Raw genomic sequence first — 57,671 nt, 5'->3', positions numbered from 1 at the left:
AGAGCCACCACTCGCATAGCGCAGGCCTTTACCTTCCATTTTAAGGTCATTAGTAGGCGCTCTGGAGTTCGCAATGTAAAAGTCTAAGGCATGACCCCATTCATGGGCCAATGACCCTGCACCTCGCATACGGGTCATATTCATGACCATCCGTCCCGGCTCAAAATGAGCATCCGCATGCCCTTTACCTCTAGCACCAAAGGCAAGAGACAGCGTGCCGCCCAGACTGACACCCTCCGGTGATATTCCTAATGCGTCTGCCAAGTCGTGACAGGCACACCATGCCGCATTTACGACTACCTGGCGCTCATCATTAGGCAACCATTCTCCAAATTCTATAGCTCGAAAGTTAAATTCCTTCATTAAGCGTTCAGCAGAGATGTTGTAACCACCTCGATAATTTGGCCCTCTTCGCGTTACCTGATCTACATGAGGCCTTTCAGGAAGATTTATTCTTTTTTTCTTCTTTTCTTCATAGCGAAGCTTTGCCGCAGCAATAGCTGCCTCTTTTGAATCAAAATACCCTACACGCCTTATGCTATTAGCCAGAGAATAATACGCCTCGACCTTATCCGCATAAATCCAGTCCTCACGTTTATCCTTAGGATTTGTCACCATCCTGATATTCTTGATAACAAGACCCTTCATAAAGGGCTCGACCTTTTTCAAAGGGAAGCCTGCAGCCAAATCTTTCTTGATGCTAACCTCCTCTTTCGAGGAGAAGAGAACCATTCCATATTTGTCATTGAAAGGAAGTGGGTCATTGGACTTGTATATTTGGAACCTGTCAGGCGTCATATTCAGAGACCTGCCACTACCGTACCTCCCAGGCAAAGGAGCAGTTTTCCCCTCTCCTGCCGCATAATGCTCTTCTCTGAATTTTTTTACAGCCAGATTCAAATCCTGCTCTGTCTTGCATTTCACAAGTGCATCTGCGAGCGAGGTGACCATTTCAACATACAATTCCGAAGCACGCTCAAATGTAGGTGGAGCGCCTTTATAATTTGTTGTGGGTTGTGGGGCCAAATTACGTCGAATTATTCTGATTTTAGCTGCTACGACAGCCTGCATCCCTTCTTTAACCAGGTCATCCCATTTAGGTTCTGGCCAGACAGCATTTTTCTTTACTAATTTGATCCGCTCTTCCGTGTTCAAATCACTCAAGACATCCAAATTAAGCCTTTCGCGAGCCTGATCTTTTCTCGACCCGCCAATTTTAGCCCCAACATCTTTAATTCGATCAGGCTTTCTGGCCATAACTAGGCACTCCGAATGATTTGATTAAACCTTATCATTTCTATCCATCACATTTATGCATGCCACAAACAGTGATTTGGCCTTGCCAATAAAATTGCGCCTAACTTCTGGCTTAAGTACATTCTATATTGAATGAAAAAGATTACGTTTGATTTGAACTGGCTTAAACCAAGTAGGCTGATCATGATCGAGATAACGACTGACCACAATGATGGTGAATTAAACTTGATATTCTCTACTGATCAGCATGACGACATCACAACATTGATAATCTCTCAGACAACGTCCAGATCCCCTTACAGGCTTGTAATGGCCACAGATAAAGGTGCCCAAACTGAAATTGGATATATAGAAAATGGAGTATTGGCCTTAGAAACCCTTAGGAGGCTCAAATCATGTTCTCTACATCCTGGGTCCACCATTCACATGGGGCGCATAATCTATAAAAGGGGACGGGAGATTCTATCTGCCAAGCCGCTAAAAGTCAGAATGACCTCTCCAGTGAGCAATAACCGATTGTAAACATTTCCCCTCCGAGTTCGGGGGATAACTCTCAACTTGTACTGCCTTGCATCATTAGAGACTACACTACCGTCCAACAGCAAATTCCTCTAAACGCGAACGCGAGGCTTCCATGTTGGATCTATTCTCCTGGGCAGAAGCGAATAAGGTCAGCACTTCTCCCAAATCATCTGCGCCCGCAAAGAAGGAACCTCCAACGGTAACCGCCGTAACACGGGAACTTCAAAAGACTGATGATCTGGAGAAAAGCAGAAGCGATAAGGCGAAAGCGAAAGAGCGAAGCAACGAGCAGCAAACAATAGAAAGATATCCAGAATTCAAGGGCCTCCCCCCTATTCCCTCAGGATGGATAGAAGAAAAATTTGTTTTAACCCATCAACCCGGAACCAATCTTTTGCCGGATGATGTAAAGCCTGAATCTTTAGCCAGACTGACGTCAGATTATATCGGCCCAGAGATCTGTGAATTGGAGCCTGACTCACAAGATGCGGAATACCGGCACGAAATAAGCTTCTCCCCACTCCCCTCTCCTTAATCACTTTCGGAGGGGGCAGTCGCATCTAACGGAGCTACACTACCACTGGGATCATTTCCCTTTTTATCCTGCCTATTTCGCAACGAACTAAGTGTGATACGTCTTGCCAAATACCCATCCATAACACATTCCTTGAAATTCAATTCAGCATCCAGTTTGATGTTTTCGTCTAAATTCTCCGAGGCCACATTAATATCGCTTCCTGCAGATGAGTGACAATGCTGATAGAAGCCTGCACTCCAATCAGCCTGAGTTTTCTTCACTTTTTCTTTTTCTTGTGGGCTGGAGATATTCATCAGCCCTTCATATTCAGTGACCAATGCCTCTCTTTGCTTGCTTATTTCACTATCTATGCACTCCTGCATAGATTGATCACTGTCAGCATCAGACCTTATCCCATTCACACATCTTGTGAACTCCTCCGAAATCTCAGGTACCTTGGCCTGTCCAACTGTCCCAGCAGATGCGCCATAAGCCTTATGCGCTTCTCCTAGACCTCCGAATATAAGACTTAGCAACAATACAACTCTGATCTTATGACTACCTGCTTTGAGTTTCACAAAGGCCATTTTTATTGATTCCTTTCATGTTTTGTGCGTGGCTTTATTTAAAGGCTTATTTTAATAAGATGATGAAATAGTCTTGATATAATGAGATACATGTAGGATAATATTTTTATTGCGAAAGTCGTTAAGACAGAACTGAATATATAAGGTTAATCTGATGTCTGATACAGGATCTTCTACAACAGAATGGATTGGCACCAACGGAGGGGACTGGAATGACCCCGATAACTGGACAAATGGCCTTCCGACCTCCGGCATTACTGCCATCATTAACTCAAAGACCCCCCTATCTATCAATCTTGATGGAAACACCTACAGCTCCGGTGATTTGGCTGTTATGGGGGGTAGCTCTGTTACGCTCATTGACGGCACACTGAATATGTCCAAGGAAACCGTCACTGTCGCTCAAGATACAACACTCGCTCTCGATAACGCGACAGTTGACACGAGTTGGGATGTTCACGACCTCAACGGCACTGGGGCAGTAACAGGCGGCACAATCCTCATTTCTAACAATTCCTCACTTATCTGCAACTACACCACCTCCAACATCTCGTTTAGCGGCCCCGGAAACGAAATTTACCAACACTTCAGTGGTTATATCATTCCCCAGATCACCAACCTTTCCCCTGATGATCGTTTGAGATTTGCATCTGACGATTGGAATGGCTGTTCATGGGGCGAAAATTCTAACGGCACTTTCACCCTGTATGGCGCACATAATAACGTGCTTGTTTCCAGCATCACAATGGCACCAGGAGTAACTCCGGGGGATTTCCGGTGGGATTATATGGATGCTGGCTTAATCTGCTTTCTCCCAGGCTCTATGATCCGCACAATGTCTGGTGATATCGCCGTGGAAGATCTGGCTATTGGCGATCAAGTCACTGTTGTCGGCCAAGACCGCCAAACTTCGACAATCAAGTGGATTGGCAAGTCCCGCGCCACGGCTAAGGTCGGAATGCCGCTAGATATGTCAGACTATCCAGTTCGCATTCTTGCGAACGCTATCGCCGATGGTGTCCCCTACAAGGATATGCTCATCACGCCTGAACATTGCCTGTTTTTTGAAGGTAAGTTCATTCCTGCACGGATGCTGGTGAATGGGTCTACGATCTTCTTTGATACCAGTATCAAAGAATACGATTACTATCATGTCGAAACCGAACGACACTCTGTCATTATTGCTGACGGCATGACGACTGAGTCCTATCTCGATACTGGCAACCGTAAAATGTTCACAAGTATCGGTGATGAAGGTGAACCAACATCTTGGGAGGAAGGGGCATTTGCTCCACTTGGGACATCTCCTGACTTTGTTAGGCCGATCTATCAGGCAATTTTTGCAAGAAAGAATAGCCTGAACATCGTTTCTAATTCATCAGTCACTAACAATCAGGCCAATCTCAATCACTCTGACCTTCGTCTTATCCTTGATAATGGGAAAGTAATTCGTCCGGTTCGCAAGGTAGGGAATAGAGTCCACTTCCTTCTGCCGGAGGATGTGCGAAATGCCAAAATTGCTTCTAACGCTTCCCGCCCATCAGACACTATTGGCCCATTTTATGATGATCGGCGATACATGGGGGTATCCGTAGGATCCATTCATATTGTTTCAGCCAACAAACTTACGCCTGTCACTTCCCACTTACAGCAGGAAAATCTGTCAGGATGGCATTGCCTTGAGGGGACACAGTCTCGCTGCACGAATGGGTATGCTCACCTGCCTCTACCACAAAACGACACTATGACATGTAAAATTCTTTCCTTGGAAATCACTTCATCAGGCCCGCAGTCTATCGCGGCCTGATGAAACTCCCTATCCCCTACTAGAATGGGAGAAGCCCTCTAAGCTTCTCCCATGTCGTTGGTGGTGGCTTGGGACGCCTCTTAACAGTTTTTGCTTTAGCTGGAATCTTCTTTGTATCTGATGAATTTTGTTTCCGTGCAGGCTTCTGCATATCCCTTGGAATAGATACGGTTGTGTTGCGCTCGGCATAACTTGAGGTTGATCGACCGCCATCGCGTGCCATAATCTCAAGCTGATTCTGCTGCTGTTCTATTTCACTACTAAGCAGATGAAACTTATTCTCCCTGATAATGCTGGCCACTGCTTCAGTATTTTCCAGACAGACAATATGCGGTCTGCCGTTGATCAACGTCTGATGTATGGCTCCGACAAGCCCCTGAGAAAGCTGCACCCAGGCCATATTCCCAATCAATTCTGATGCACTCTGCCCCATAAACATAAGACCATCATCAACGCTGGATGCGTGGCCAGTCGATATTGTAAGGTGCCCAGATGTGGATGCCCTAAGAAGCATTTTTACACATGGCGCATTTCGGAATTCAGATGCGTAAACAACATCAGGACGAGAGCGAAGGGCATCCTTCATTGCAGGCTCCCAGCCGTCATCGTCATCTATTTCTCTCTGGCATATCTCTGCCGATTTGTAATTATCAGCATCAAATTCAAATTCCATCGGATCTTCGGCACTATACATATAGCCACCATGATCAGACAAAAAGTCATCAATCATAGACGTACAGGTGGTTGACTTCCCATGCCCTGTAGCCCCGAACACGAATACTCCCCCCTTACGCTTCATCCACCTTCGGAGAAGGATAAGAACTTCAGGACTGATATTTAGTTCATTGAGTTTATGAACATTCCGATCAAGGCTTCGTAGGGCAGTTCTCCAACGCCCTTGCTCATCAAAATAAGTGACTGTTCTAATGCGAAGGTTCGGGGTTGCCTGAAAGGCGAAGTTTTTCTTATTACGCCCACGATAGGCTTGCAAAACCTGCCCTGTCAGGGTTTCCATAGCCGCTATATATTGATCCGGTATAGGAAAAACCCCCGCCACATCAGGCTCGCCAAGCTTTGGTTTTGGCTTGTACCTGATTACCGGTGGCCCGACCTCAAATGGGTTCCCCGGAGGGAATTTCATGTAAATATCTTGAAATCGAAGGTCTTCTAATGGTGACGTAATCGGGGATGACATCACAGATTACCTCACCAGTCAGTTCACAGAAACTTCGCGAAGCCAAGAATGTTCGCCACGTTTGACAAGGCTCTCTTTCATCAGGGCAATATCTGTTAGCCTTACTGGGAGGCCTATTGCGGCAACGGCAGAAAGATTGGCAGCCTCTGCTCTCCAGTCCGAATGCCGTTCAAGAGTGAGATCCATTGAATAAGTATGGCGGTTGGGCGATTTGCTTAATATAGATGCCGGAATTTGGCCCATTCTTGGAACAAGAGTACGACTTATCCCAATCATCGCCCGAGGATGAGTGCCATCATCGACCATCGAAGATAAAATGACAGGATATTTTTGGAAATGTAGATCTGCATAAATAGCCTTAAACGCAGCACTTACCTGCGAAGGTCTCTGCGAAACCGCATCCAACTCATATAAAGAACACCAATTTGGTGTAATTCGGATTTGAGATCTGGGGCAGAATAGGTCTTGTGTTCTCTGAAGAGAAGCCAAGAGACCCTCAAAATCTGGATCTACACCCGGTTTTGGTACAAATGGAAGTGCAAATAATTCTGCACATTCGATGTTGCCATAATGCTTCCATTGCCATGACAATTGTGAAGAAAACCTTACGGCACATGTCGCAAAAGGTATGGCTGTAAAATCACGGCGAGCTATATGCGAAACAGCTTCAGCCGCCAATGCATCTGCATCAATAGCTGATGCGATTTCACTACTCATATCAATTACAAACTGATCTACCCCCTGACGAAAATATGCTTCGACAGCCCTCCCTAGGTTCTCGACCAAATTCTGCGACTTCTTCGGAGGTGCAGATATTGCAAAAGAATACATATTTATCGATCACCTGGCGATTGCGATATGCAAGTTAAATTAACCTTGCATCAGACAAGGATAACAAAGCAAATCGCTTGCTCAAGGACTTTAACGAAAGACCAGATAAGGTTAGAATAAAGGAATATTTTTCTAAGCAAGGTTAAATTGGTCTTTCAATGAATCTCTTTGCCGAGGCAAAAAAACTTTACGCCTTTTGCGGCTTCGTTTCAGCAATTGGATTATGCGCAGGGGTTACTCCTTCGGCCCATGCTGAAGGATTTGATGCATGCAGAGACCATTTCTATGCCGGCCAGTCCCCTGAAATTGATAATCCGGGTATGAACCGGAACACTTTCCCTCTTTGCTATGAAGGTTTTGCCGTCCTTTATTCAGGCATCAGCTTCACAGGACTTTGGTCTGCCGAACATCTAACATCCGACCATATCGAAGATGCGATGGATATGAAGAGGGTGAATGCCTTCCATCCTGACTCGAATATCCCAGATGCATTCAGATCCGAACTCTCAGACTACTCTCACACAGGTTATGATAGAGGCCATCTCACACCATCAGGAGATGAATGGGATAGCCAGTCACAGCAAGAAACATTTACTCTGGCCAATATGATCCCACAAAACCCGGATAATAATAGAAATCTGTGGGAAGGCATAGAAAGCGTTACAAGACAGCTTGCTGAGGATGATGGTGAGATTTATGTCGTAACAGGACCTATCTTCACAAAGAAACTGAAGGTTGGGCGACTTCTAGTCCCTACAATGATATTCAAGGCTATCTACGATCCATCCAAGCATAAAGCAGCGGCCTATATAGTTGCCAATGGTCCAGGAAACAGGTGGACTCAGGTACCAATTCCATACTTGATCGAATTTACAAGAATAAACCCATTCCCTGGGCTTTCTGATTCAGAAATAAAAGAAGAACTCCCCCTACCTTGGCCACGACCACATGACCAGAATAGAGGTATTCCACCCGGCACCGTTTCTCCAGATGACGGAGGTGTGCCAGGTTCGTTAGGATCACATCATAAAGCTCAGGAAGCAGAAGGATCTGCAATTCAAGGCACTTCAGAAAATCAGGGCGAAAGCGGAAAGGAAGAAATGTATGGAGCAATTATCGCCCTGGAAGAATTCATCGGCAGTGAGGTTAAAAAAGAAGCGATCTCCCATTACAACGACCTCAAGAAAAAATTCATGGGTTACCTAAAAAGCAATGCCTCACCCAAACTGACTGATCGAAAAGAACAGGAATTTCAGAGCAATGAATAGAACACGGGCCGATCATTCTTTGTCTGGCTAAAAGATGCTAATATTCAGCGAAATGAAGGGAATTTAAGTAAATGATCGATCAGAAAAGCAACGGTATACCGAACACCATCCTTGATGCGATTAATCAGTTCGCCCCCTATAAGGATGATGGGGTATCCATCTCGTTACCGCCTCTTACCATTGAGAATGCTTCAGACAGGGTAAGCATAACCCTCAATGGAGAAAATCTCGATATTACTTGCGACAGAGAAGGGCTAACCCGAGCAAAAAACCTTGCTTCCAACGATTGCCCTGCCCTCTCAGGCTGTCCAACACAGATAAGGGTGTGCCTGAATCATATTCTGCAATCATGCATTCACAGCCTCGAAAACACACCAGACCTGCCGCAAAAAGTATCTATCCGTCCAACGATAGAATTGCCTGGTGATCCGTTTTCCTAATTCTATCGCCTCATCGACAAAAGAATTTTTCCTCTCAGAAGGAATACAAGTCGATCAGACTTCCCGCGATCCCCGTTCATCTGAACGGGGATGCACCTCAAATAGAAAAGAAAATCGCGTCTAAAAGATAACCGGCCTCGAATTGACTTTTAAGGTGATGGGGTTTCAGGTTCATATGCGTTGGGCGAAGCATCAAAAAATTTTGTGGCGTGTTCTATATCGTCAGTCAATTCGGCAACATTCATACCTCTCATAGAATAAGCCCCCACTAGAAATGCCACCTGATCCTTTGGATCTAACGCTGTGATCTCTTGATGCAGTTTTGAACCACCCACAATTCTGAAATCTCTGATGACATTGTCCACGGCATCTGACAATTCTGATCCAATCACCACCATAGCATTGTTATCATGCTTAGACCGCTCAACCAGCTCCAGCAGCAAGGCCCCTGAGGCCGCCTGGAGGCTCGATATATCATAATGAGAGGGAACCCCTTTTATTTTGTGGTTAAGCATCCAATGGGCGTCATTCTTTATTTTGGCCATCCGCTTAGGAGCCAACTTCTGAGCAAGAGGCTGTAGTGAGACATTCGAAAGTGAGCCATCATATTCGAAGAGATGGGCAGGATCTGTAATCCTTACACGAGCACTATCTCCAGAAGAATGACTTATCACGACATCCCAATAAGGATCTCTTTTTCCACCCACCTCTATTGGCATGCTGTATTTCCGACAGATTGAAAATTCATTGATCTGAAGGCCATTAAACATCCCTTCTGGAGCACCCTTAGCTCTGAAGATAATGTGGGAGACGCTATCTTGTGCCTCAGTTATTTTAAATCCTTCGCTTCTCCTCGCCCCCTCACTGGCAGATTTATAAAATTGCACATAAGTTGGATCCCCAGGAATGCCTCGCGTGAGCTTTATTTCAGCATCATTAGTCATTTCAACGGGATAAACACCTTCCACGGACAGCATTTTCAATCCACTTTCTGAGTAAAATTCAGCAGGAAATGGAGAGACTGGCTTTAAACCCGCATCGCGTATTAAGCGGCGTGTCTGAGGGGTATCCTGAAAAATGATTTTATCTGTGAAAGTGATAAAAAACTCCACACCATGAGACTTAACCATTTGTGCAAAATGTTCGGATTTCGCGTTCAGATTATTCTTCGTAGCCATTAGAGCCTCCTGAGCCTTTAGGTCAGTCTGGCCCATCAAAAAATATCAAAGGCCAGTTCCGAAAAGGGAATCTGGCAGAATAAAAGCGACAAGTAATGCAAGATACAAATACAATTTATTCCATAATTTTGTGCCTTGCATTCTGAATAGATACTACTTGTCAAACGATTTTAGAAATATCACCGCTGACTATGTTAGGACGATATCCGATGTCACTCAGCAAACCACACAGCGAGAAGACAACTACTCTCCTTGCGGAGCCTTCCCTCCCCCGTGATCCAACAATTTTGCAGCGAGTTGCATGGAATGAGATGCAACTCAGACTGTCTAAACTGCCAGTACATCTGCACAGCACCTGGCAGGAAGTAAAAGTCAGGAATGCTCTATCAGGTTACGCCATTCACATTGAAACACAAGAAGATGGGCCAGCGCAAAAAATTGCTGAAAATATAAATAATTATATTTCGGCAGAGATTAGAAACGGAGGTATTCCCTTTGAAAAACAACAACAGCAACTAATTAGTGAAGCTATTGATAACTCCTGGAACGATTTTATTAGAGATGAGTTCATTAAAAGTCTGCATTTTGAGAATACAGAAATCGAAAAAATTCTTCCTGAGGATGAAACAGTAGTGACTATCGCGCAATACTCAGATGAGGTTGATTGCGCCGTTAAAGATCTATTTACCCGTCATGTTGGCACGATGTGCGCACCAGAAGACCCTGATTTTCTTTCATTTCTCTCCCAAAAGGCAGCAGAATGCCCAGATCATGAGGTGGAAATAATATCTGACCTGATGGCTCAAGCTTGTAGAAAGCTAGAGACCCCCACCCTCCCTGAGCAATAAAATCCCATCGAAAGAGAGTAACGGAGGTGCCTAGCGCCTCTCAGAGGCTTCCAGGGAGAGAAGGAATTGGCATAGGGCCTGGGTCATGCTCAGGAGCCACTGGTGAAGGCGATGAGCCAGGTTCAGGGTTCTGTGGGCTATGATCAACTGCATTTTCATAACCTGGTCCGACATCCCTGACTGAGGCCTCTGCAAGGCATGGAATGCCATCTATAGCTAAAAGACGCTCAACGTCTGATGTCTCGGGAATAGGACCCTCGGCTATGTTAAAACCGAACAAAGGATAATGGTGAGCCATCAACAGGTCCTCTCATCATGCGTAAACATCTAACTTTGTCTTAGTTTTGCAACTTATACTGCTAAGATTAGTAACAACAGTCAGACACCTGAACCATATAAAGATCGGTCGATGCCCAATCCTCAGCCAACTTTATCCGACTTACAACTAGATATAACAAGTATCGGCGAGTGGATGTCTTCTAAACCGGCCCTTTTGAGAGCATTCCTCGCTTCAGGTCAACCAATGGATTCCTCACTGTGCCTTGAACTTACAAAAAAAATTTCGGGGCATGCCGAAGGTCAAAACAATATAACCGATCTTATCCATATGCTTTGTGGTGATGAAAGCGGCGTCCGCGGCCTAGGAAGACCCGGAAGATTTAGAATAATGGCATGGTTAGCTGATAACGAACGAAACATTGTAGGTCGTGATTTAATGCTTCCAGTTCTAGTCGGCGACATCGCAAAAGAAGAAATGGTTGTCCCTCCTTCAATTTCAAAGCTTTTTCATGATGACCTTCTAAGATTTGCCTCTGAGGTTATTGCCCCTCAATCAGAACTAACCCTGAATGACCCCACCCTTTCTCAGGCAATTGAAATGGGTCTTGCAACCTTTACGCAGGAAGTTGAGATCGAACCATCTTCTCCTGTTCCTGGCTAGGTCGGATAACTCAAATGAACCTTAGATATTGCTCTAAAATCTAAAAAAGTGCTGCTAGAGGATTTGAACGATGCGTAAGTATCTACTGTTGGCCTCATTTATCTCTGGTCTAACTTTTTTTGGCGTAGTTGAGGAAGGATCTGCATACGCAGAAACAACGTCCACCAGTTACTGGGGGGATGGGAAATCATCCGCCGCTATGGCTACTGCCACAGACTGTCCTCCAGAAGTAGCGAGCCTAATGAATGCACGATCTCGCCAATCAATTGATGCTTATGGGAATTTGGCACAAAATTTATATACACCTTTAGAAGAAGGAGGCTATCAAACCATTTCGTGTCTCAAGCAATTACTAAACACCGTACCATTTATTAACGGGCTCCAATTTACGTCAATTTCTCAATTATTAGAACAATTGGGAAATTCTGTGTGTAATGCCCTTCAAACAAAAGTAAGTGATGCAGAAGGCGAAATAACCTCAAACATGTCCAATGCGATGAGTGGCGCCAGCGGTGGTTATCAACTGATGCCAGGAGTAAATATCAGCGGGGTAAGTGGGAATCTTTCATTCTCAGAAGGCGGGACAAGTGAACAAAATGACGCAATATCTGGGATCATAAGTTCTGATACAAATGGCTCACTGTTTTCCAATACTGCGCGCTACCCCATACAAAGCTTCAACAACGCTTTCAGCACAAACTCATACTGATAAATGGCGGCTATAGAAATGCAGATCAAGAAAACGAAAATATCCCTCTTACTTACGGCATTTTTTGCACTTCAAATAAGCTTCACCAGTACCGCGCATTCTGAGACCGGGCAAAACAAAGACCAGCAACTAGCTCAAAAATTATTCTCTACATACCTTGCGAAACATAAAAATGTTCACGTTGACACTGCCAGGCTCATATTAGCTCCAGCACAAAGCAAAACCACACCGGCCCTTCTTGTACGCTTTGCTTCACCGCAAACGTGTCGAAACAATGCATGTATGACTACGATCTTGATGCCTGAAAATGGTAATTGGAAAGTAGTGCTAGAAAAGCATGCAAAAGAAATACGAATTCAAAAAAAAGTCGGTCCTAACGGCCTCTATAATCTCGACATTGATGGAGAAGTTTGGGAATGGACCGGAGGTCCAACTTTTTATCCCAAAGTGTCTTCTCTAGGAGAGGATTTTGATGCCACTAAAACCAAAGCACCAAACCGTATTGCAAAAGCTATGGAGGAAATTCTCACGTCTCCTGAATGGTTAAAAATTCACCACTATAGCCATAACGACAATTTTAATTTCAATGGAACCCGCATCTTCCCTAACAATAATGCTTCCGTATGGTTTGTATATGCATATGCCGGAGGAGAGTGCAGTCTTTCTGGCTGTCCATCTGCTGTGATCCTAGATGCACCATCTGGTCAAAAGCCACTATGGGTTGGCCTATCGGATGGATCTGGCTCTGTGAGTAAATCTAGTCTAAAACAAAATGGGTGGTCGGACATTCTTATAATTAGAAGACTTGGTTTCGATACTTTAAGTTATAACGGTCAATATTACAAATTATCGGGCACAAGCTATCCTTCAAAAATCACGCCTGCCCCTTAATAGGTATTCTATTAGATCTGCGAGATCTCAATTTCGTCCTAAGGTTTGCATCCCCATCCGCTATATTTAACCTTGTGAATAATTTCTCCTTACAAGGTTAACACGGGGTGGGGCATGTCCATTATTAGGGGTATTAAAATAAGATGCCGATCAAAGATCGCTCTTATCTTAATTTCATCTACATGCTTACTTCATACGACCCCAAGCAATGTTAGGGCTGACGGGACATCTTCTTCCGCTACAAGCGGCACATACCAAATGTCGTCATACCAGTCTGCGTTGATCCCTTTAGAAGGTGGCTCAAAAGGTTTCGCCGCATCTGGTTCTAACGGTAAGTACCTTGGAGCATTTCAACTTTCTAGTGCCGCATTACAGGATGCCGGATTCGAAAATTCAGATGGATCTTGGACAAGTAAAGCTCAATCATACGGAGTAGATAGTTCCAGCGACTTCCTGAACAATCCACAAGCTCAAATTGCCGCAGATAATTCCTATAATGCTAAAAATCTTTCCTACCTTCAAAATGATTTAGGCTCCTCTTATAGCTCCTATTTGAACTCTACTGATAAATATTCTGGCGCCACACTCACGACCGGCGCCCTTGCGTATTGCAGTGAATCTTTAGGTCACTCCGACTGTGCTTCTTATTTGGAAACCGGTGAGATACCAGCCGATGATCTTGCAGCTAATCCATCATGGCAAAACGGAGGGTGGCAAAAAAATCTCGAAGAAATGTCGAATACCAATCTAGGTGACAGTGTTGATACATCAGTTTCCACATCTACAACTACAGATGCCAATGGGAACACATCTAGTGCCACATCAGTTTCGACAATGTACTGCGCCCCAGAAGTGAAAACTGCGATGCAATCAGCGTCAGCCAACATGCTCAACAAATGGGCAAAACTCGCTGAGATGCCTGGGACGGGCTATACGCTTGTAAATGGGATGAGCGTTTTACAGGCCGGAGGCGGTCTCTCCAGTTCTGATCCAGGCTACGTCAGTACCGAAGGTGATATGTATAACGCCGGGTACGCATCAGTTTCTTGCCTTAAAAATTTATTAAGCACCCGACCGATGATTAGCTCATTCATTCCCTCCCTTTCGGACATTCTTAATCAAATATCCTCTGCAGTGTGTAACGCGATGCAGTCAGAGTTTTCGCAACTGACCCAACCTTTAGATCAGTCTCTTTATCAAAGCATTGATATGGATGGCGTAGTCCCCGGCCTTTATCCAGGAAGCATCAATTTCGGGCTTTCAACTGGATATACTGAAGGTAGTAGCTCGGATAGCGGCATAGGTTCCGATGACATCGCCAGAGCAGCAAATTCATGGAACTTTTATAACTAAAACATCCTGGATGATGGGCCTTTGATATGAAAATGTTTGGCAGAAAATTCCTCATTCCTTGCGCAACACTAGCTATAACGTTGAGTGTTTTTCCAAATGTTGCAAAGGCAGGGATGCCTGTGACAGTTGATCATGATCCTGTTGCAATAATGAATTCGCTCAAAAATATTGCTCAACAAAAATTAAGCACCCAAACACTTTCGGACTTCATAAACAATCAGACCGATCAAGTCACAACAGACTTAACCAACCTACTTCAGCAGGGGGTTCTGAACGACGACACCAACCTCCAAGCCCAGTCACAGATGATGGATGCACAGGATAAGCGACAAGTAATGTTGCGTGTTGAGGATGAAAAACTTCACGCGACAGAACAGTCAGCTCAAGGCCCCGCAGGCTGCAATATTATAACCGAGGTAGTTGGAGACGCCCAGGTCGGAGCAGCGCGTTCACAATGGCGGGCTGAAATTGCCAATGGCGCTCTAGATTATTATTCAGAAATTGATACCACAGGAAAAGACAGATCTCCTGAAAAGGTAATTCAGGCTACTCTTACCTCTCACTGCGAAAAAAGTGCTGGCGCTCTTGATGTCAGCTCTGGGATGTGTGGCAACAAAACACAATCCTCACTTACCACAGACACAGGAACATCCATTAGCCCTCAAACGGGGCATGATCTTAATATTCAGCTTTTGAGCCATCCTCGTTCCGACACTCTGGATCATAACGAGATACAGCAGGTAAATAGCCTCATCCGCACCGCGATCCTCGCTTCTCCCCCTCCCCCACCCCCAACAATTCTGGATCGTCTGCAGCCAACCGCGCCGCGTATTTAAAACGTATGTCCATCATTGCCCAGAACTCTCAAGCAATTGATGTACTTTCCCGCTTGGCGGCAGACGAAGCCCCACTTCCGGGAAGTGATCCCACAGGCAGTGATTTCGATGACAGCGACACTTCTCTGCACACATGGGCAGAAAGAACTGCAGCAAGCGTAGCAGGATATCTTCCTAGCAATAACTTTCCACACGGTGTGAGTTACTCCGCAGCGCAAAAATTGCGGAGCAAATCCTGGTATATGAACCCTCAATTCACACTTGCTGAATCATCTGCAAATGAAGCGCAAAATGTGAAAGACCTGACCATGATGACCGCATGGCATGTAATGCAAAGTCAGGAAATATTAGAAACTCTACAACAAATAAGTCTGTCCCTTGCATTCATATTGGCGGACAAACAGGAAGATAGAATGAATTCAATGTAACCGAACATTGATAAAAACAACGCCACGGGGTGGAGAAAATGTCAGACGGCAAGGCATCAATGGGGCTAAAGCGCAGAACGGGATCTATTGAAGAGCAGGATATGGAAGAGGCATATCTTGATGAACTGTCTGATGACGAACCGTCCATCTCTTCTGCAGAACCAAAGACCGATGCACATTCTGCGCCAGAAAGCGATCTGACTGAAACAGCACCACACGCTGAACATCAAAGCCATGAAGGGCCTGAGGAAAGTTCCGAGGTGCATATGCTTCTTCCTGACCCTCCTGAAGACCTTAGTTCGGCAGTAATGGATACTCCACGTGTTCCCAGTGAGAACACCGCCCTTGATAGTGCTGTTGTTGCTCCCCCCGTTGGCGATACAGCAAATCAACCAATCCAACCTCTTGAAGATGTTCCCGCAGATGGTGTTCTCACTGAGAACACACAAAAAGACCCGGATCTCATTATTGGGTCTTCTGGAATGTCATGGCCATCTCCCCCAGCCACACAAAAAGTGACCGGAGTATCACGCTCAAAAAAAATGGCATTTGATCATGAGCCAATCGATGTTGGCCCGGATCAAGAGCACGATGACGCTGCGCCTACTACCCAAAAAATTGACAGTCAGGGCTGGCCCACCCCACTCGCATCAACACAGGGGCTTGGAACACAGCCCATGCCGGATGGGTCACAAACCATAGGTGTTCCCACTGAGAACACCTATGCCCAAGAATGGCCTAACCCAGAAAATATCTCTGTTCAATTTTATGTGCCTTCACCATCAGGTGGAATGACGTCAGATTTAGTAAGTTACATAAAAAATGCTGATGGTACATACATAATCGATCCATCTGAAATCGATAATGACAACGTCAAAACCTATATATCAAAGGGAATTATTACCCCGCGCCTAGGTGTTCGCACTCCCGACGGTGAATATCATGTTGTCGTGGCTGGCACGAAAACGGCAGATGATTTCATGAAAGTTCAAATGGAATATATCACCGCAGGTGCCAATTCCAACTTCGGCCCCTCCCCTTTCCTTGACCCGGAATACATTTCACCTAAACAGGCGCCCCCTTCTGATAGAGACAGAACTTCTGATCATACTCAGGACACAGCTTACCCTTTTGCAGGAGCTTCAGCAGCACCTGGCTCTCTAAATAATGGCGGTTTAACTTCGCCACTTCTTACATCACAAGGAGAGGTGAGAAGGAAATCACCAGCACTGAACACGCCAGCAGGAAAGTTTATCGCAGCAATTCAATATGAACTCGATAATCAGAGAACCAAAACAGCTCAGGATATAATGAGAGCTGAGAGAATGCGCTTTATGGAAGTGAGACATTCTCCCCGCCAGGCTTTGACCCAAAAGGCGAATGGAAAACTCAGTCTTCGGGGCCGTCTGAAATTGGCGGCCAAAGCCTTTACTACGCCATCATCTGATCCATTCCCAAATCGCGTAGAAAATGCGTCAAGAATATCATCTCATACTTCCAAAGCCCTATCCGAACTAAGTTACGGAAGAAGATCCGTTGAACCACGTTTGGTAGATTCAATTGAAAGATATGAGAAGACTACAGAAAAACTTTCAAAAGCGATTGGTCTGCTTAATACAGTCATAACTCAAGATGAAAAATTCAATGATTATGCCACTACGGTAGCACGCATTTCTAGCGATATGAGTCGCAGAACAGGGTCGAGCTTCGGCCCGGATGAGGTCATTCTCGCTCTCGATGCAAATGATCTGTCTGCTGATATACCTGATTTTATCGCAGAGAATGCAGATGTTGCTGAAATTGCAACCTGCATCTCTCTCCTTTCGGAGATGCAATCTCAATCTACATATGAAATTGTTCAGGGATTAAAGGATCTTAAAAAATCAGGGATAGATCTAAGGTCGTCTAATCGTCTGTCGAAGGCATTCCAGGCTTTTGTATCAGAAAATAAGAACGTTCCAGATTCAATTATTCCTGGAACAGGTAATAAATTGCGAGACCAAACGGCTCTCTTGCTTAGGGAAGTTGGAGTGGATCGCACAAGTAATGCAACTTCAATAGCACCTCATTTTGAGACGATTCAAATAGATCACCCACAAGTTGTGGAACACGGCAGTAACTCCCCCACCCCATAATGCGTGATGTAGGCTAAGGGCGTATAAATGACTAATGAAGTATGGATTATCGAAGCTCCTGGCAAAAAAAGATACTTAGAGGAAACGCTAAAATTGTTAGGCCGGGACGCTTTTGTTGTCTTCACAAAGGGTCATTTATATCGCTTCCCTTTAAGGGAAAAAGGAAAGAAAAGTTCACCGATAATCGATAAAAATTTTAACGATTTCGGCAGAGAACCACTCGATAGCAATATTCTCCACCGTATTAGAGAAGTCGTAAAACTTTGCCCTAACGTGATGGTTGCAACGGATGCTGACCAAGAAGGCGATGTCATAGCATGGGATGTAGCCTGCCTGATTAGGGATATCGCTCCAAATCCATCACGCATACCCCTTAAAGGCATGGATAGCGATAGTGTGCTAGAAGCATTATCTGCCAAAGGACCCGTAAAACGATCTGCTGCAGTTCCTGGGAGAACGCGGCGTATAATTGATATCTTAATCGGATCTGCTTATTCAAATACCGGGATAAGAGTTGGTCGTATAGGTACAGCTCTTCTTGGAATGGTCGCCTCAGAACAACCAACAACAAATTTTATGCGTTTATCGGCCCCATCAAGCGATGGGCGCTCTCCCTGGATAGCTCAGTGTCCAATCAAGTCTCCAATTACTGAGAGCATCGCCAAGGAAATTGTCGGCTTAAGTTTGCCAGTTTTAGATCCAGTAGAAACGTTAGATCGCACCTTCAAGCCTCAGCATATGGGAGAGATAATGATTGAGGCTGCCGAAACTCTTGGCCTCTCTCCATCCGAAACGGCTAAAGCAATGCAGGCTTCTTACGAGGCTGGAAAACTGTCTTACCCACGATCGTCTTCAAAAGGTATATCAAGAGCTGCTGCTGTTAAGATGAAATCAATACTGGCTAAGGCCGGGAAAAGAGCAAATCCAGATCTTCTAGATACAAAGACTGAAAAAGACGTCCATGACTCCCCTCACCCTCTTGGCGCAGTGAATCTGTCTCTTGATCCAACGAAAATGAGTGCTGAAGAAGGTGTCAGACTATTAATCGCCCGAGGCATCGCACGGGCTGGAATGAAACATAAATATCAAAGGGCCAAAGGTGAAATAGTCGAAAAATTCCTTTTATCAAAGGGCATACCAATAAAAGCTGCTAAATATGTGGGATCACTAGAATGGACTAGAGACTTAGGAAGCACGATTCCTGGAAAAAAAAGATGGCAGAAATCTGAAGTTTACAAGCGCAGATCAGATGCAGTTTTGCTCGAAACCGCCTTGAAACACAATCTTGGAAAGCCATCAACATGGGGGACGCATGTTGAAGCTTTCCTAAAATTGGGCTTAGTCAATTCCGATTTGGCGCTTACAGAGAGAGGTAAGGAATGGCTTTCTAGAAGTCCTGTAGAACTTCTGGATCCTGAGTTTTCAGCCCGTATAGAAGAAGCGTGTGACTACGTTGATCAAGACATATTCAAAGTTAGAGGGAAAACCCCATGGCAGGCTTCAGCAGAAAGAATAGTTAAAAGCCTCCCTCCTGCGATCACTGACCGGATTATAGGTGCCATATCGGGAATACCGGCTAAACCAGAACCTGATTATCGTGAAATGGTTGATAATCTCCCCTCAACTCTGACACCCGAAGAAATGGAACTATTAGCAGAAAGAACAGGACCAGACGCGATAATGGCCACATCGAATGTTCAACCCTTCCTACCCGAATTCCCCTACGATGAAGGTACAATACCCGATTATGAAATCAGTCATTAATTTCTGATTTCATGAACTTAGCTTCATGTGATGTTATGTGAGGACTTTCGTTAATAAACATTCAATGCATAACACAACATGCCACTGAAATATTTTATAGATTTATAATCAAAAAAAATGCCCTCGTTAATATCGCCGTAGCAATTCATGCTTTTTACTTTACGCAGGGCGGATTTCTTCCGCAATGCGCATCAGTGCTGAAAACACACGGCATGTTGCGGAATTCTTTCAGCGGCTTGCAGCAAATTGTGGCCGTGGCTGATACATGAAGGGGCTGGCATGAGCACGACAAATCTTGATACTGGTTGGGGAGCAAACATCCCGGATCTGACTTCTGAAGAAGCATCTGCTTTCGAACAGGACGCGCTGACCCAAGCGGCCATCGAAGAAATCCAGATGAACTCAGATTCCAGTTACGTGCCTTCCGACAATGCAATTGATGTTGTCGTCGATAAATATGGTCTTGGCAGCGAACTGCAAACTATCGTATCGAACTCCGGCGGCACATATATTGACCCTGACACGCGGTCAGCCACTCTTGCAGCGACAAGTTCAACAGATTCCTCGTCAACAACCGCGTCAACTGTTGATACTGGGATTACTGGCATTTCCGGGACTGTCTCCACAGACCCTGCAACATACGGCGAAATTATCCTCGATAATAGTGCTGTAACTCCTTCCAATATCCCTGAGCAATATAAAGAACTGGGATACATACCAGTTGGCATTATGGATGCCATGGGTAGCAAAATTTATTTGGATGGCACTTATGCTGGCGAGCAGGATGTAACCGTTGCATCAGGGTCCACAATCTCATTGGATCTAGAAAAAACAACATCCAAAATTACCTCGGATGGTGGTTCTCTTGCAGCACAGGGACCCTCAGACGCAACCATTGTCGGCTCTTACGATAATCTGAACCTCTCTGGGCTTGGCCTGCAATCACAAGTCAATGCATCCGTTTCTGGCAATGTTGTGCTGGATGATGTCTATGGTACAGTAGGCCTTACGACTACCGGTTCAAATGCCCAGATCATCTCAGAAGACACAGATTTGTCTGTGAATGGGAATGGCGGTGTTCTTGATGCTGATGGCAATACCCTAACTGCCAGTGGCACATTCAACAGTTTCCGTATTAACGGTGTGTCCAATGCCAATATCAGCCTTGGCCTGACAGGCAACGGGATGATCACCGATAGCACCGGAACTATTGGTGCTACGCTTGAAGGGTCTGATGCGAACTTCACAATTGACGGTGCAGGTTATGATTATCTGACAGCCGGGCAGGGATCTATTACTCTGAACAATGAAGCTTCTGCCAACATTACTGGTGTGAATAGCAATGGGGGCGACCTTTTCATTAACGCCAACGGTGGGCAGATCAACTATCAGGCCCAGACTGATGTCAACGCAACGATCAATCTTGGCAATGGCAATGCCTACCTGACTTATGGTGAAGGTTACACCGCAACAGAAGTCAACATGGCAGACAACACCATGGCTGACATCACAGGTTTCGCCCCATCCAATGGCGAACTGCTTGCCACCAATCTTAAATCACTGACGGATGTTTCCGTGTCCTATAAGGACAACAATGCATACGTCTCTGAATCTGGATCATCTGGCAGTATCGTGCTGCATGATGTGGCCCAGGGAGGCGTTGACATCCTGACCAGCCTGAATGGAACAAACTTCACTCAGGAATATGGTGCGAACACTGTCATGATAGCTCTCAATGACAAGGCAGCGGCCTGACAAGCACCAACCGTGTTCTCAGTGAGAACACGGTTATGTCTGCTTAACAGAAAATCGACATTACTGCCGTGTTCTCACTGAGAACACGGCATATGTTATACTAAAAACGTTTAATGGGTAAATTTAACACGATATTTTTAAACATTGTTATATAGTAAGCATATTTAACATAATACCATAGTGGTGACTTATATTTCAAAACCATCCTAAAGAGTGGGAGAGGGGTTATCCGTATCTCTTTTGTTTCCCTTTTCGATTGGTGGAAGTGAAGGAACCAACAGTTCACATTCGCCGAAGAAAGGGGAAGGATTTGAAACGACCGGCCTGCCATAAGCCCTACGAGTGCGAGTATAACAAAGTCTGACTGATTTTCTCGCTCGTGTTAGACCAACATGCAAAAGCCTCCTTTCTTCAAAAATAGAAGACGGGTCCCCGGTATTAAAACGTGACCAACGTTTTTGAAATCGTGAGGCGGTAGGAGAGGGGAAGTTATTCGCTTCCATACCTGTAATGAAAACATAGTCCCATTCTAACCCTTTGCATCCATGAAGCGTGCCCATGTAAACCATGCCATCAGGATAACTGTTGTCATCTACAGAGGCCGATAACTCCGCCATAGTGAGAAATTCTGCCAAGTCTTCCTGCATGGAAGTCAAATCACAAAAATCAGCAAGCACACTTAATGAATCATCATCGTCGTCTTTTCCCTTCTTGGATGCCAACCACGATTTGTAACCAATACCTTCATCTGAGATAATGTATTCGACAATCTCTCGCACAGGGGTTCCAGATAAGCCTGCATTCTCAAGCCATCCCATTTGCAGACACATTTTCCTGGCTCCAGTCTGCGTGCGGGATGAAACCCCTTCAGACTCAATGAGGTGAGCCAAGGCCTCCTGCACACTAGATCCGGTATCGGCCATATATCCACTTATCGCCATTACGGCTGTTGGGCCTAAGCCGCGAGCTGGACGTGACGCAATGCGTTTGAAAGCTATATCCAAATAAGGATTGAGTGCCAGTTTGAGATAACTCATTATATCGGTGCTGACACTTCTTCTGATTAAAGAAAATCCACCTCTCCATTTATGAGGGATACTCTTTAGCAAAAACGCTTTTTCGATATTTTTTAGGGTAATCCTGTTCCTACTGAGGATAGCAATTTCCCTAGGTGGAACTCCTGAAGCTATTAACTGTTCAACATCATATGCCACTGAGAGCCCTTCAGAGCGGTCTCCAGCATAGGAACGAACATCAACATCCCCTTGCTGCTCCCTTACCCCAGTAAGGGTCTTGAGGTGGCTTCTAGGGTTCTTATTAGCGATACAGCAGGCTGTTGAGAGAATATTACTCCCAGATCTTCTGTTCCGTCTTAGATAAACCACATCACAACCAGCCACATCTGTTAGGAAGGGGAAAAGGGAAGGGGTGTTTTCCATAAGATTAGGAAGTGCCCCTCTGAATGCGTAGAGAGACTGATCATCATCTCCTACTACGGAAAGAGAGCTGCCAGACCTAACCAACTGGTCAACAAGGTCGAGTTGGGCTCTGTTCGTGTCCTGCCATTCATCAACGAGTAAGTGCTTCACATTAAATGCTGAGACTGAACTAGGGTTTTTTACCATGGCCCTAACTGCGCGAATTGCGAGATCTCCAAAATCAAGACTGTTGAGCCTTAATTTAGTAATTTCGTATTCTCTATATATTTCAAAAGTTAGAGGATGGACTGATACATAATTAGGGCCAATTGATTGAGACTTAAGGCATTGTCCCAGATCATGAATGCCAACTCCATTTTCTTTCAATCGTGTTATCTCATTAAAAAAAAGTCGGAGTTTTGATGATTGGCTCATTTTTAGCCGGTCATCATCCTCTGGGGACATATCGTTAACAACGGATTTAAGAACATCCTTTGACTCGTCTTCAGAAAGGATCGTCCAACCTCTTTTCAAACCAGCTAGAGTTGGATTTTTTCGAAGGTAAGAGGCCGCTAGGGAATGTATAGTCCCGAACCTGATGTTTTCAGCACCAGGTATGCCTATCTCAATAACTTGGCGCTTGAGTGAGTCAGAAGCAGATCGAGTGAATGTGCAAGCAACAATTGAATCCGCGCACTTAGTTCTTGATAAAAGAACAGCCGCACGACTTGATAAGCACCGGGTTTTTCCACAACCCGCTCCAGCAATTACGACCAGTAGGCCAGCACTGGATTCCGCCGCACTTTTTTGTTCGGGATCTAATGTGTCGAGAAAGCCTAAATGAGACATACTTTACCCAAAATAAAAATAGCCTTGCTTAATAGACATCATATTCGGCCGGCATTGATGGCTTAAAGAACCTATCCATCACGAGACTGACAAGGCTTGATATTCCCATTTTCGGGGTGCGGGCAAGGCTAAAATAGTCATCAGAACACAAACTAACCTTATTAAATTATTCAACGATAAAATGTTTCACCAAAGATAGTCTTGTGATCAGGGATAAGAATAATCTGGCCTTCTCAACTCGTTGAATAGTCGAGTTGAGTCTAGTCGTGCCAGACAATAAGAATAATATATTCCTATATTCGGGCATTTTTCCTTCTTTGTTTTCAGTGGGTTATATGGTGTTTAAACTACAAATCGCGCCGAACTTGACTACAAATCGCGCTAATTGATTCCATCAAATTATGGAATATGGACTACAAATCGCGCTTAATTTTACATCATAAAGGCACGAATATGGGAATTTCATGTAGTCGAAAAAAAATTCAAAAAACTGGCCTGTGGATAAATTAAGGTTTAATCATAAATTACAAAGGCTTAAAAAAGGCCTTGTTATTTTATCGACTACAAATCGCGCTAAACTAGACTACAGATCGCGCTGAACAAGGTTTGTCATTCAGCCTTAAACTGGCTTAAAGGAATGGCTTGCTAGATTAAGCCTTGTATTTGAACGAAGTTGAAAAGCCTTTTGAGAGAGATGACGGTGCAGGACCTAACGCAATCGCAATCATTGACAGATCCTTTTATCCATCTCCGCGTGCATACTACCTACAGTCTTTCGGAGGGGGCTTCTTACCCTAAAGATCTATTAGGGCTCGCGAAGAACCTTAATATGCCAGCATTGGCGATTAGCGATCGCAATTCCATGCACGGCGTGTTTGATTTCTCAATGAAAGCAAAGGACTATAAGGTTCAACCTATTATTGGAATACAACTTTCTGTTTCATTGGGAAGTAAGCCTGGATCACTTACTGGCAATATCATTCTATTTGCATGTACCGAACAGGCATTCCACAATATAAACGCCTTACACCTCCGGGCATCCCGATCCGAATTTGCCTCGGAAGGTCTGCCGATAGAATGCCTGAGGGGATATACAAAAGATGTCATCTGCCTGACAGGTGGAGGCGAAGATGGCCTATTACCCCTTTCAATGAATAAATCTTCCCAGCTTGGAATCTCCTGTCTTCGGACATTGCTAGAGATTTTTGGGAGCGGTCTTTATGTGGAAATATGCAGAAATGCGCCACCATCTGTTGAGTCTGAGATCGTTGAAAAAGGTCTCATTGATCTAGCTGAAGGGCAGGCAGGGGAGGTAGTGTGCCTTGATGGGATTAGAAGAGATAAAATCCCTCTCGTAGCTACTATAGATACTTGGCATGCGACGCCCGAAGGGAGAGACGCTTGGTTGATGCTCCGAGCCATATCTTCGGGTGGCAGGGTTAAAATGCTCAATGACGGAACTCTGGACAGTAAAGCACCCCAGTGTCATCTAAGATCTCAAGAGGAAGCAAAGAAGATCTTCGAGGATCTTCCAGAAGCAGTTAACAATACGTGGTCAATCGCTAGGCGATGTGCGTTCATGGTTATGAAGCACAAGCCCACCTTGCCGGCATTTCCTGTCCCTGAAGGTCAGTCAGAAGAAGAGTTCCTGCGAGTTATGTCCCTTGAAGGACTACGCAAACGTCTGACCGAAATAGAATTACCTGAAGAAGAACATCCTAAATACCTGAAAAGACTCGATTACGAATTAGGAATAATCAATCGGATGGGTTTTCCTGGTTATTTCTTGATTGTTGCTGATTTTATACAGTGGGCTAGGAGGCAGGATATCCCGGTCGGTCCTGGACGCGGATCAGGCGCAGGTTCTATCGTAGCTTGGGCGTTAACGATTACAGATATCAACCCAATGGAATTCGGCCTATTATTTGAGAGATTTCTTAATCCTGATCGTGTTTCAATGCCAGATTTCGATATTGATTTCTGCAAGGATCGACGTGAAGAAGTGAGATCATATATAGCGACACGCTATGGTGAAGATCACGTTGGGATGATTACTGCCTTTGGCAAGATTAAGGGCAGAACTGCGCTACAGGACGCCCAACGGGTTCTTTATCATGAAACATACGGGCAAGCTGCTTATGGCTTCATGACCGCCATAAAAGACGTGTTGCCTCAACATGCGGATCCGAACAAAAAAACTGAAAGCATGCCCATTCTTGAGGCATACAACACGAATGACGCATTTAGAGCAAAAGTTAATGAGGAACCGATAGGCCCCATTCTTTGTCGTATGGCCGGCAAAATTGAGGGACTTATAAGAGATAGAAGCTCTCATGCAGCCGGAGCAGTTATCGGGAATACTAAAATCACGGATATTACTCCGGTAATATATGACCCCAAAGCCGGACAAAACGGCTTTCTAGTGTGTGATTTTGATATGAAAGGGGTCGAAAGTGTCGGCCTCGTTAAATTCGATCTTCTCGGTCTTGTGACGCTGAGTATTATCCACAAAGCCTTACTCTTTATCAAACAAATGCATGGAACCAGTATCAATCCCTCCTTAATCCCAAGAGATGACAAGGGGGTATTCGAGATGCTTTCTGAGGGGCACGCTACCGCTGTGTTCCAGTTTGAAGGCGGAGGGATGCGAGATGCCCTGATGAAGGTAAAGCCTGAGCGTTTAGAGGATCTGATCGCTATCGTTGCTCTCTATAGGCCTGGGCCAATGGCTTACATCTCAACCTACGTTGCCAGAAAAGAAGGGGAGCCATATGAAACTCCCGGAGGAGATAGATGCAAACCCATCCTAGATGAAACATATGGCATTATGGTTTATCAGGAGCAGGTAATGGGGGTCGCCCAAGAAGTAGCGGGTTACTCTCTAGGTAGTGCAGATCTCCTGCGCAGGGCGATGGGAAAAAAAATTGCCGAGGAGATGAAGAAGCAGGAACACACTTTTATCTATGGTGATCCTGAATCTAACCCTCCAATCCCAGGTGCCATTGCACGTGGGATGACAGAAAAAGACGCAATAAAGCTATTCAATGATATCAAACCCTTTGCCGATTATGGTTTTAATAAATCACATGCTGCAGCATATGCTTGGGTTGGCTACATCACGGCATGGTTAAAATTCCATTATCCCGCCGAGTTTCTTGCGGCCCAAATAAGCTATTACGACAAGCCAGAAAAGCGATCTCTGGTAAAAGAAGAACTTGATCGCCTTGGCATCAGAATGCTTCCTCCAGATATCAATTTCTCATGTACCGATTTTAGACCTGAACGAGATGAAAAGAGTAAAGGCGGAATTGGTGTTAGATTTGGACTAAGTGCCGTCAAAGGGGTGACGGACGAAGATGGTGCATTCGAAGCCGAGCGCACGAAAAATGGCAAATTCAAAGACTTATCGGACTTCATGACGAGAGTTGGGAAAATCACGACAAGTGACCAACGATCCGCTCTTGTGGCATGTGGTGCCTTTGACAGTTTATGGCCAGTACGCTCTCAGGCTGAAGAAATCCTCAACTGGATTGCGGGCGACAAAGGTAAGAAGAAAAAAGAAGAGTTGTCATCTGACGACATCTTCTCAGCAACTGGGGTAAACGCAGGGATCGTGATCCCTGAAAAATTCAAGGAAATTGCAGAGTGGGGTAACAGGGCTGATCGAGAATATAGCGCAGTCGGCTTTTATTTCGGACGTCACCCTTTGGATAGATACCTCAAACGCATGATAAAAGGCGGTGTTAGGCGCCGCAGATCAATCGTTGATTGGCTTAAAGCGAATAATAAGGAAAGGATCAACTCTCGACGTTTGGCTGTTATGGTAGAAGACGTTAAACGCCTCAGAAGCCGGAAAAACACAGAATATATTCTTTTGATCGCGAGTGAAAAGAACGACAGTTATACGGCTAGTTTTTTCCCATCAAACTACAATCAAAACGGTGGGTGGTCTTTGGACCATATATTTAAGGTGCTTCAGGGGGCCAAGATTTCTCGCATCCCGGTGATAATGGAAGCATCAATAAGCTGGGATGGTACGAGATCTAGTCAGTTTATAAACGCTGTATGGACAGCAAATGAGTTCCTAGAAGGGGTGCATGGCGATCTGACTGTTGACATAAAGTCGACAGAGATCCCTCCAGATGCTGCTTTGATGATGAGCGGAGGAGATGACGCTGACATTTTGAAAAAAGTTGTAGAGAAAACAGTAAAGCGCGTTGAAGCACTCTTCCTCCCGAAAACTCACGAGAAAGGCTCAGCCGTGCGTATCAGAATAGACGGCGACAGTTCAGAACTGATAGAACTGCCCGGCCGCTACCTGATGTCAAATCCTTTAGAGGGGGCACTTATGTCGATGCCTGGAGTAATCGGCATACATGATTCATTAGACGAATGATGAGGATGAGGATCAGGGTTCATGTCTCTAGATCCTAAGGGAGCAAAAGCTTCTTCAACTAGACGATATCCAACGCCCCATATGGTTTTGAAAGGGGCTTTAATACCCTTCTCAACCAATTTGGCGCGCACCCGGCACATCATTACATCGATTGACTTGCTCTGAGGAAGATTTTTCCCCGCATATACATGAGACATTATCGCATCTTTATTTAAGATGCCTCCCTTTCTATGGGCGAAAAGGGACATAATTTTATATTCGACCTGTGTTAGAGTTATCGCTTCATCATCAATCAGGACTTCCCGGGTATCCTCATTTAACTTCATTCGCCCGATAGTGATCATTTGGCTTGTAATCCCAACGCCTGAGACACGCCTTACAATGGCGCGTAATCTTGCCAGTAGCTCTACAGCTTCGATGTTGATTGAAACGCAATCGTCCGCTCCAGCGGCCAAAACATCAGCCACAGAGTCTGCATTAATATTTCTCGCAATTATCAATACTGGGGAAGAAACCTTGTTGTTTCTTAATACCCTCAAGAGCCTTGGGTTAGGGGCCGTTTGTTGAATAACGGCTATGTCGATGGGAGATTCACGAATGGCACCCACAGCTCCTTCTCTTCCACAAATCCGCAGATAGATTTCACCAAGAGATATCGCTTCAGACAGAGCAGAACAGGGGCGACCATCTAAATTTTTTTCACTGTCACCAATGCAAATAAGCCGCATTTATTCTCCTTCCTGTAAAGACAGGATCCGATACCTATTACGACTTCAATAAGCCTTATCTAACCTCATGAATTAAGGATAATGGTTAAAAGCCTATTTTCCAGATCAAAATAACCAAAGAAAAATCCTTGTGCCTTGCAAGGTTAAAATTAAGCCTCGCAGTAATAAGGCCTTAAATCCGGGTTTATATCGGCTAAATACCGCCATTTTGTCCTTGGATCAGAGGTTTTCATTCCCTACCCCTGAAGAAAGGGGTCTTCGGGCGATGCCCAAAATGGCCTGCGCCCCTCAACATGAGGAACATGAGGAATGTTGCGAAAAAATCATGGATCGGCGTTGGTGACAAATGGTGCCAACCTGACTCTTCCCGATGGCAATAAAAGATCAAAGTCATCTTTTATTTTTACGGCTTTTATTAACAATATCGCGAAACGCGCTGCTTTTGTGGCCAGTTTCCTTGTCTTCTCACTATTTATGCTTCCTCAAAGCGCCTGGGCTGTCGATCAGGAAAGCTTTGGCGGAATGGCTAACAACATAGTTCAGCAGGGTGGGCCTGGCGCAAAAGTTGTTCTTGTGCTTGCTCTTATCGTTGGACTTGCAACTATTTGGGCCGGCGGCAAAAAAATAATTGCGGCCTCTGATTCACAGGGGCGAGAGCCATTTGGGCCAGGCATCACAAGATGTTGTATTGGCGGACTACTCTGCGTTCTATCTACATTTGCACTTTATGCCTCGCATACGTTTACAGATGGCAACACAACATCAGTTAGTGTTGGCACGGTAAACGGACTTGAAGGCGGAGATTAGTATCTAATCTCACAAAGTCTGAATTAAAGCCCGCTTTGGCGGGCTTTTTTTATTCATCAGGGATTTAATCACAAGACCATTTAAGAACTTGATAAAGAGTATATTGAAGATTTTTGTAGGAAATGATAAAAATATCTCATTCATCCAAAAGTGGATCGTAAAAAGGCCTTGCATGGCATGAGAACTGTGCAGGGGATGGCTTTTAGCCATAACATATGAAGAGAGTAAAATGTCTATTGAGCATCATGTGCCCAAAAAATGGGAGTTATATTGGAAACTTGAAGGGCGAATGGGGGCTTGTATTTCAGCCGCACGCGATTTGTCTAAAACACTGAAGTCTTCATTAAAGAAGGCTCAGGAAAAGATGCGCGATGGAGGCGATATCAAGACAATTAGCAAGGCTTTCTGGGACGAAATGGATTTGGTTATGGAATTTCATTCCAGAGCAGGTGCTTCCGATCACCCTACGAGAGAGCAGGTTTCAAACGCATTTGATAAAGCGGTAATGCAGTAGCTTAACGCTTAATCTTTCATGATTAAAAAGCCATGCCCAAAAAAGCATGGCTTTTTTTCTGTCATATGGATGGAAAAGGGGTGGCAGGATTGGTGAAAGATTTTTCCCTATCCAAATCTGAATCAACCATTTCCAATTCTTTTTGATTCGTCGGCCGCCGTACTCGCCGTGCTTTGTGCTCATGACAAAGTCTAATCACTTCGTTCCGAAGAGATGAATCAGCATAAAAAGTAAGTTTACCTTCCTGATATAGAGAATGCAGTAGCTCAGGTAGGTGTTCGATCTTAATTTCCCTCACATCATCGGATGAGAAACCATCTTCGGATATAATTTTGTTGGGATGCCGTTCTCGATACTCTTTAGTATTCCCAGGTTCGATTACCAGACGCTGATAAGCGGCACTGGCGAAAAGTGGAAGATTTTTCTTCTTCTGAGGGAGACTGACTTCTACAAAGCCAGCCTTCTTTGAGGCCACGATAGAAATATTGTCATTTTTTGGTGACAATGATTCAGCAATAATCAAACGTGCATTTTTGCGTATCAATTCCAATCCTACTTCTGGCAAAGGGATACGCACAGGAACGGTTGTGAGGTGTTTTTCAATTGACTTGGGAACCAGTACAGAAAGATTGATTCTGCTGTTCTGATCAATCCATGTTCCTGCCTCACCAAGTTCAAGATAATGAGCATCCAGAATTGCTGCTGTGACATTTCCATCTAGAATTGTTCGAAAAACCGGGACTTCCCCCTCCGGCGCTTGGTTACATTGATTTAGGAGAGAATTTCTGGCCTCATTTTCATCCATGAAACGAGCGCCGCTGTACCTCATGATCGCATCAAGAGACACGACAAAAGGTTCCGAAGCGCCGGGCATGAGAACCGTGATATGGTAATCACGGAAAACGTTAACCCTGGATACCTCTGGGTGTTCGATGTCCAGAATAATATGTGGCTGCATAACACCCATATCATCTGGGAGAATAACTCCACACCCTGGTAATGCTTTCTCAATGAACCATGCAGTAATATTCAGTCTCTTCTGGATAACCTGCACATAGTTACTTCTAGGAGCCATAAGAGCCGCATGAACGCTTTTATGGGCCTCACCATCAAGAGCATTCTCCAGGATCTTCTGCCTGCGCTTCTCAAGCAATTGAAGATATGGCTGAGGGTTATAATCTTTCCTAATCCGCTGTCGTGCCTCACGAACGATCTTACCCACTTCTGTCGAACGCATTGGCTTCTTTAATACCATCTTGGAGATAATGGTGGCCGTTGTGTCAGGACCGCGGAGGGGATGATCTGAACCATCTCCAGGTTGCAAAATAAAACTTTTTACCGGCTTCCAATTCCCTTTAAGAGACTGAACCAAGTTTGGATTTATGGAATACTTCAAACGGTCTTCATACGCCGCGAAAAAGGCTTTTATGATATTGTTCGCTTTTGAAACGCTGACGAGAGGCAATCTGCGGAATAATTTATTAACGAAATAGAGTTCTTTTTCCGATACAGAAACGGTGACGTTTAGGTTAATCCCCATCTGATTGGCGATATTCCTATTCAGGAATAGAAATTCACGGGCGACATCTTCGCCGATCTGATCAATTGGATCTGGCATCCCTGTAGTAACACCAGACGTTTCAGCGCCCGTCAGATTGGCATCGAGTTTTGCTTCCTTCCTATCACCATTAGTCAGTACAAAAGTGTTGTAAGGGAGCCCTGTGTGCAGGACGCTGAAGCGAGGCTTAGTGCGCTGTCCACGACGGTTACAACGCCCCTCCATCTGTCTCTTTTCTTTTACATCACCGATCAGGGAAACCCAGATCATGTGTGAACGACCAGATTTCTTGAACTTGTCATGAACAGAAAGTCCAGTGCTGGCTGCTTTTGTGAACGTCGCCATATCGACGCCACCATTATTGAAGCGTGCAACAACCTGATTTCTGTTGATCTGATTTTTTACATATTTTCCATCTCTGATCTGCAGTGAACGCCCAGAAACTTCACCAACTACATAATTCCTACCATCAGGTGTTTTATGTCTTTCAACAATCTCTCTGATCTCATCAATCGGATAGAGAGGAATGTCTTTAATTCCGCCAATAAGATGCTTAATGCGTTTTAGTTGCTCGCTTAGATGGTCGTATTCTTGACTTATATCTATTCGTTCTTCAACACGTTCACTTTCCCCCTCAGGCGTATATTTATGCAAGGCAGACGACAACCCATCTGCGAGCCTAAACAAAGCAACTTTTAGGGTAGGGGGGTCGGGATCGAGAACCTGATCATCCTCTCCAATTATTTCACCTGCCCGGAGTTGGTTCATTATGCTTTCCATCGTTGCTTCAATAACAGCGATGGGCTTCTCACCATTCTTCAATGAATCCAGCGCCACCTGGGCACACAGTTTGACATTAAGGGCCGTGAGTATCTGATTTTGTATCGCAGAAAGGCGACTGCCAAATGGAGCCGTAAACCATGTTTCCTTGGCGGCCTTCCTCATCGACGGAGGGAGGGTTTTACAGTAATCCGCATTCTCCATATTTTTCATCTTGAGCAAGGCATCTACGTCTCTCGCCATAACGGCCATGGCCGAAAGAACTGGAGCTACGCTGTCAGAGATTTGTTCATTAAAGGCGATAATTTCTGCCGATGGCTTGATGATCTCAGTATTGATCCCATCCATGTCCAATTCGTGTCGGACAATACCTCCTGCTGAGGTAGCCTCACGTACAGATATTTGAGAGAGTGCGATCTGTGTTGGTCGCGGGAGAGAAGATAATTTTGGGATATCCTTCAGCCACGGCATGACGTTTGTGTATGCAGTCAGATTGGCTATATCCGCGGCGAAAGTAGCAGAGCTTTCTGTTGTAGATGCAGCTTTGGCACGTACGCGATCAATGTTTTCTCGTGTATTGCTTTCGCCGGCCCCTTTATGAGCCTCATCAAGAGCGAAGTGAGCGCCTGCTGCGACTGCCTCAAGGAAGTCTGACCTAGGGGTGCCCGGTCGATTAACCTGAGAATGGGTAATCATGACCATTCGGCACCCATCAGGGAGCTTTTTGTCATTAATGGATTGGAGGACTTGCTTGCGTGAGTACGGTTCTACCAGAATTGGAGTATCAGGATCTTCAACATCGACAATTGTAGAGCCTTCGTTCACCAGAAGTGGCCGACCAAACAGATCTTCGCTCTCAATTCCTCGAATATCGCGCCAGAAGTCAGAAAAAAGATTTTCCTGCAATGTCATGAAAACGACATTGCGGCCTGAAAGCAGTGCGGCACGACAGGTAGTCGCAAGAACTCGCCCCTTACCAAACCCTGTCATAGAGGCGATAATAACCCCTCCGCCTGACGCGGAAGAGGGGAGACCTTTAGCTTTATCTTCTGCAGCAGAATCTGCTGCATGGATAGCAAGAGCCGCGGTATCGATCTGTTCTGCGGAGAGAACCTTGTAGAGATGTTCTTTCGTCCACTGCAAACGACTGGCCATCCAGTCATCAATATCGCCAACACGAGATTGTAGGTTATAGATCGCCTCATATAGTTCGGATGCGACAGATCTCGGGATCATTGCATCCGTGCTTTCGCCTTTAGATAAAGGTCGATAATGGACTTGCGTTTTGCCGTTAAGATCTGCCTCGACCAAATCCTCTTTCCAATAGGGAGGAGGAAGGGAAGTGACTTTCGTTTCTATCAACCGCGAAGCCATAACCCGAACAGAACTCCTGACTGTTTGTGCCGTCTCTAACCGAAAATCCCTGTCAAAGATTGATCTATCAGAAACCGGTAATGGTTGCGCACCTTTTCTCACAGGTAAGGGTTGCCAGGCTCTGGCAAAAGCGCCCATGCGAGATGATGTGGCAGACTGATCCATGAGGCAATAACTTCTCTTGGGGATTATAACAGTTTTGGTTATGGCAAGGCTTATGTTTTAATAGGTATGTCGATATAAGATGCATGGGACTAGACAATAGTAGTAGATTAAAGGCTATCTGAGTTGGGATTTATTTGATGACTGGCTTGAACATGTATCAGGAAGCTGTTTGATCTTTGCTGGATATGAACAGAAGATAGCGATGCAATAAATAGTGTTTGAGATGTAAAGGCTCATTAAGCGATGATTAATGAAGATGTGAATTTTGTATTGGATATTGACGGCGTTATTCTAGATTATGTGTCTGGTTTCATGTCATGGATGCGTGAAAGACAAGGCCTTCAGACGATTGTGGCGCCTCACAAAATAGAACGATACGATCTCTCTCCTTACTTTCACAGAGATGGAAAGCAGATTACTTTCTCAGAATTTCGAGAACGTGTAAGCCAATTCAGTTTAACTGAAGAATTTAAGCACATCCCCGCATTTGAAGGAGCCGAAGAATTTCTTCAGGAATTATCAAATTCTGGCTTTAAGATACATGCCGTAACGTCATGTGGTAATGAGGTGGCAGCCAAATCGCGTAAATATTGTTTAGAAAGATATGTTGGATGGCAATCAAACTGGCCTTTACATGTCTTGCCTCTAGGAGCATCAAAGCAAGCTATCTTATCTAAATTCCCCAAAGGCAGAACCTTTTTCCTTGATGACCTGCACAGCAATATTCAAGACGCAAGGAAGGTCGGACTTACTGCGATTTGGCATAAAAGCGCTCCAGAAACAGTATATAGAGATATCGGCGAAGGGGATATACTGGATGAAACGCATACAGGGTCATGGATTGAGCTGAAGCAAAAACTCGAAGATCACTTGATCAGTCTTACTGCTTCACCGGATCAGTCTTTCACCGTGGGAAATCATTCTGCATTGATTGGATAAGTTGTGATTGAAAGTTCGTATATCTGGGAGGTTGGCTCTTTCGGAATAATTTGGGACAAGAAAGCATTCACCTGCACTGAGCAGGGCTCGACTTGTGCTGAAACGATAGCAGCCTTTGCCATGAGTAATGAGGGTTTGGCATTGGCCATGGTCTATATCGATGGGGTTAACCGTCGCCGGACAGGTGAGCGATTAACTAAACGCGAAGATCGGGATGCACAGGTGAGAACGCTTGAGCATGAGGCTCGCAGAATTTTCGCACTTGGCAGGCAGAAGGCTCACGCCGCCTGGTTAGATAGAGTAGGTGAATAAATCTATATTCCCCTTAGTGTGTAAATACAGGATTTCCCTTACCCGACACGCCGTAAAGCCCCGTCCTTCAGGGCGGGGATATAAGGCGCTGTGGTTTGTGGTATTGAGCCCATCGAATACATATTAGATTTGCATCCATTTCTCCATGTGGGGGAATGGCTTCTTGCCGAGAAATTTCGCAGCAGTCCTCTGACAAGTCATGCCAGAAGCAGCAAGACTGTTAATGCCGATATACGCATTAAGTGAAAGCATATGATGGATTTCTCTTGATTGCTTCAATCCGCCAAAAGATTCATGGTCGCAAAATAGAATTTCAGTAGGCACGCCGCATTCTAGTGCCGCAGCATAACTCCAGGCAGTGGCCGCTGGATCATCAATCTGAAAGATTGCCCGACAGGTTGGATCTTCAAGACCACAACTTAATTGATCGTGAAAATGTTCATCCAAATATTGCTTGATGGCCTCCAAAATTTCAGGAGCCTCGATATCACCATCAATTAAGTGCCGAAATTGAGATGGCATTGTCGCAATATGGCCAGCCTCGTGGAGAACTTCTCCTAGCGAGATGTCGGAATTTTCGGAAACAAAAATAGTCGTGTTCGAAATATAGGTGCGAGAAAAAAATCCCTTTTTGGGTAGAGGTTGCAATAGGACAGTGATCCCAATGGATGCGAGGAAATCACGAATACGATTGAAATAGTCGTTGCATGAATGCTGAGATGGGGCCTGGATTGTCATGATGTCATTATACTTATCATAAATTAAAAAACTTACTGATTATATCATGAACAAATTATCAAAGAAAAGTCCTTCATCATTACAATTAGCAAGATTTTCGGTAAGAATGAATGAACTGACTTTCAACAAAAAAGGCGAGCAGAAAGCTCGCCTTTGTGTTTTGCCGAAAAAGCCTGAGCACAATTAAAAGGCAGGTTCCTGATCCCATCCTTGATCCCAACCCTGGTCCGTCTGGGGTTGGGCCTGAGGCTGTGACTGGGGCTGCCCATAATGCTGCTGTGGAGGCTGTCCCCATCCGCCATTCCCTTGTGGTTGTGGCGCTGGCGCTCCTGTGTTGGGCTGTTGAGGGTAGCCATTGTTCTGTTGTTGAGGCATGGGAGCGCCCATTTGTGGACCCCGACGCCCAAACCCTCCACCAGGGCCTTGTTGGGGCGGTTGGCCATGCTGAGGCTGAGCCTGTGGTTGCCCCCATCCGCCATTCTGGGGATTGTGAGGTGGTGCAGCAGGAGGTTGGGAGGGCCATCCCCCTGCAGCCTGCTGGGGAGCAGCATGCTGAGGGAAGCCTCCCTGAGGCTGCTGTGGGTAGCCACCCTGTGGCTGTTGCGGATATCCGCCCTGTGGGGCCTGAGGAGCGGAGGGAGCTGGTTGTGCAGCCTTAACCGCCTCCCAGCGTTTATTCATAAATGCTCGGCCGGCTTGAAAGGATTCTTTGCAGATATTCTCGATAGCTTGACGGTGGCCCGGCTGTGTAAACGGCGTCTGAATATCATGGATAGTCACAACATTCGGAGTTGCATAGTTACGCCCATTGTTCAGAACCGGGCGCTCATATGTCACCATGCCAATGCCGCGCTGATTTGGGTCAGCGCTCATATACGTCACCAGACCGATGGAATTAGCAAATCCGGTTTCTAGTTTGGTCAAGACCATACCATCATCAGTCGGATAAGCTTCGGCGCCTTCTCGGACAGTATCTGGGGCTGCTTTCGTATAAACACCATACGGCTGGGAAGCATCAAAGGGGTTTCGCCGATCTACCTGATTTGAGAATACAAGCGATTTCGCCAGTGAAGAATGCACAACAGGAATAGCAGTAACCTGCCATTCAGGATTACCAATGATGGAGTACATATCTTGGTCAGCGGCAATCTTCTCAATCACCCGCTGTGGGGGCATCATGCGATATTCCGGTGTTGCACCCTCAGGAGCAACATTCTGGGGGTATGCACGTACAAGCTGGCCATATCGAGTATCAGGATCAGCAGCCATAGCTGCTGCTTCGGCCGGATCCTCAGGCAATACACGGTTGGCAATTATCGCGACCCCCGGATTTCCTGGCCGGAAAGGGTCTTCCGTAATCACACTCCCTACAAAGTTCATCAAATCCTGCGGAGATTGGATAAGTACAGCAGAATCTGGGAGAAGGCTGATAACCGTCTGTCTTTTTGAGGGTTCAGAAGATCGAGGCTTTCTCCCTTCAGGCAATACAGCAGTCATAGTTGAAGGCATCGGGACCTTCAAACCTGTGCGCAATTCTTCCGAAGACGCCAGGCCACTCGCAAAGCCAGCCGTAATGTTTGGCTGTCCGCCGTCAGCAGCAGGTGTGAAGTCACATTTCTCGACAGCGAATATCCCACCCTTATCAATGGCCGGGCCGCCGCCGCGAGGGCGACTGAGGCCACGAATATCGCGGCGATCCTTGTTTGATGAAGGTGGCATGGTCAGCCGAATTTTAGTCAGAGGAACACCCTGATCAAACTCTGCTTTCAAACCCCATTCAGGAACATCATGAAGCAGCAAAGCAGTCATGGAGTGATTGGCAGGATCACGATCCTGAAGATTATGGTATTCATCTACCATCATCATCAGATTGTAGCCTGAACGAGGGTGGCCTCCTCCTTCTTTGCTTCCGCCTCTGCGACGAATGCCACCACCTCCCAATCCACGGGCATTTGAACGGCTCGGTCCACTCATTTCACTGACCTCTTCGATTCATGATGCCCATCAAGGACGTGGGCAAATGTAAAAATCTTCTTCTGAGAAAAAAATAACCATAACTATGCAAGGGACTAGAATTGATTGAGTTTTATGGCCTAATTATCGCCGAAAATTTTCTATTGCTGTATTATATGGAAGTGGGATTGAAGAGAAAAAAGAGGCGAAACAAGCACTTTCACGTGGGAGATATTTACGATCAGGGAATCGAGAATCTCTAATAAAGGCAGTTCGTCTAAAGGATAAGATGCAGTCACATTATCTGCTACACGAGATAGACGCGAAATAGAGATGCACACAACCAATCCGCCTAACAGGCGAGTGACAGGATATTGATTCGATGGGTGAAGTTGTGTGTTGGAATGCTTTCTCTCACGTGTTCAGGAACAAACCTGAATGACGTTGGTAATCGGTTTCTGGATATTACAAACATTTAGGACTCACCACAAGTCGGCGAAAGATCCCAAACAAAGGTATATTTCGAATAGCGAGATCATCTTGAAGGGCCTGTCTGACCTCTCTTGCGGGGCCAACAACACAAAAGTCAAGGCGATAAAAGATGGGCAAGGAAAAGCGCTTAGCTTTGAAATCGAGGAGGCGGCCAAACTCGATGATACATTCGCTTCGCAGGCACGCCATCATCTCGTTGAGCGTGATGGCTCTCTGTGCTTCGATCATGTCGGTAATAAAGGCTTCGTGCGCGTCCAGCATGACCCGCGTGGCTTGCCCTGGCGACGAGGCGGCCGCTCACCGTTCCCAAGCTCCCGACGCAGCCAGCGGATCGCTGTCTAATCCCAACTCAGAACCGCGCCGCAATCGAGAGGGCTGGCGCCCCCTGCAACTCCATCTTCCAGAACCCGCTCCCGAAGATCATCACTCATACCGTCTCCATCAACACAATATGCCAGATAGCCAAAGTAACAATGAAACTCTGTCGACTACTTCAGAAGTGGCTTCATGCTTTTCGATTTGAAATCGATTAAACGTTCTTAATGAGAAGAAACAAAACCAGCACAAGGAATTTCACGACTGACCGCGTATCCTGCCTAGGTATGGTCTTTTTAAATGAGGGTGATATAAACCACAGCACTTTAAATTGGAATTGTGAGTGTGCGTTTAAAATGGATAACAATTATCTTTCTCCGGTTGTATTGAAGCATAATGATAATCAAGAGAGTCTTGGTTTTTTAAGTGGAATTGGAAATACTCAAGAAATTCATACCCATTTTCTTGGAAATTTGGATCAGGTCAGTGATATTGAAAAAAATGCATTCGTTGTCACACAAAAGATACTTGACAATGGATGGAACAAAATAGCTTCAACAATTGAGAAGTCGTTTGAGCATATTAACGGTAGTATTCAGGATGATGTGAATAAATATAGTAATTTGCATATTCATGACACTTCTTTAAATTTAGATAAAACGCATGATTTGCAATTCCTTTCGCCAGATAAAGCTCAATTTGTCGAACCCACTCCAACTATCAATCAAGAAGCCATAATGCCTCTGAATGCAATGGTAAGAAGCGTGGGGGGAAGCGGTTACGATGTGTATCAGCCAGCATATTCCAATCCTGCGTGGGGAGTTGTTGGTGGGGCAATGGGAATTGCTGGTTTGTTTTTTGGTGGTTCCAACACACCGGGAAGTATTGCGCATAAAGCACGTGAACAATTTCATGATAAATCAGATTATGTTGGCGAACAAATATTAGGACGCCCGCTGACTGCGCAAGAAAGCAATCAATATGGTGATATTGTTTATGGTTGTGTGAAGCATGATACCAAGCACATGGGTCCCTACAATGGCCCCAAGCAGGGTTGGGATGATGCCATGCGACAGATTACGTTCGATTTGGCACATTCTCAGGAAACGACAAATCAATTAAATACAATTTATGAAAATACTTTAAATCAACCTATCAATAATACTGCGTTGCAGAATGATATTAACGCTCTTTCTGGTGAACAGACATCATTAGCAGATATACGTAATGAGGTAGCCCATTCTCAAGTAGCTCAAAATTATATCCTGAGCGTTGTAAGCGGTGTTCAAGATAGGCAAGCTACAGTAAACACAGATTCTGGTTTTCTGACCTCGACCATGAACGACTTGGGAAATGGCACAAATACCATTACGAATGTGCGAAATGGGTTGATTGGCTCTCAAGGGGAAGTGGGCGTTATCAACACGTATGAGCATGGCCTTTATAATGTTGATGCAGATCAGAATACGATCAACTGGGTGCGCGGTCAGCTTTACTCAGGAAAATCGATACAAGATGTACGCAATATCGATGCACATTCTGGCCGTGAGCAAGCGAATTTATTACAGATTATTCATGACATTCAAGATCGGACAGGAAGTGTTAGTGGAGACGCGACTTATCTACAGCAAAATATGGATCGTTTAGGACAGAAGCAGGAAGTTGTCACAGATGTGCGAAATGGGTTGATTGGCTCTCAAGGGGAAGTGGGTGTTATCAACACGTATGAGCATGGCCTTTATAATGTTGATGCAGATCAGAATACGATCAACTGGGTCCGTGGCCAGCTTTACTCAGGAAAATCGATACAAGATGTACGCAATATCGATGCACATTCTGGCCGTGAGCAAGAAACCCTGCTCCAGACACTACGGGATATTCAGTATCGTGCAGCTAGCGAAAGCACAGATGCGGGCTTTTTGACTACCAATATGAATGCGCTGGGGAGCGGGCAGACGACTCTGTCTGATATTCGTAATGGATTGATTTCTCTTCCAAACGAAGACTGGGCAATTAATTACAGTGAGCAGACACTTTTTGGTCATGATGCGGATCAGGCTACAAAGGACTGGGCACGTGCAGAGATGCGCAATGGAAAATCCATGCAGGATTTGCATCAGATAGAAGCACATTCTGACCGCGAGAAAGAAACCCTGCTCCAGACACTACGGGATATTCAGTATCGTGCAGCTAGTGAAAGCACCGATGCGAATTTTTTGACTACTAATATGAATGCGCTGGGGAACGGGCAGACGACTCTGTCTGATATTCGTAATGGATTGATTTCTCTTCCAAACGAAGACTGGGCAATTAATTACAGCGAGCAGACACTTTTTGGTCATGATGCTGATCAGGCCACAAAGGACTGGGCACGTGCAGAGATGCGCAATGGAAAATCCATGCAGGATTTGCATCAGATAGAAGCACACAATCAAGAATCTACAACAGAGCTTCAATCTGCTTATGCATTTGTAAATGGGCAGGTTATAGATAATGCGACTCTTGCTGGTTTTCAGAATGCTATGGGGAACGGTGAAAGCCGAGATGATGTTTTCAAACAAATTGTAAATTCTGCGTCTGCTCAATCTGTGATTGATGATGTTTATGCAGATTGGGGACAACTCCCACCAGACAGCTCGACACTCCAAACCGCGCGCACAGCGCTTTATAACCTCTCCTATGCATGGACCACGACCGTCCAAAACCAGACAGCAGCACAACTCGCTACAGAAGCTGCTGCCTATACTCCATCCGTGTCTGTGTCATTCCAGGATCTCGTTAACAATCTTGCCTCCTCACCAAATCAGGCTGTTGGACTTGAAGCAAATCTGTTGACTAATCCGTATCTTGAATCTGGTGCTACTATTGATGAAACCCGCACACTGATGACTGTTGGCGGAGTAAATTCTTTTGCTGCGTCAATTGATGAAGAGTCCGTTATTGTTGAGATCAAAGATTTACAACAAGATAACTCAAAAGTGTGCGACCCTGTTCAGTTTCGCAGCGCCAAATCGATTGTCACCAATATCAGCAACGCGAACGATATCAAGCCTGCCAATCAAACCTTTGATACTGTAAACGGTAAAAACTGGAGTCAATCTTATAAAGATAACGGAATTCAGTGGAAATCTGCCGGTGGCCGAAATGACGATCAAGGGCTGCCATATGAAGCTTGGGTGCAGAATCAGCTTAATCCATCGCAAAATCCGAACGGTGTTGTTTGGCTTCAAAACGAAAAATCGAACTGGCGCACCTTTGATCATTGGGACGAAAAAGACGGTAATGCAATTAGTGACAAGACGATCGACCTGCAATTGCCATGGTATCAAAAAAACCCCACAGCAGTTGCTGCCCGTGTCATGGCGAGCGCTTATAAAATGGCAGGATATAATTATGATCAATCGAAAATTGGCTCCAATTCTTTCGTTTCTTTTGGCAAAGATGACATAAAAAAATATACGCTCAACATAGGTGTTCCCTATATTACTGACCCAGCAGAAATGACACCAGAACTGCAAAACGAATGGAAGGCCCTCTGCCGTGCATATCACAGAGCTAACGACATCATTCCCAAACAAACAGGAAAGTCAATTTCAATCCAGATTGATACGGTAAGCTGATCATGACTATGATACGAAGAAAGACTTGCAGCATCCGTCGAACGGATAAATGGATTTCCATAGAGTCCGAAGAGGTATGGTATGGTATGTATTTTTCTCGGAAAGGTCATATTGTTCATGCGCCAAGAGACGTCACGCCTGAGTGGATCGGACAGAATGTTCGTCTCGCTCTTCAAACCAGTGAGAGTTTCACTCCCATCGATGGAGGTTCTGTTAATGGGGACGCACTGATCGCCATGAAAGCAGCATCCAACGAACGTCGGCTAGCTTTCTGGGATGAAATTACAGCATCGTATGGTTACAAAAGCCGTGACGTGGCTTGGAAAAAATTTGACCTTGTAGCTGCAGCATGGCGTTTTGAGTTGACGAAAGATATCGAATTGTTAAGCACAAAAAGTTCCCGTGGTGGCGCACATTCGGCGTGGCCCACAAACCGAAATGAGGGCCGTGTTTTTTCTGTTCCAATCGACGCTCCAGACAAGGACATTGGAGAGACAGTATTGAAAGCCTTTGCCAAGTGTGAAGGACCAGGAAAATCTACGGAACCACTGTTTCCTTGATCTCGGCCAAACCAAATTTCCAGATAAAGGGGCAACCGTAGGTAGCGTCTGCAAAGGTCGGATGCTGCCCGCGTTTCCAGCCATGTTGCAGCGATTTTTTGGGAGAGATTACAATCCTGCGAAACGGTTCAAGCTCTTTCAGGGTGAATAATCGCCGCGCTGCTCAATGCGTGAGTTCAACAATAAGGCTCTTTGTCAGAAATCGTATCAGATAGGTGTAGGCACCTTTCCGCGACATGCCAAGTCATGTCGAGAGGCGAACGACTTGCAGATGCCTGTGGATATCTGCAAGGATATCTATGACTTTGTCAGATCGTGACCAGACGAATTTAATCGACCTGTGCCAGATTAGCTTAAGCGCCCATGTCTGCCTGCTCACGCTCGTAAGTTCATCCCTCAGACAGTTTGGGTAGAATGTCCACTCTGATGATTCCCAAGGTGCATCCGTTCTAAAAGCCTTGGTGACAACAAGGGGAGGGGGGGGAGGAAGGATATTCATACGCTGCCAATGTCGAATCAATGTTGTGCACATTGGGGCACGAGTATGACCACCAAAAGCCCCAATTTTCATATTTGCAAAAAATTCATCCGACACTACGAAAACGAAATACCACTTGCAGCAGGGGATTTTTCACCAACAGATCAAGCCTGCGTCATGCCTTGAGGCAAACCGCATCAATCAGAAATTCCTAGATTGCCCATGTATCATCCATAATCCCAATCTTTTATTGCTTCTACCCATTGGAATCGCAGGAATCTCTTAGAGCCGAAAGCGATCAATAGATCCTCAGATCTTCATGGATTGTGGCAATCAACGGTTGGTATAACGCTCTGAAATGAAAAAGGGCGCCAGTGGCGCCCAGATTTGTTTAAATACCTGATAGAAAAGCTTCGATCTGATCAGCCCCCTCATGAGTATAGACTGTTTTCTTGTCTTTTCCGACATATCCCATCCATGGTGTGCGCTTAACACCTTCAGCCCTAACGAAAGCCATATTCGCAGCTAGATAAGAATCAGCTTTAGAAGCGGCCTCTCCAGAAGGATTATGGGATGATGGATGATAACCATCATCCGTGCTGCCTTCTCCAGACATCCAAGCTTCACCTGGGTCATTACGACTCAAGATATCACGGGCAATAGTAGAAGACCCCGGAAGTGCGCCGATCAAAATAACATTAACTGAGATTTTTCCGGTCATGACGAGTTGGGAGATCTTGCCCCAGGCGCGATGACAGTATTGGCATTGCGGGTCAGCAACAAACCACAACACAGGTTTGCCATTGTAACCTATGGAAAGATATTTGGTCTTTTCCATTTCAGACTGGAAATCTGAAGCCTTACGAGTTGTCATAAACGGCTTGGCTAATGACGGATCATTAACAGAAACAGCCGATACAGGTGTAATGTTGTTGTCTATGGCCTGTTTGGCGTCTGAGGGGAGGTTTTTGGTCTCACCTTTTTCTTTCGCCGCCACAAGTCTGGCCCTCAGTGATGCCAACTGTATAGCCGTTACGTTTTCCGGCTGACCATTTGTCAGTCCGTTGCCAACAGACAGCATCACTCCCACTACTGCGCTTTTACCGTCAGGTGTAATGTACATAATAACATCACGGCCTGACTTATCCTCTACCGTATAACCTTCCAATCCAGAAATTGTCGGAGGTAATGAGGTCAGAAACATACCTCTATCTAGAAGGTATTTAATAAATTGCGGCGTTTTGGAAGGATCCTCTGACACTAGCCTGGAAGCTAGTCCTGGAGAGACAAGATCCTTGCCGGCGGGCACATTGGAAGTATTAACCTGTCCTTCCGAACCCGCAGATGGGACAGTGTCCGCAAAGGCATCAAATGAAAAAGTAGCAGCCAGGGCGAGACCGGCCAAAAGGCCTATACGTTTGGACTTCAATCTATCATTCCTTGCCATTTGTGGATGGAAACGAAATCCCATCTCAAAGCTAATTTTTACCTTCTAGATTTAGTTTAGACAAAATTTAGCCTTGCATGAAGGTTTACTGGCCAAATCATCAGGATTGGCCTTGCCACCATATCGAATTAAGAGTTGTAAGGAAAAGTATCATACGCTGCGTTGCCAATAAGGTTTTTATCTGACTTATTTTATCATCTTCTGTAGGCACAGGAATAAAAGTGGCAAAGGCGAAAGAGCGAGCCTGCCATGAAATATCAAAATCATCCATGAGACGTTTGATTTCCGGCACGTCAGTTGGAAGATTGGGCAATTCTAATGCGCCTTGCATCATAGGCCAGACATCCCCTGCGTCCTCTATGGCAAATCGATCAATAGACTGATCCTGCTCTTCATCTGAAGAATAAGGATCAATGAGGTACACGATCTGAGACAGGCCATTATCCAGATCTCGGGGCGATGACACTGCCAGACCAGCGGGGATCGGCCCTGCATTAAATCCTCCTTCCGCCATTAGACGGAGCAGAAATTGCGTAGGGAATGCTCTCGATACCATTGTAGTAATCCCTTTTTGTTCTTTGCATCAAAGTGATGCCAGTATCATCCTGTGTTCAGAAAGAATGAGAAATGGAGGATTTCGATAATGGCAAAGGTTCTTACACCTTCTGACTTGGCTGGAGTTTGTCAGAAAATGATTGATAGCCCGGACGCAACACAGGAACAAAAGAAGAATGCAAGGATGTTTTTGACCGACCTTGAAAACACGATGCGATTTGGGTCAGAAATGCTGGCCCATTCATTGGGTGTTGATTGCAAATCACCTAATATGCAGGTTGATTCAGACTCTCTTGGTTGCGGGTATATTTGTGCAACAATATCTGTTGCGCCCCAAAGTGAAAATGAACCGATCCCCTCCGAATTGAAGGATGTGGACCCAGAAGGGGATTGGGAGCCGTTTGCTTCCCCTTTAGATGCACCTTCTCCTTAACGCATCTTTAGCCTTTGATTGTTTTTTTTAGAGCAAAATATTCTTCAAATCCAATGGCAGCACCTTTGTGTGTGTCGCCAAATTGCGGGAAGTCATGCATCTCTGGAAAAACAAGTGTGCAGACTTCCTCCGCAGAGCGGTAACGAGATTAGATCGGCAATGCTTAAGCGATCTAACACTGTTTATCAGAAGTCTGCGGATGACCCTGATACCAATAAGTCTGCCCCTCGGCGTTCTCTGTCTTCGAAACCAATCCATGTCTCTCCAAACTTTGAAGAAGCATCTCCACGATTGAGGCCGACAAACGCTTTTTCCCGGTCCTTGGCGTCCTAAACCCGAGATCTGTCGAAATTTCAAATCTAGTGCATCCTTCACTTTCGGGTTTGGACTTAAGGACACGTTTCAATGCCGCCAAAACAGACAATTGTCTTTCAGTAAGAGCACGCACAGGTTTGGATTTGTGCCCTCTAACCATAAGTTGGGGGCTTTTAACATCTTGCATAATCGACCTCTGCTCTGACGTTTAGGTTGGGCTAGGTTGGGGTAATTAGTGCATTTCAGCGCTTTTTAGGAGATGAATTCTGGGATTTGACATAGTCGCATTCACGAATTGAACAACATTGGAAGCGACGATCCGTTGATGTTTTTTCACCTGCTTTTGGCTTTCGTTCACGGGTGACGACTTTCCCTTTATGACATTTTGGGCAAGCGTCTCCAGTACCCGGAAGGGGAGGTGGATCTGGCCACTTTGTGAAATCACATTCCTTTTCTGAGCACCCTAGAAATTTCTTTCCTTTGTTTGGACCAGGTTTCGAAATTTCTCTGGTGATCAAATGCCCCTTATGACATTTAGGGCATTGCTGTCCGTCTCCAGCAATTGGCTTTGGCTTTGGCTTTTCTTTTTCCTGAAACTTCACATAGTGGCACTCACCATCCTTGCTGGCCAGAGAGCACGTCAAATAACGTTCAGGGGTTCTTTTGCCTTTCGGTATGAACTCGCGGGTTACAAGTTTCCCCTTATGGCAATTAGGGCATTCTTCACCATTGCCTGGTAGTGGTTGAATAACGTGGAGGCCGCGAAGATTGAGTTTGATATTGGGAGCATCCTTTATGCGCTCCCGGATAGTCCCCATTAGTCTGTCCAGAAAAATTTGAGGCTTAACCTGACCCTGACCAATGGCGCCTAGACCGGCTTCCCATAAGGCGGTCATGCCGAGGCTGTATTCTTCTTCAGGGTAGGACGCTATGAGGGATCTGCCGAATTCAGTGGATACAATCTTGCTCTTGCCTATGCGCGTAAGCATAGGATTTTTGTCTGTTTGTTTCATATTTTTATCTGAACCAGACATACCGAGCAACTTAAGGATGATAGCCGCCCTGGTTGCTTCAGTTCCTATAACGTATCCACCATCCTTAAGTTTCTTGCGGAGGATAGGGTCAGGCTCATGCAGATAAGGCGTCATGCATGCCTTAATGAGAGTTCCATCCGTAAATTCGGGGGGTTTCTTTGTCTCACCTGAGGTTTGCTCCGCTCCAATACTCTCTACCGGATCCCCATTTTTCATGGGCGGGAATATATCTTCAGGCTCCTTATTGTCCTCGTCGTCATCATCGGCGCTGCCCGTGACTTTCCGCCATCCTGGAGACACGGGAACTGATCCACGACCTACAAATGTCTCTCCCTCACATAGGACAGTAAGCACCGTTTGATCGGCTTCAGCCGGAGGGTAGAATTGGCAGATAAACCTTTGAACAATGACATCATAGACCTGCTTCACGTCAGGAGGCAGCTTATTGTATATTTCCTCTGTAAGAGCACCTAGAGGGATAAGGCCATGATGGTCAGTGACCTTTGAATCGTTCCATGCAGGAGATCTGATTTTCAGGTTAACACCAGATGCCAGGCTTTTGAAAGCGGAGCAAGAACTGACGGCTTTCATTGCTGCCGGCACAATATCTTCCGCTAGTGCATTGTTGAGATACTGGCTGGATGTTCTAGGGTAGCTGGCGATTTTGTATTCATCATAAAGCTTGATCGCCACTCCCAAGGTCTCATCTGCAGACATATGGAAACGAGACGAGCATAGAATTTGAAGAGTTGCGAGGCTGAAGGGGAGGGGCTGTGAGGTTTTCTTTCTGGTCTTCTGGAAACTCGTTATTGTGCCTGACTTGCCAGAGGTTTTTGCTATTAGCTCTTTGATAACGTTCTGATCAAGAACTCGGCCTTCAGCGTCAAGATATGCAGCTCCCTTTGGCGGTTGCCACTTGGCTTTGAACTCGCCATTTTCATGTTTGAAATGCCCAACTGATCCAAAGAATTTAACAGGCTTGAAGTTTGCTCGCTCAAGATCTCGGCGCACGACCATGCCCAATATGGGGGTCATCACCCGACCATCACGAATATTTACGTCATATCCCTGTTGTCGGGCTAAAGCTGTGTATAGGCGTGAGAGATTTAGGCCGTAAAGCCAGTCAGCTATCTGTCGCGAACGCGCTTCAAGGAAAACGTTGTAGTATTCCTTATTGGGCTTCATCACCTTCAGAGCAGCAATAAGATCATTTTTCGATAAAGAGGAGCACCAAAGTCGGAGTGTGTTCGGCCCCCATGCATCAAATCCACGCTCGTTAAGAAGTTCATCAACGAGCAGTTGCCCCTCGCGGCCTGCGTCCCCAGAATTGATGACGGTAGTCGCTTGAGATACGAGTTTACTCACCCTGCGAACGGTAGCCTCATAATTGAGAGGGGGCCTACCATCTTTTGGGGGAGGAGGTTTATTTATGTTAATCTTCCAATCAGAAAAACCGACATCAATAGGCAAGAATTCAATATCGCGGTTTTTCCATTTGGGGTTATACTCTTCTGGAGGAGCTGAATCATAGCAATGGCCATATAACCATGCCACACGGTCTTCACCGACCACCCAGCACCCTTCTGAGGTATTCTTTTCAGGACGAGCTCCAGTCATGGCCGCAATAGCTTTTGCGATATCTTCGGCCATTGTGGGCTTTTCTGCTATTACAAGCCTGTTGAACGAAGGCATTCCCGGCAGATCCTGGAGTAGTTACACGGCATAAAACTCAAACAAGGATAGCGAAAAAAAAATCAAACCTTAGAACAAAGGTCAAAATGGCTTCAGTCTAAGCAGGTAAGAGAATATCTCTTTAAAACATTGTCTTGCCGAGAACCTGTCAGGTTAGTAGGATTCAATACGTTTGGGGAGGGGATATGGCTCAGTGGCGAGAAACATTCAGAAGCCCACGGATATGGAAATTAGACGCCCGCGTTGCGCTTTTTGCATTACCTCCGTTGTTGCCCATTTTTCGCAAGCTAACCCTGACAATTATGGTATTCGCCCTAATTACAATCTGGGTGGTCGAGATACGATATAAAATGAATTTTGCCTCTGCTATGAGGTACATAAGATCAAGAATTGCTGGGCGCGTCCGTAAACAAACTTCTCGCAATCTATCTTGGATTGATATGGATATCGCAGAGCTTGATAAAAATATCCGAGAAAAAGTCGAAGAAAAAGAAATAAAAGGGAATTTCTTTGCGCGGATTTTAAGTTCTTTGGGCTTCAAAATTCAATAAAGATATGTCTAGAAAGCTTATCTTTATCCCTCCTGTGTCTGGTTGGACTGAGCCTTACTCTGGAACAGTGCCACAGCAAAGGTCTTTACCTGTTTTTGAGCCAGTTATTGTAAGTCATGTTAAGCAGAAACAGGCCATAATCACCCCACAAAATCCGTCTAATGAAAGTCGAACACAAGAAGAAAGTGGTGTGAGGATACCTAACCTTGCATCACCGCATGTTATTACCCAGCAGAATCAGCCACCCATTGAGCTGACAGATAGTAATATTCGGGATGATGTGACCCACTCAGGGAAAGTATCGATTTTCCTTGAGGACGCCGCTGACCTGCAAATACCTTACTAATCTGCTCAGTTTAAGAAGCAGGGGAAAGTCTCCGATGTCTCGGAATATCCGCAGGAGTGATCCTTATCTTAGTGATCGGAATCAAACGAGGCAGGCCGCCAGAGGGATTGGCGCCCCAACTTTTTTAATCCTTTGTGGGGTAATTTGTTTCGCAGGCTATAAAATCGCTGATAAATTTGCAGGTCCTGATTCACCTATCCGCGTAATACTAACAAATCATATCGATGACATGATGGATGGTGCAAAGGATTGGCTTCGTGAAAGAACAGGGATGGGGAAAGAGGATCGTTTAGAGAAACAGAATACGGATCTTTCCCGGATGGTGCCTGAAAAACCCTCGTACGTTCTTCGTCCGCCTGATGCGATTGATTTTAATGATGGCTAAACATCCCCACTTAACAATCTCCCTGCCCTGAAGGACAGGGCTTTGCTTCGGCAAATTTGGGATGGGTCATAAGCCAAGAGATAGCTGAAATTCAGCCCCCTCATCGTGGCTTGTGATGGGCTCATTAAGCTCCTTAGATGTAAAGAATACCGGTCTTTCCTCATTGATCGGCTCCCTATCAGGGCTTCCTAAAGTCATTTCCTGCAAACTGGTGTGAGGCTTAGATTTGGTCTCACCAGAGAGGTTAGAAAATTTGATTTTCGGTAAAGGGGTTTGGGTTGGCTCAGGTTCATTGATCTTGTGTGCCGCGAGAACAAGATCCCTAACACCAGCCATTTCTCTGTTAACGAGAATATCAGGCGGTACAGAAATATTATTTTCCGTTATCCATTCTGACATAGCTAGTCTTGTTTCTTCTGGAATACGGGGAGTGACGCCTTCCTTGACCTGAGAAATCCATCTTCTGAACCGCTTAGAGTCAGGAAGGCCGGCAGCTATGCGAACCTCAGCGAAGTCCATTTCTCTTTCTGTGCAGGCTTCCATAAATGCGACCAAAAGAGCGGTCTGCTTATCTGCCGGTCTGGTGGATCCATATTCATCTGCAGGAGATGAAATGTAATCATCCATTCGAAGGGCAACCATTTCTGGAATATCAAAATTAACCCCGTAATCAGCCAGGGATATCCACAAGGCAAAACGTCTCATGCCTTCTGGATCTTTAGGGTTAATATCTGCCGTAAGAGCCATAGCCTCAATGGTCTTGCCTTCATGTCGAGCACGATCAAGAAAGCTTTTTGTTATCATCAGACCATCATGCCATCCGGTTCTAGACATCAGATTACCTCATAAAACCAAGCTAGTTTATTAAAGTCATAAGTAACTTGTGATGCATGCAAGTGACACGACATATTTTTCCTTGTCAGTTCCTGACTTCATGCTTTCCCTTGCAAGGATATAATTTAGTATTGGCCTTGATTAACCTTTAAGGCCTTTCCTGAATAAGGAATTCAAAGGCTTTTAATTGCGTCGTGAGTTGGAACATTAAAAGAGGGCTGTGAAGTGAGTTTGCAAGAAAGCGAAGTGGAAACGTGTGCCATAATCAATGCGGAGGGCGTTGCCGGCAGAGTTGGCGAACACTGTGAGAAAACTGATTACAACAAACCTGAAGACACGGTTTGTGTGCCGGGGCATTTCCCAGTTGTCGTAGATAGAAGCCGAGATCAGCTTCTTACACCATTCGGCAAGGTTACACTTCAAACCCGTTATTTGCTGCCTGAAGAAAGCTACCAGGATCTTTTCGGGAGAGTTGCATCATACTATGGCGCCGATATTCACCATGCCCAGAGGATATATGATTACATAAGCCAGCATTGGTTTATGCCAGCCACCCCCATACTATCAAACGGTGGTACAAATCGCGGATTGCCAATTTCCTGCTTCCTGAATGAAGCGAATGACTCTCTGAAAGGGATCGTTGATCTCTGGAATGAAAATGTATGGCTGGCCAGTAAAGGCGGCGGGATCGGTTCATATTGGGGGAATTTGCGATCCATAGGGGAGAACGTCGGAAGGAATGGCAAAACATCCGGTGTCATACCTTTTATTCGCGTGATGGACAGTCTTACCCTCGCGATTTCTCAGGGATCTTTGCGCCGTGGTTCTGCAGCAGTCTATCTGCCCGTCTGGCATCCTGAGATTGAAGAATTCATCGAACTCCGGCGGCCAACAGGAGGTGACCCCAACCGAAAGGCACTCAATTTACATCACGGTGTGCTTGTATCCGATGATTTTATGCGGGCTGTAGAAGCAGATAAACAATGGGCTCTTCTCTCTCCAAAGGATGGGTCTGTTATCCGTAAAGTTTCTGCTCGCTCAATTTGGATACGCATTCTCACAGCCCGGATGGAGCAGGGGGAACCCTATATTGTTTATTCAGATCACGTGAATAATGCGCGTCCTGAACATGCCAAACTTGCCGGATTAGAAGTTAAGACATCCAACCTATGCGCTGAAATCACTCTCCCTACAGGAATTGATCATCACGGAAAGGCACGTACTGCAGTGTGCTGCCTATCCTCTTTGAACCTCGAAACTTGGGAGCAATGGAAAGATAATCCTCAGTTCATTGAGGATGTGATGCTCTTCCTTGATAATGTGCTTCAGGACTTTATCGATAAGGCTCCAGAGGACATGGCGAAGGCAAAATATGCAGCCATGAGAGAACGATCTGTAGGTCTCGGAGTGATGGGGTTCCACTCATTCCTGCAGGCAAAAGGTATCCCTTTTGAGAGCGTAATGGCTAAAGTCTGGAACCGGAAGATATTCAAACATATTCGTGCTGAGGCTGATTTGGCATCTGAAAAAATCGCCGACCTCCGCGGCCCATGCCCTGATGCTCAGGAGTATGGTGTACACACCCGGTTCTCACACAAGATGGCGGTGGCCCCCACAGCTTCAATTTCAATCATTGCCGGCAATGCCAGCCCTGGAATTGAGCCAATCACTGCGAATGTATTCCTCCAGAAAACGCTATCTGGGTCATTCACAGTAAGGAACCGTCACCTTCAGAAGCTACTTGCTTCAAAAGGGAAGGATACTCCAGAGGTTTGGTCACATATAACAATCAATAAAGGCAGTGTTCAGGATCTGGACTTCCTGTCACAAGATGAGAAGGACGTATACAAGACTGCCTTTGAACTGGATCAACGCTGGGTTGTAGAGCATGCAGCAGATAGGCAACCCTTTATTTGCCAGGCCCAGTCCGTAAACCTGTTTTTGCCCGCCAACATTCATAAGAGAGATCTTCACCAGATCCATTACATGGCGTGGAAAAAGGGGATGAAGTCTCTCTATTATTGCCGGTCTCTTTCTATTCAGAGAGCCGACACAGTCAGTAAGCTTGCTTCAAAAGATGACCTCGAAGTGGATGCTTCAAAAGTACATGGTTCTTCAGCCCCGACTACTGACTATGAAGAGTGCTTGTCCTGTCAGTAATAGGTTTGAGGCTTGGGAAGCTAGAATGGTGCTATTCCCAACCTAAAATGATACTCTAAGAAAGAGGGGTGATGAGAATTACCCACTCTTCCTCTTAGAGTAAGCGTTTTTTGGCGTGCACTTTTGAAGCATTATGAATGTTGTACCCCTGCTTCTAAGCATTTAACTTCAACCAATGTACCAACATCCGATCACAGACGGGTGATTCTAAAAGATATTCAGCATCTCTGAGCATAGACTGATTCAAAAGTGCACGCTCATATCCCCAGATCAAGATACCAGATATAGGGGTGTGAACTTTTGAATCAGTTATGAAGATTACGTCGAAGTGTGAACTTTTGAAGCAGTTTTAAGTCTACTCGTTCATTCTCTTTATCGATTCTAGGCTTACGGTGCTTCAAAAGTGCACGGTTTTTGCCCCGCCCCCCACCTTAAGCAAAGCTTAAAATCATCCTACTAGAAGGGGTGAATTGGGGTGTGAACTTTTGAAGCACTGCTCTTTCCGTACCGATATTCAGGCTTCCAGGGTGCAGAAACGGACTTATGGAATAAAAAAACCCGCCCTAGGGTCTAGGGCGGGGTAACAGAATAGGAAGAAGGTAGAGGATTACTTCACGGCATAGATTTGCCGTCTGACTGGAGGGGGAGAGGGGTGAAGGGTTAGCCCGATCTTCCCATCAGTCTCAGTCACGATGGCTTCTGGATAGGCAGCCAATGCGAGTTTCAGATTAGGGATAAAGCGCAATCTAAAGTTGTTCATCTGGCTATAAGCAGTGCCAAACTGCGCTTTCAAACCTTTCCATGTAATTGGTGTCGGCTTATCCAGAGAATGCAGACGGTAGGCCAGCCAGCTATAGATATCCAGAGCCATACTATTGTTGCTTAGAGCTCTGATCGCCGCCTCACGAAATGGCACCGGATGCTTCTTGAGCCCTTCAAAAAACTCAGATGACAATTTTGCTGTAAGCATAAAGACGTCATCAACGGTATCGATATTGGGGTCAGGCTCCAGAAACATGGAACTTTCCATGATCTTTTGACTTGTTATCCCACGAGTACGGCCATTCACTACTTCGAATGATAGTTGGCATCTCGACAGCCTATCAGCTTGCTCTCGCACAGCTTCAAGATTTTTCCCGCCGATAGGAATGCTCATCCTTTTCATCCATGACCTTAAGCTTTTCCCAAGCTCAATATCACGACAATTCGTTCTTATAGCTTCTGATTGCATATAGAGGAGGATCAGTCTTGCCCGACTGCCATAAGGCACCCCAACATGAATAGGGTTCCCCGTAGGTCCTCTCCTCATTCCTGGCTGAATGATCAAGCAGACATGGTCACTATCTATCTGCCAGCCTTTTGAGTCGTCTGCCAATCTTCGATGTGGTAGTGCCGCTTGGCACCACCCTGAGTAGAGGAAACCGATGCGATGGTCTTCATCAGACATGAAGCTAGATGCGGCTTCGATTTCAGGCCTGGGGAAGTCGAGGTTAAAGGCAGCCTGTCGGCCCTGTTCCTCAATCACGTCGTGTATCAAACCCATCGATCAGTCACTCCGAAAATCATCCTCTGCCATTCTGTATTCGCATTTAGCAGCATTTTTCGGGTTCGTCCGTATGCACTTTTGAATCAGCAAGCTACTAGGGAAGATATTTGAAATTAATATATTAGTTTGTGCTACAAAAGTTCACGGGAAAACTCCAATTTTTGGCGGAAAACGTAGTTTTTTAAATCTCTGACTTTTTCAAAAGATCACGGTATCTGATTCAAAAGATCACGTAAGTCTTGTGGATAGGAATCGAACCTGGTTCTGGTCTCTAAAGTTATCCACAGATTCTGATGAAAAGAATCCGTGGAGTCCGCTTTAGACGGTACTTGGGGGCAAAGTGTGAACTTTTGAAGCAGTCTCGTTTCTGGCATCTCAGGTTGCAGTTCAGAGACCGAAAATCAGAAGTGTGAACTTTTGAAGCACTCCATCTGCAAATCAGAGGATTTTTCTCTTTTAATGGATCGATCTTTTCGCAAGGATTGAAAGGCTAACAGGCGACAATCTGCCTTATAAACCGTGATCTTTTGAAAGGTCGGAGGCAGGCCGCGTCAAGTGTTGCGCATTAGATGGCTGTAAATGCTCAATCTCTGAGTCATGAGTTGATAATTGCAGTCGATTTAGAGACGTTAGGAAGCTTCTATGGTTTGCTCGTTGTGTCACGGAAGAGGAAATCTGGTGAACTTTCAGTCACAAAAGACTTCTATTGAGTTCTACACCTGCCCAAGTTGTAGAGGGTTAGGCCTTCGGTATGACGTTACAAACAATCGGCACCTCCAGAAAATCCAACAGAAGTGGTTAAAGGCTGAGTCAGCCAGAGAAGGTTCAGGTTGTGAGATTTAGGTGAACGCAATGGGCAACAGGAGCCAGAAAGCCAGAGATATTCAAGTAGGGGATTTAGTGGCTTTTGCTAAATCAGATCCCAATAAGATCACCTCTCGCCAGACTTATATAGTGGAGGGAGCGTTTGGAGATTGCTCATCCTCACTTGGAGGCTTCTATATAACGGCGGATGATGGGCAAAGGTTCCTGTGTTGCTTTGATGGTGCGCTGTCGAGTTGGATTTTGTTGGAAGGGTATCTTGTCTGCCTCAAATCAGAACGTGGGTCCATTAGAACTCTGTGGCCTTTAAGGAGGAATAAGAGTGGGTGGCATTTTGTTGAGGAAGTAGACGGCCCAAGAAGGGTATCGCATCGGCCTTTCCCGCTATATTGGGACAGCAATAGGCTAATATGGTTGCATAATCCTGGTGAAGTAATAGGCATTCCACCTGAAGGTTTCCCCAGCTCGTGGATATACAAAGGATGCTGTCTTAGTGCAGAAGAAATTAACACGATGCAAAAAATATCCTAGAGACTGCCACGCATGAATTCGCACCACATTATTCTAAATGCCGCAGCGCGCCTCGACATGCAGGCCCCGCGCATTCCCTCAGTCAAATACGGCCAGATCGCACCCGTGATTTTCTCTGACGATGCAGGCAATCCGGCACTCACATTCGCCTTCGCACAAAGTGCCAGCATTACTCTGGTCTCGCTGACCGATAGCACCGACCCCAACAAGGATGACATCACGACATTGGTTGCTCTTTGCGATGTTACGCGCGTGCTTATCCCCTACGCCAAGCGCTTTCCAACGCGATATGGCACAGCAGAACTCACTAGCACCAAAATCCACGAACGCAGCTACACGTTGCGCGTACAGACAGGAGATCAGACAAACCCTGTCATCGAGATGACACTCGAGATCTCCTCAGCCCCCCTTCTCCAGACCGAAACAGAGAAAAAACGGGCCACATTTCGCTACACCCTCACTCAGGGCAAGGAGCGGACATACAGCTATCGGATCGACACTTGCATAGATCGCGAATGTTCGGAGGGCGTGACCCAAACTCTGCGATCATCCCTGTTCGACATCGAATGGCATATGAACAAGATCACATCCCGAGAGATGCACGTTCCCGATCTGGAAAACACCCGGGAATTGAACGCCATCAACCCCAGCCACGACTGGGACATTGCCATTGCTCTTGCCCGTTCCCTGATCAAACACCCGGAAATGTGGCAGACAACGAAACCCGACCACGATTAACCTTTGACGATCTCTTTAAGGGTTGTTCAGTGGAATTCCGAGCGTGTAATCCTCCGCCAACTTTATGCACCTGCTGAGAATTCCCTATTTCTACCGGAAAGGATCAACGACTGATCAGAAAAGCATGCGCTAACGCAGACGCAGGGCTTGTGGGCAGGGAATCATAATCTAATGGAAACGGTTTAAATCAATCGTTACCTTTTTAAGGCCTTTTAATTCAAAAGATCACACTTCATGCGATCTACCAACCAGACACGAACCGAGGCCTCATATGTCATCAGACAATACAAATGCGCAGGCTAAATATTCTAGAGTTAAGGATGGCCTGAAAGATGTAGGTTATCATGTGACCTACTCTGTAATGGCCGCGATAAGAGCTACTATCTATATATTTGGAAAGGCTATTTTAAATATTATAGTATTGGTCTTTGGATTGCTGATAGCAGCGATGTTTTGCGATTATATATATCTTGGCAGTTCGCATGAAAATGTGTTTTTTGGGATATTTATGTCTATTAAGCCATTTATTTCTCCGACCATTTTCTTTGTTTTTATTCTCGTGCTTCTGGATAAGCTTATTTTCGAAAAATATGACGCTCCAATACCAGTTATAGGCGCGGTGGCAGATAAGAACTCTAAATCTGATAAGCCTACGTGTTATGGGAAGACGGCCCCCGGTCAAGTTGCTGCAGAGAACGACTGTGAACATTGCGGTGATCAGGTTAGTTGTTCTGCGGTTTCATCAGAAAATCGGTGAAATTCACGCATAATGCAGGCCGTGGCACATTATGTCGGTCTCAACACCTCAGATCATCAAATTGTTCTTGATGGCTTTCCCTCCGGTTCACTGTGCCGGAGGGAAGGACTAAATTCCGATCACTTTGATCTCCAGATCGGCATGTTTGGAAACGGATATTAAATTTTATTTTTGGTAATCGCTGATTTGTCAAAATCAATATATCCAAATCATTTCAAACCGATATAGTCCAAAACAGGAATTTGATAAGGGTTTAGAGGATTATGGA

45 protein-coding genes (2 of these 45 cut by a window edge) are annotated in these 57,671 nt (G+C 45.4%); 30 read left to right on the top strand and 15 right to left on the bottom strand.

The genetic code is table 11. From position 1 onward, the window contains the following. Nucleotides 1–1,257 carry the 5' portion of an LPD1 domain-containing protein gene (locus FCN51_RS02045; protein ID WP_309402386.1) on the bottom strand. It extends 735 nt beyond the left edge of the window, so only the first 1,257 of its 1,992 coding nucleotides appear in the window; it begins with the start codon at nucleotides 1,255–1,257; its stop codon lies beyond the left edge, outside the window. 634 nt (nucleotides 1,258–1,891) lie between these two features. Between FCN51_RS02045 and FCN51_RS02040 the strand changes: the two genes are divergently transcribed. Further along, the gene (locus FCN51_RS02040; RefSeq protein WP_309402384.1) at nucleotides 1,892–2,314 is read left to right on the top strand and encodes a hypothetical protein; all 423 of its coding nucleotides are present in this window, start codon (nucleotides 1,892–1,894) and stop codon (nucleotides 2,312–2,314) included. Here the strand turns inward: FCN51_RS02040 and FCN51_RS02035 are convergent. After that, nucleotides 2,311–2,883 carry a lysozyme inhibitor LprI family protein gene (locus tag FCN51_RS02035; protein ID WP_309402382.1) on the bottom strand — a complete coding sequence of 191 codons (573 nt, stop codon included), beginning with the start codon at nucleotides 2,881–2,883 and terminating at the stop codon, nucleotides 2,311–2,313. The two genes, FCN51_RS02040 and FCN51_RS02035, sit on opposite strands and share 4 nt — an antisense overlap. Before the next feature lie 154 nt (nucleotides 2,884–3,037). Here FCN51_RS02035 and FCN51_RS02030 point away from each other — a divergent pair, with 154 nt between their 5' ends. Next, a complete protein-coding gene (locus FCN51_RS02030) occupies nucleotides 3,038–4,690 on the top strand; it encodes a Hint domain-containing protein (RefSeq protein ID WP_160255936.1) in 1,653 nt (550 codons plus the stop codon). 19 nt (nucleotides 4,691–4,709) lie between these two features. On the opposite strand, the gene FCN51_RS02025 is transcribed toward FCN51_RS02030, so the two are convergent. Together FCN51_RS02025 and FCN51_RS02020 are read right to left on the bottom strand one after the other, a co-directional pair. Then, the gene (locus tag FCN51_RS02025) at nucleotides 4,710–5,831 is read right to left on the bottom strand and encodes an ATPase, T2SS/T4P/T4SS family (protein WP_160255935.1); all 1,122 of its coding nucleotides are present in this window, start codon (nucleotides 5,829–5,831) and stop codon (nucleotides 4,710–4,712) included. Nucleotides 5,832–5,903: 72 nt separating this feature from the next. Further along, nucleotides 5,904–6,716, bottom strand: coding sequence for a hypothetical protein (locus tag FCN51_RS02020; RefSeq protein WP_160255934.1), 813 nt, complete (start codon nucleotides 6,714–6,716; stop codon nucleotides 5,904–5,906). A gap of 158 nt (nucleotides 6,717–6,874) precedes the next feature. Here FCN51_RS02020 and FCN51_RS02015 point away from each other — a divergent pair, with 158 nt between their 5' ends. Then, nucleotides 6,875–7,984: a DNA/RNA non-specific endonuclease gene (locus tag FCN51_RS02015; RefSeq protein ID WP_160255933.1), complete on the top strand. Its 1,110-nt coding sequence runs from the start codon at nucleotides 6,875–6,877 to the stop codon at nucleotides 7,982–7,984. A gap of 71 nt (nucleotides 7,985–8,055) precedes the next feature. After that, the gene (locus FCN51_RS02010; protein ID WP_124296346.1) at nucleotides 8,056–8,424 is read left to right on the top strand and encodes a hypothetical protein; all 369 of its coding nucleotides are present in this window, start codon (nucleotides 8,056–8,058) and stop codon (nucleotides 8,422–8,424) included. Between the two features lie 149 nt (nucleotides 8,425–8,573). Here the strand turns inward: FCN51_RS02010 and FCN51_RS02005 are convergent, their stop codons facing one another. Continuing rightward, complete coding sequence (locus tag FCN51_RS02005; RefSeq protein WP_160255932.1) at nucleotides 8,574–9,602, bottom strand: hypothetical protein; 1,029 nt, start codon at nucleotides 9,600–9,602, stop codon at nucleotides 8,574–8,576. Between the two features lie 209 nt (nucleotides 9,603–9,811). Between FCN51_RS02005 and FCN51_RS02000 the strand changes: the two genes are divergently transcribed. From FCN51_RS02000 to FCN51_RS01955, 10 genes are all read left to right on the top strand, one after another. Then, nucleotides 9,812–10,450, top strand: a complete 639-nt coding sequence (locus FCN51_RS02000; protein WP_160255931.1) for a hypothetical protein — start codon at nucleotides 9,812–9,814, stop codon at nucleotides 10,448–10,450. Between the two features lie 409 nt (nucleotides 10,451–10,859). After that, nucleotides 10,860–11,390 (top strand): hypothetical protein, encoded by a 531-nt coding sequence (locus FCN51_RS01995; RefSeq protein ID WP_124296349.1) that lies wholly within the window; start codon nucleotides 10,860–10,862, stop codon nucleotides 11,388–11,390. A 70-nt stretch (nucleotides 11,391–11,460) separates the two neighbouring features. Beyond that, entirely contained in the window at nucleotides 11,461–12,099 is a 639-nt protein-coding gene (locus FCN51_RS01990; protein WP_160255930.1) for a hypothetical protein, read from the top strand. A gap of 18 nt (nucleotides 12,100–12,117) precedes the next feature. Further along, on the top strand, nucleotides 12,118–12,990 hold the full coding sequence (locus FCN51_RS01985) for a hypothetical protein (RefSeq protein WP_236661151.1): 873 nt from the start codon (nucleotides 12,118–12,120) through the stop codon (nucleotides 12,988–12,990). A 258-nt stretch (nucleotides 12,991–13,248) separates the two neighbouring features. Continuing rightward, entirely contained in the window at nucleotides 13,249–14,343 is a 1,095-nt protein-coding gene (locus FCN51_RS01980) for a hypothetical protein (protein WP_124296352.1), read from the top strand. A gap of 26 nt (nucleotides 14,344–14,369) precedes the next feature. Next, a complete protein-coding gene (locus tag FCN51_RS01975; protein WP_309402379.1) occupies nucleotides 14,370–15,179 on the top strand; it encodes a hypothetical protein in 810 nt (269 codons plus the stop codon). Between the two features lie 5 nt (nucleotides 15,180–15,184). Then, nucleotides 15,185–15,607 (top strand): hypothetical protein, encoded by a 423-nt coding sequence (locus FCN51_RS01970; RefSeq protein WP_309402378.1) that lies wholly within the window; start codon nucleotides 15,185–15,187, stop codon nucleotides 15,605–15,607. 38 nt (nucleotides 15,608–15,645) lie between these two features. After that, nucleotides 15,646–17,742: a hypothetical protein gene (locus FCN51_RS01965; protein WP_160255928.1), complete on the top strand. Its 2,097-nt coding sequence runs from the start codon at nucleotides 15,646–15,648 to the stop codon at nucleotides 17,740–17,742. A 27-nt stretch (nucleotides 17,743–17,769) separates the two neighbouring features. Next, nucleotides 17,770–19,506, top strand: a complete 1,737-nt coding sequence (locus tag FCN51_RS01960) for a DNA topoisomerase (RefSeq protein ID WP_160255927.1) — start codon at nucleotides 17,770–17,772, stop codon at nucleotides 19,504–19,506. Between the two features lie 279 nt (nucleotides 19,507–19,785). Beyond that, the gene (locus tag FCN51_RS01955) at nucleotides 19,786–21,261 is read left to right on the top strand and encodes a hypothetical protein (protein WP_160255926.1); all 1,476 of its coding nucleotides are present in this window, start codon (nucleotides 19,786–19,788) and stop codon (nucleotides 21,259–21,261) included. A 206-nt stretch (nucleotides 21,262–21,467) separates the two neighbouring features. Here FCN51_RS01955 and FCN51_RS01950 read toward each other — a convergent pair whose 3' ends face one another. Beyond that, complete coding sequence (locus tag FCN51_RS01950; protein WP_160255925.1) at nucleotides 21,468–23,528, bottom strand: ATP-dependent helicase; 2,061 nt, start codon at nucleotides 23,526–23,528, stop codon at nucleotides 21,468–21,470. Between the two features lie 694 nt (nucleotides 23,529–24,222). Here FCN51_RS01950 and FCN51_RS01945 point away from each other — a divergent pair. Further along, complete coding sequence (locus tag FCN51_RS01945; protein WP_236661149.1) at nucleotides 24,223–27,924, top strand: DNA polymerase III subunit alpha; 3,702 nt, start codon at nucleotides 24,223–24,225, stop codon at nucleotides 27,922–27,924. Here FCN51_RS01945 and FCN51_RS01940 read toward each other — a convergent pair. Then, nucleotides 27,843–28,652, bottom strand: coding sequence for a response regulator transcription factor (locus tag FCN51_RS01940; RefSeq protein ID WP_160255923.1), 810 nt, complete (start codon nucleotides 28,650–28,652; stop codon nucleotides 27,843–27,845). The genes FCN51_RS01945 and FCN51_RS01940 overlap by 82 nt on opposite strands. Before the next feature lie 309 nt (nucleotides 28,653–28,961). Here FCN51_RS01940 and FCN51_RS01935 point away from each other — a divergent pair, with 309 nt between their 5' ends. Beyond that, nucleotides 28,962–29,459 (top strand): hypothetical protein, encoded by a 498-nt coding sequence (locus tag FCN51_RS01935; protein WP_124297579.1) that lies wholly within the window; start codon nucleotides 28,962–28,964, stop codon nucleotides 29,457–29,459. A 229-nt stretch (nucleotides 29,460–29,688) separates the two neighbouring features. Beyond that, entirely contained in the window at nucleotides 29,689–29,973 is a 285-nt protein-coding gene (locus FCN51_RS01930; protein WP_099540263.1) for a hypothetical protein, read from the top strand. Between the two features lie 61 nt (nucleotides 29,974–30,034). Here the strand turns inward: FCN51_RS01930 and FCN51_RS01925 are convergent, their stop codons facing one another. After that, a complete protein-coding gene (locus tag FCN51_RS01925) occupies nucleotides 30,035–33,850 on the bottom strand; it encodes a hypothetical protein (RefSeq protein ID WP_160255922.1) in 3,816 nt (1,271 codons plus the stop codon). 243 nt (nucleotides 33,851–34,093) lie between these two features. Here FCN51_RS01925 and FCN51_RS01920 point away from each other — a divergent pair, with 243 nt between their 5' ends. Both FCN51_RS01920 and FCN51_RS01915 read left to right on the top strand, forming a co-directional pair. Next, nucleotides 34,094–34,789: an HAD family hydrolase gene (locus tag FCN51_RS01920; RefSeq protein ID WP_160255921.1), complete on the top strand. Its 696-nt coding sequence runs from the start codon at nucleotides 34,094–34,096 to the stop codon at nucleotides 34,787–34,789. Nucleotides 34,790–34,792: 3 nt separating this feature from the next. Further along, nucleotides 34,793–35,101, top strand: coding sequence for a hypothetical protein (locus FCN51_RS01915; protein WP_124296363.1), 309 nt, complete (start codon nucleotides 34,793–34,795; stop codon nucleotides 35,099–35,101). 123 nt (nucleotides 35,102–35,224) lie between these two features. Here FCN51_RS01915 and FCN51_RS01910 read toward each other — a convergent pair whose 3' ends face one another. Further along, nucleotides 35,225–35,839: a hypothetical protein gene (locus FCN51_RS01910; protein WP_160255920.1), complete on the bottom strand. Its 615-nt coding sequence runs from the start codon at nucleotides 35,837–35,839 to the stop codon at nucleotides 35,225–35,227. Nucleotides 35,840–36,022: 183 nt separating this feature from the next. After that, a complete protein-coding gene (locus FCN51_RS01905; protein WP_201762547.1) occupies nucleotides 36,023–37,813 on the bottom strand; it encodes a hypothetical protein in 1,791 nt (596 codons plus the stop codon). Nucleotides 37,814–38,230: 417 nt separating this feature from the next. Between FCN51_RS01905 and FCN51_RS01900 the strand changes: the two genes are divergently transcribed. The 3 genes from FCN51_RS01900 to FCN51_RS01890 all read left to right on the top strand — a co-directional run bounded on the left by FCN51_RS01900 (nucleotide 38,231) and on the right by FCN51_RS01890 (nucleotide 42,779). Beyond that, nucleotides 38,231–38,626: a hypothetical protein gene (locus FCN51_RS01900; RefSeq protein ID WP_160255919.1), complete on the top strand. Its 396-nt coding sequence runs from the start codon at nucleotides 38,231–38,233 to the stop codon at nucleotides 38,624–38,626. A gap of 329 nt (nucleotides 38,627–38,955) precedes the next feature. Continuing rightward, on the top strand, nucleotides 38,956–42,219 hold the full coding sequence (locus FCN51_RS01895) for an endonuclease toxin domain-containing protein (RefSeq protein ID WP_236661147.1): 3,264 nt from the start codon (nucleotides 38,956–38,958) through the stop codon (nucleotides 42,217–42,219). A gap of 2 nt (nucleotides 42,220–42,221) precedes the next feature. After that, a complete protein-coding gene (locus FCN51_RS01890; protein ID WP_160255918.1) occupies nucleotides 42,222–42,779 on the top strand; it encodes a contact-dependent growth inhibition system immunity protein in 558 nt (185 codons plus the stop codon). A gap of 869 nt (nucleotides 42,780–43,648) precedes the next feature. Here FCN51_RS01890 and FCN51_RS01885 read toward each other — a convergent pair. Beyond that, the gene (locus tag FCN51_RS01885; protein WP_160255917.1) at nucleotides 43,649–44,686 is read right to left on the bottom strand and encodes a thioredoxin fold domain-containing protein; all 1,038 of its coding nucleotides are present in this window, start codon (nucleotides 44,684–44,686) and stop codon (nucleotides 43,649–43,651) included. A 118-nt stretch (nucleotides 44,687–44,804) separates the two neighbouring features. Beyond that, nucleotides 44,805–45,260 carry a hypothetical protein gene (locus tag FCN51_RS01880; protein WP_160255916.1) on the bottom strand — a complete coding sequence of 152 codons (456 nt, stop codon included), beginning with the start codon at nucleotides 45,258–45,260 and terminating at the stop codon, nucleotides 44,805–44,807. An 87-nt stretch (nucleotides 45,261–45,347) separates the two neighbouring features. On the opposite strand from FCN51_RS01880, the gene FCN51_RS01875 reads away from it, so the two are divergent. Then, on the top strand, nucleotides 45,348–45,692 hold the full coding sequence (locus tag FCN51_RS01875) for a hypothetical protein (RefSeq protein ID WP_124296370.1): 345 nt from the start codon (nucleotides 45,348–45,350) through the stop codon (nucleotides 45,690–45,692). Between the two features lie 557 nt (nucleotides 45,693–46,249). On the opposite strand, the gene FCN51_RS01870 is transcribed toward FCN51_RS01875, so the two are convergent. After that, entirely contained in the window at nucleotides 46,250–48,691 is a 2,442-nt protein-coding gene (locus tag FCN51_RS01870) for a DNA topoisomerase (protein WP_160255915.1), read from the bottom strand. Between the two features lie 227 nt (nucleotides 48,692–48,918). Here FCN51_RS01870 and icmT point away from each other — a divergent pair, with 227 nt between their 5' ends. From icmT to FCN51_RS01855, 3 genes are read left to right on the top strand one after another with little or no spacing between them, the layout of a single operon-like run. Next, nucleotides 48,919–49,284, top strand: coding sequence for an IcmT/TraK family protein (gene icmT, locus FCN51_RS01865; RefSeq protein WP_099540246.1), 366 nt, complete (start codon nucleotides 48,919–48,921; stop codon nucleotides 49,282–49,284). 4 nt (nucleotides 49,285–49,288) lie between these two features. Then, on the top strand, nucleotides 49,289–49,630 hold the full coding sequence (locus FCN51_RS01860) for a hypothetical protein (RefSeq protein ID WP_160255914.1): 342 nt from the start codon (nucleotides 49,289–49,291) through the stop codon (nucleotides 49,628–49,630). Between the two features lie 34 nt (nucleotides 49,631–49,664). Then, nucleotides 49,665–50,015 (top strand): hypothetical protein, encoded by a 351-nt coding sequence (locus FCN51_RS01855; protein ID WP_160255913.1) that lies wholly within the window; start codon nucleotides 49,665–49,667, stop codon nucleotides 50,013–50,015. 66 nt (nucleotides 50,016–50,081) lie between these two features. Here the strand turns inward: FCN51_RS01855 and FCN51_RS01850 are convergent, their stop codons facing one another. Then, nucleotides 50,082–50,819 (bottom strand): hypothetical protein, encoded by a 738-nt coding sequence (locus FCN51_RS01850; protein WP_160255912.1) that lies wholly within the window; start codon nucleotides 50,817–50,819, stop codon nucleotides 50,082–50,084. Between the two features lie 294 nt (nucleotides 50,820–51,113). Between FCN51_RS01850 and FCN51_RS01845 the strand changes: the two genes are divergently transcribed. Next, the gene (locus FCN51_RS01845) at nucleotides 51,114–53,009 is read left to right on the top strand and encodes a ribonucleoside-diphosphate reductase subunit alpha (protein ID WP_236661165.1); all 1,896 of its coding nucleotides are present in this window, start codon (nucleotides 51,114–51,116) and stop codon (nucleotides 53,007–53,009) included. A 607-nt stretch (nucleotides 53,010–53,616) separates the two neighbouring features. Here FCN51_RS01845 and FCN51_RS01840 read toward each other — a convergent pair. Next, nucleotides 53,617–54,552: a replication protein RepA gene (locus tag FCN51_RS01840; protein ID WP_160255911.1), complete on the bottom strand. Its 936-nt coding sequence runs from the start codon at nucleotides 54,550–54,552 to the stop codon at nucleotides 53,617–53,619. A 1,368-nt stretch (nucleotides 54,553–55,920) separates the two neighbouring features. Here FCN51_RS01840 and FCN51_RS01835 point away from each other — a divergent pair. From FCN51_RS01835 to FCN51_RS01825, 3 genes are all read left to right on the top strand, one after another. Further along, nucleotides 55,921–56,646, top strand: coding sequence for a hypothetical protein (locus FCN51_RS01835; RefSeq protein WP_160255910.1), 726 nt, complete (start codon nucleotides 55,921–55,923; stop codon nucleotides 56,644–56,646). A gap of 271 nt (nucleotides 56,647–56,917) precedes the next feature. After that, nucleotides 56,918–57,403 (top strand): hypothetical protein, encoded by a 486-nt coding sequence (locus FCN51_RS01830; RefSeq protein ID WP_160255909.1) that lies wholly within the window; start codon nucleotides 56,918–56,920, stop codon nucleotides 57,401–57,403. Between the two features lie 263 nt (nucleotides 57,404–57,666). Next, nucleotides 57,667–57,671: the beginning of a glucosyltransferase domain-containing protein gene (locus tag FCN51_RS01825; protein WP_236661141.1), read on the top strand. It continues 1,498 nt past the right edge of the window; the window shows 5 of its 1,503 coding nt (coding positions 1–5); its start codon is at nucleotides 57,667–57,669; its stop codon lies beyond the right edge, outside the window.

The sequence above is a fragment of the Acetobacter pasteurianus genome, assembly GCF_009914215.2.
Classification (GTDB): domain Bacteria; phylum Pseudomonadota; class Alphaproteobacteria; order Acetobacterales; family Acetobacteraceae; genus Acetobacter; species Acetobacter pasteurianus.
The sequence above is the reverse complement of the archived record's forward strand: the minus strand, read 5'-3'. Positions and strand labels throughout refer to the sequence as shown.

Excerpts from the sequence above, each read along its gene's own strand:
- FCN51_RS02040 (WP_309402384.1), top strand. The coding sequence starts at position 1,892 with ATGTTGGATCTATTCTCCTGGGCAGAAGCGAATAAGGTCAGCACTTCT.
- FCN51_RS02035 (WP_309402382.1), bottom strand. The coding sequence starts at position 2,883 with ATGGCCTTTGTGAAACTCAAAGCAGGTAGTCATAAGATCAGAGTTGTA.
- FCN51_RS02030 (WP_160255936.1), top strand. The coding sequence starts at position 3,038 with ATGTCTGATACAGGATCTTCTACAACAGAATGGATTGGCACCAACGGA.
- FCN51_RS02025 (WP_160255935.1), bottom strand. The coding sequence starts at position 5,831 with ATGAAATTCCCTCCGGGGAACCCATTTGAGGTCGGGCCACCGGTAATC.
- FCN51_RS02020 (WP_160255934.1), bottom strand. The coding sequence starts at position 6,716 with ATGTATTCTTTTGCAATATCTGCACCTCCGAAGAAGTCGCAGAATTTG.
- FCN51_RS02015 (WP_160255933.1), top strand. The coding sequence starts at position 6,875 with ATGAATCTCTTTGCCGAGGCAAAAAAACTTTACGCCTTTTGCGGCTTC.
- FCN51_RS02010 (WP_124296346.1), top strand. The coding sequence starts at position 8,056 with ATGATCGATCAGAAAAGCAACGGTATACCGAACACCATCCTTGATGCG.
- FCN51_RS02005 (WP_160255932.1), bottom strand. The coding sequence starts at position 9,602 with ATGGCTACGAAGAATAATCTGAACGCGAAATCCGAACATTTTGCACAA.
- FCN51_RS02000 (WP_160255931.1), top strand. The coding sequence starts at position 9,812 with ATGTCACTCAGCAAACCACACAGCGAGAAGACAACTACTCTCCTTGCG.
- FCN51_RS01995 (WP_124296349.1), top strand. The coding sequence starts at position 10,860 with ATGCCCAATCCTCAGCCAACTTTATCCGACTTACAACTAGATATAACA.
- FCN51_RS01990 (WP_160255930.1), top strand. The coding sequence starts at position 11,461 with ATGCGTAAGTATCTACTGTTGGCCTCATTTATCTCTGGTCTAACTTTT.
- FCN51_RS01985 (WP_236661151.1), top strand. The coding sequence starts at position 12,118 with ATGCAGATCAAGAAAACGAAAATATCCCTCTTACTTACGGCATTTTTT.
- FCN51_RS01980 (WP_124296352.1), top strand. The coding sequence starts at position 13,249 with ATGTCGTCATACCAGTCTGCGTTGATCCCTTTAGAAGGTGGCTCAAAA.
- FCN51_RS01975 (WP_309402379.1), top strand. The coding sequence starts at position 14,370 with ATGAAAATGTTTGGCAGAAAATTCCTCATTCCTTGCGCAACACTAGCT.
- FCN51_RS01970 (WP_309402378.1), top strand. The coding sequence starts at position 15,185 with ATGTCCATCATTGCCCAGAACTCTCAAGCAATTGATGTACTTTCCCGC.
- FCN51_RS01965 (WP_160255928.1), top strand. The coding sequence starts at position 15,646 with ATGTCAGACGGCAAGGCATCAATGGGGCTAAAGCGCAGAACGGGATCT.
- FCN51_RS01960 (WP_160255927.1), top strand. The coding sequence starts at position 17,770 with ATGACTAATGAAGTATGGATTATCGAAGCTCCTGGCAAAAAAAGATAC.
- FCN51_RS01955 (WP_160255926.1), top strand. The coding sequence starts at position 19,786 with ATGAGCACGACAAATCTTGATACTGGTTGGGGAGCAAACATCCCGGAT.
- FCN51_RS01950 (WP_160255925.1), bottom strand. The coding sequence starts at position 23,528 with ATGTCTCATTTAGGCTTTCTCGACACATTAGATCCCGAACAAAAAAGT.
- FCN51_RS01945 (WP_236661149.1), top strand. The coding sequence starts at position 24,223 with ATGACGGTGCAGGACCTAACGCAATCGCAATCATTGACAGATCCTTTT.
- FCN51_RS01940 (WP_160255923.1), bottom strand. The coding sequence starts at position 28,652 with ATGCGGCTTATTTGCATTGGTGACAGTGAAAAAAATTTAGATGGTCGC.
- FCN51_RS01935 (WP_124297579.1), top strand. The coding sequence starts at position 28,962 with ATGTTGCGAAAAAATCATGGATCGGCGTTGGTGACAAATGGTGCCAAC.
- FCN51_RS01930 (WP_099540263.1), top strand. The coding sequence starts at position 29,689 with ATGTCTATTGAGCATCATGTGCCCAAAAAATGGGAGTTATATTGGAAA.
- FCN51_RS01925 (WP_160255922.1), bottom strand. The coding sequence starts at position 33,850 with ATGGATCAGTCTGCCACATCATCTCGCATGGGCGCTTTTGCCAGAGCC.
- FCN51_RS01920 (WP_160255921.1), top strand. The coding sequence starts at position 34,094 with ATGATTAATGAAGATGTGAATTTTGTATTGGATATTGACGGCGTTATT.
- FCN51_RS01910 (WP_160255920.1), bottom strand. The coding sequence starts at position 35,839 with ATGACAATCCAGGCCCCATCTCAGCATTCATGCAACGACTATTTCAAT.
- FCN51_RS01905 (WP_201762547.1), bottom strand. The coding sequence starts at position 37,813 with ATGAGTGGACCGAGCCGTTCAAATGCCCGTGGATTGGGAGGTGGTGGC.
- FCN51_RS01900 (WP_160255919.1), top strand. The coding sequence starts at position 38,231 with ATGACGTTGGTAATCGGTTTCTGGATATTACAAACATTTAGGACTCAC.
- FCN51_RS01895 (WP_236661147.1), top strand. The coding sequence starts at position 38,956 with ATGGATAACAATTATCTTTCTCCGGTTGTATTGAAGCATAATGATAAT.
- FCN51_RS01890 (WP_160255918.1), top strand. The coding sequence starts at position 42,222 with ATGACTATGATACGAAGAAAGACTTGCAGCATCCGTCGAACGGATAAA.
- FCN51_RS01880 (WP_160255916.1), bottom strand. The coding sequence starts at position 45,260 with ATGGTATCGAGAGCATTCCCTACGCAATTTCTGCTCCGTCTAATGGCG.
- FCN51_RS01875 (WP_124296370.1), top strand. The coding sequence starts at position 45,348 with ATGGCAAAGGTTCTTACACCTTCTGACTTGGCTGGAGTTTGTCAGAAA.
- FCN51_RS01870 (WP_160255915.1), bottom strand. The coding sequence starts at position 48,691 with ATGGCCGAAGATATCGCAAAAGCTATTGCGGCCATGACTGGAGCTCGT.
- icmT (WP_099540246.1), top strand. The coding sequence starts at position 48,919 with ATGGCTCAGTGGCGAGAAACATTCAGAAGCCCACGGATATGGAAATTA.
- FCN51_RS01860 (WP_160255914.1), top strand. The coding sequence starts at position 49,289 with ATGTCTAGAAAGCTTATCTTTATCCCTCCTGTGTCTGGTTGGACTGAG.
- FCN51_RS01855 (WP_160255913.1), top strand. The coding sequence starts at position 49,665 with ATGTCTCGGAATATCCGCAGGAGTGATCCTTATCTTAGTGATCGGAAT.
- FCN51_RS01850 (WP_160255912.1), bottom strand. The coding sequence starts at position 50,819 with ATGATAACAAAAAGCTTTCTTGATCGTGCTCGACATGAAGGCAAGACC.
- FCN51_RS01840 (WP_160255911.1), bottom strand. The coding sequence starts at position 54,552 with ATGGGTTTGATACACGACGTGATTGAGGAACAGGGCCGACAGGCTGCC.
- FCN51_RS01835 (WP_160255910.1), top strand. The coding sequence starts at position 55,921 with ATGAATTCGCACCACATTATTCTAAATGCCGCAGCGCGCCTCGACATG.
- FCN51_RS01830 (WP_160255909.1), top strand. The coding sequence starts at position 56,918 with ATGTCATCAGACAATACAAATGCGCAGGCTAAATATTCTAGAGTTAAG.